The sequence below is a fragment of the Microbacterium sp. F1-18 genome (assembly GCF_052921305.1).
In genome coordinates, this window is record NZ_JBREVD010000001.1 from 55,506 (window position 1) to 112,735 (window position 57,230).

General features: G+C 70.2%; 51 protein-coding genes and 1 other RNA gene (2 of these 52 cut by a window edge). 17 read left to right on the forward strand and 35 right to left on the reverse strand.

Annotated elements, in window-relative coordinates:
- Positions 1-351, reverse strand: partial view of a 4-hydroxy-tetrahydrodipicolinate synthase gene (dapA, locus tag ACU6RU_RS00275; protein ID WP_120263116.1) — the 5' portion only. It extends 627 nt beyond the left edge of the window; only the first 351 of its 978 coding nucleotides appear in the window; the start codon lies at positions 349-351; its stop codon lies beyond the left edge, outside the window.
- Between the two features lie 136 nt (positions 352-487).
- On the opposite strand from dapA, the gene ACU6RU_RS00280 reads away from it, so the two are divergent.
- Entirely contained in the window at positions 488-1,027 is a 540-nt protein-coding gene (locus tag ACU6RU_RS00280) for an NUDIX domain-containing protein (RefSeq protein ID WP_446725611.1), read from the forward strand.
- A gap of 31 nt (positions 1,028-1,058) precedes the next feature.
- Here the strand turns inward: ACU6RU_RS00280 and thyX are convergent, their stop codons facing one another.
- Complete coding sequence (gene thyX, locus ACU6RU_RS00285; RefSeq protein WP_289331115.1) at positions 1,059-1,811, reverse strand: FAD-dependent thymidylate synthase; 753 nt, start codon at positions 1,809-1,811, stop codon at positions 1,059-1,061.
- Positions 1,812-1,876: 65 nt separating this feature from the next.
- Here thyX and ACU6RU_RS00290 point away from each other — a divergent pair, with 65 nt between their 5' ends.
- From ACU6RU_RS00290 to ACU6RU_RS00300, 3 genes are all read left to right on the forward strand, one after another.
- Positions 1,877-2,320, forward strand: coding sequence for a thioredoxin family protein (locus ACU6RU_RS00290; protein ID WP_120263119.1), 444 nt, complete (start codon positions 1,877-1,879; stop codon positions 2,318-2,320).
- Between the two features lie 120 nt (positions 2,321-2,440).
- A complete protein-coding gene (locus ACU6RU_RS00295; RefSeq protein ID WP_023951786.1) occupies positions 2,441-2,866 on the forward strand; it encodes an OsmC family peroxiredoxin in 426 nt (141 codons plus the stop codon).
- Positions 2,859-3,773 (forward strand): TIGR01777 family oxidoreductase, encoded by a 915-nt coding sequence (locus tag ACU6RU_RS00300; protein ID WP_183045386.1) that lies wholly within the window; start codon positions 2,859-2,861, stop codon positions 3,771-3,773. The genes ACU6RU_RS00295 and ACU6RU_RS00300 overlap by 8 nt, the downstream gene beginning before the upstream one ends.
- Position 3,774: 1 nt before the next feature.
- Here ACU6RU_RS00300 and ACU6RU_RS00305 read toward each other — a convergent pair whose 3' ends face one another.
- From ACU6RU_RS00305 to ACU6RU_RS00335, 7 genes are all read right to left on the reverse strand, one after another.
- On the reverse strand, positions 3,775-4,224 hold the full coding sequence (locus tag ACU6RU_RS00305) for a tetratricopeptide repeat protein (protein WP_289331113.1): 450 nt from the start codon (positions 4,222-4,224) through the stop codon (positions 3,775-3,777).
- Complete coding sequence (dapB, locus tag ACU6RU_RS00310) at positions 4,221-5,036, reverse strand: 4-hydroxy-tetrahydrodipicolinate reductase (protein ID WP_120263122.1); 816 nt, start codon at positions 5,034-5,036, stop codon at positions 4,221-4,223. The genes ACU6RU_RS00305 and dapB overlap by 4 nt, the downstream gene beginning before the upstream one ends.
- 10 nt (positions 5,037-5,046) lie before the next feature.
- Positions 5,047-5,868 (reverse strand): TSUP family transporter, encoded by an 822-nt coding sequence (locus tag ACU6RU_RS00315; RefSeq protein ID WP_289331111.1) that lies wholly within the window; start codon positions 5,866-5,868, stop codon positions 5,047-5,049.
- A gap of 68 nt (positions 5,869-5,936) precedes the next feature.
- Complete coding sequence (locus tag ACU6RU_RS00320; RefSeq protein WP_446725612.1) at positions 5,937-6,512, reverse strand: GrpB family protein; 576 nt, start codon at positions 6,510-6,512, stop codon at positions 5,937-5,939.
- A gap of 3 nt (positions 6,513-6,515) precedes the next feature.
- The gene (locus ACU6RU_RS00325) at positions 6,516-7,115 is read right to left on the reverse strand and encodes a histidine phosphatase family protein (RefSeq protein WP_120264358.1); all 600 of its coding nucleotides are present in this window, start codon (positions 7,113-7,115) and stop codon (positions 6,516-6,518) included.
- An 85-nt stretch (positions 7,116-7,200) separates the two neighbouring features.
- Positions 7,201-8,226, reverse strand: coding sequence for an aldo/keto reductase (locus tag ACU6RU_RS00330; protein WP_120263125.1), 1,026 nt, complete (start codon positions 8,224-8,226; stop codon positions 7,201-7,203).
- A gap of 201 nt (positions 8,227-8,427) precedes the next feature.
- On the reverse strand, positions 8,428-10,707 hold the full coding sequence (locus tag ACU6RU_RS00335) for a polyribonucleotide nucleotidyltransferase (protein WP_289331109.1): 2,280 nt from the start codon (positions 10,705-10,707) through the stop codon (positions 8,428-8,430).
- Positions 10,708-10,996: 289 nt separating this feature from the next.
- Here ACU6RU_RS00335 and ACU6RU_RS00340 point away from each other — a divergent pair, with 289 nt between their 5' ends.
- Positions 10,997-11,179, forward strand: coding sequence for a DUF5302 domain-containing protein (locus ACU6RU_RS00340; protein ID WP_120263127.1), 183 nt, complete (start codon positions 10,997-10,999; stop codon positions 11,177-11,179).
- Between the two features lie 133 nt (positions 11,180-11,312).
- Here the strand turns inward: ACU6RU_RS00340 and ACU6RU_RS00345 are convergent, their stop codons facing one another.
- The gene (locus ACU6RU_RS00345) at positions 11,313-12,761 is read right to left on the reverse strand and encodes a cation:dicarboxylate symporter family transporter (RefSeq protein WP_446725613.1); all 1,449 of its coding nucleotides are present in this window, start codon (positions 12,759-12,761) and stop codon (positions 11,313-11,315) included.
- A gap of 157 nt (positions 12,762-12,918) precedes the next feature.
- Between ACU6RU_RS00345 and ACU6RU_RS00350 the strand changes: the two genes are divergently transcribed.
- Both ACU6RU_RS00350 and ACU6RU_RS00355 read left to right on the forward strand, forming a co-directional pair.
- A complete protein-coding gene (locus ACU6RU_RS00350; RefSeq protein WP_446725614.1) occupies positions 12,919-14,181 on the forward strand; it encodes an ATP-binding protein in 1,263 nt (420 codons plus the stop codon).
- Complete coding sequence (locus ACU6RU_RS00355) at positions 14,178-14,858, forward strand: response regulator (RefSeq protein WP_120263129.1); 681 nt, start codon at positions 14,178-14,180, stop codon at positions 14,856-14,858. The genes ACU6RU_RS00350 and ACU6RU_RS00355 overlap by 4 nt, the downstream gene beginning before the upstream one ends.
- A gap of 116 nt (positions 14,859-14,974) precedes the next feature.
- On the opposite strand, the gene ACU6RU_RS00360 is transcribed toward ACU6RU_RS00355, so the two are convergent.
- Positions 14,975-16,960, reverse strand: coding sequence for a GDSL-type esterase/lipase family protein (locus tag ACU6RU_RS00360; protein ID WP_446725615.1), 1,986 nt, complete (start codon positions 16,958-16,960; stop codon positions 14,975-14,977).
- 150 nt (positions 16,961-17,110) lie between these two features.
- Here ACU6RU_RS00360 and ACU6RU_RS00365 point away from each other — a divergent pair, with 150 nt between their 5' ends.
- The gene (locus tag ACU6RU_RS00365) at positions 17,111-17,794 is read left to right on the forward strand and encodes a DedA family protein (protein WP_446725616.1); all 684 of its coding nucleotides are present in this window, start codon (positions 17,111-17,113) and stop codon (positions 17,792-17,794) included.
- Here the strand turns inward: ACU6RU_RS00365 and ACU6RU_RS00370 are convergent.
- Entirely contained in the window at positions 17,706-18,350 is a 645-nt protein-coding gene (locus tag ACU6RU_RS00370; RefSeq protein ID WP_446725617.1) for a CE1759 family FMN reductase, read from the reverse strand. The two genes, ACU6RU_RS00365 and ACU6RU_RS00370, sit on opposite strands and share 89 nt — an antisense overlap.
- Complete coding sequence (locus tag ACU6RU_RS00375) at positions 18,347-19,543, reverse strand: LLM class flavin-dependent oxidoreductase (protein WP_446725981.1); 1,197 nt, start codon at positions 19,541-19,543, stop codon at positions 18,347-18,349. Before ACU6RU_RS00375 ends, ACU6RU_RS00370 begins: the two co-directional genes overlap by 4 nt.
- Before the next feature lie 147 nt (positions 19,544-19,690).
- Here ACU6RU_RS00375 and ACU6RU_RS00380 point away from each other — a divergent pair, with 147 nt between their 5' ends.
- Both ACU6RU_RS00380 and ACU6RU_RS00385 read left to right on the forward strand, forming a co-directional pair.
- Positions 19,691-20,854 (forward strand): acyltransferase family protein, encoded by a 1,164-nt coding sequence (locus ACU6RU_RS00380; protein ID WP_289331106.1) that lies wholly within the window; start codon positions 19,691-19,693, stop codon positions 20,852-20,854.
- A 9-nt stretch (positions 20,855-20,863) separates the two neighbouring features.
- Positions 20,864-21,877 carry an isopenicillin N synthase family dioxygenase gene (locus tag ACU6RU_RS00385; protein WP_446725618.1) on the forward strand — a complete coding sequence of 338 codons (1,014 nt, stop codon included), beginning with the start codon at positions 20,864-20,866 and terminating at the stop codon, positions 21,875-21,877.
- 178 nt (positions 21,878-22,055) lie between these two features.
- On the opposite strand, the gene rpsO is transcribed toward ACU6RU_RS00385, so the two are convergent.
- Positions 22,056-22,325: a 30S ribosomal protein S15 gene (rpsO, locus tag ACU6RU_RS00390; RefSeq protein ID WP_120263133.1), complete on the reverse strand. Its 270-nt coding sequence runs from the start codon at positions 22,323-22,325 to the stop codon at positions 22,056-22,058.
- Positions 22,326-22,443: 118 nt separating this feature from the next.
- On the opposite strand from rpsO, the gene ACU6RU_RS00395 reads away from it, so the two are divergent.
- Positions 22,444-23,748 (forward strand): MFS transporter, encoded by a 1,305-nt coding sequence (locus tag ACU6RU_RS00395; RefSeq protein WP_446725619.1) that lies wholly within the window; start codon positions 22,444-22,446, stop codon positions 23,746-23,748.
- Between the two features lie 74 nt (positions 23,749-23,822).
- On the opposite strand, the gene ACU6RU_RS00400 is transcribed toward ACU6RU_RS00395, so the two are convergent.
- The 3 genes from ACU6RU_RS00400 to ACU6RU_RS00410 form a co-directional block, all read right to left on the reverse strand.
- Positions 23,823-24,377, reverse strand: coding sequence for a YceI family protein (locus ACU6RU_RS00400; RefSeq protein WP_289331104.1), 555 nt, complete (start codon positions 24,375-24,377; stop codon positions 23,823-23,825).
- Positions 24,378-24,539: 162 nt separating this feature from the next.
- Positions 24,540-24,908: an FKBP-type peptidyl-prolyl cis-trans isomerase gene (locus tag ACU6RU_RS00405; protein WP_023951826.1), complete on the reverse strand. Its 369-nt coding sequence runs from the start codon at positions 24,906-24,908 to the stop codon at positions 24,540-24,542.
- Positions 24,909-25,108: 200 nt separating this feature from the next.
- Entirely contained in the window at positions 25,109-26,191 is a 1,083-nt protein-coding gene (locus ACU6RU_RS00410) for a PrsW family intramembrane metalloprotease (protein WP_259455213.1), read from the reverse strand.
- A 167-nt stretch (positions 26,192-26,358) separates the two neighbouring features.
- Between ACU6RU_RS00410 and ACU6RU_RS00415 the strand changes: the two genes are divergently transcribed.
- Positions 26,359-27,228, forward strand: a complete 870-nt coding sequence (locus ACU6RU_RS00415; RefSeq protein WP_120263137.1) for a fumarylacetoacetate hydrolase family protein — start codon at positions 26,359-26,361, stop codon at positions 27,226-27,228.
- Here ACU6RU_RS00415 and ACU6RU_RS00420 read toward each other — a convergent pair.
- The 10 genes from ACU6RU_RS00420 to ACU6RU_RS00465 all read right to left on the reverse strand — a co-directional run bounded on the left by ACU6RU_RS00420 (position 27,218) and on the right by ACU6RU_RS00465 (position 38,140).
- Positions 27,218-28,372 carry a LacI family DNA-binding transcriptional regulator gene (locus ACU6RU_RS00420; protein ID WP_120263138.1) on the reverse strand — a complete coding sequence of 385 codons (1,155 nt, stop codon included), beginning with the start codon at positions 28,370-28,372 and terminating at the stop codon, positions 27,218-27,220. The genes ACU6RU_RS00415 and ACU6RU_RS00420 overlap by 11 nt on opposite strands.
- Positions 28,373-28,409: 37 nt before the next feature.
- Positions 28,410-30,254, reverse strand: a complete 1,845-nt coding sequence (locus ACU6RU_RS00425; RefSeq protein ID WP_446725620.1) for a glycoside hydrolase family 3 protein — start codon at positions 30,252-30,254, stop codon at positions 28,410-28,412.
- Positions 30,255-30,298: 44 nt separating this feature from the next.
- A complete protein-coding gene (locus ACU6RU_RS00430; RefSeq protein ID WP_446725621.1) occupies positions 30,299-31,183 on the reverse strand; it encodes a carbohydrate ABC transporter permease in 885 nt (294 codons plus the stop codon).
- A gap of 4 nt (positions 31,184-31,187) precedes the next feature.
- The gene (locus ACU6RU_RS00435) at positions 31,188-32,138 is read right to left on the reverse strand and encodes a carbohydrate ABC transporter permease (protein ID WP_446725622.1); all 951 of its coding nucleotides are present in this window, start codon (positions 32,136-32,138) and stop codon (positions 31,188-31,190) included.
- Positions 32,139-32,143: 5 nt separating this feature from the next.
- The gene (locus ACU6RU_RS00440) at positions 32,144-33,409 is read right to left on the reverse strand and encodes an extracellular solute-binding protein (RefSeq protein ID WP_259455214.1); all 1,266 of its coding nucleotides are present in this window, start codon (positions 33,407-33,409) and stop codon (positions 32,144-32,146) included.
- 175 nt (positions 33,410-33,584) lie between these two features.
- Positions 33,585-34,001: a DUF4190 domain-containing protein gene (locus ACU6RU_RS00445; protein WP_120263142.1), complete on the reverse strand. Its 417-nt coding sequence runs from the start codon at positions 33,999-34,001 to the stop codon at positions 33,585-33,587.
- A gap of 76 nt (positions 34,002-34,077) precedes the next feature.
- Complete coding sequence (locus ACU6RU_RS00450; RefSeq protein WP_120264363.1) at positions 34,078-35,538, reverse strand: aspartate ammonia-lyase; 1,461 nt, start codon at positions 35,536-35,538, stop codon at positions 34,078-34,080.
- Between the two features lie 54 nt (positions 35,539-35,592).
- Positions 35,593-36,540, reverse strand: a complete 948-nt coding sequence (locus ACU6RU_RS00455) for a phosphodiesterase (protein WP_446725623.1) — start codon at positions 36,538-36,540, stop codon at positions 35,593-35,595.
- 23 nt (positions 36,541-36,563) lie between these two features.
- Positions 36,564-36,899 (reverse strand): peptidase, encoded by a 336-nt coding sequence (locus ACU6RU_RS00460; protein WP_120263144.1) that lies wholly within the window; start codon positions 36,897-36,899, stop codon positions 36,564-36,566.
- Positions 36,896-38,140 (reverse strand): inorganic phosphate transporter, encoded by a 1,245-nt coding sequence (locus ACU6RU_RS00465; RefSeq protein WP_289331097.1) that lies wholly within the window; start codon positions 38,138-38,140, stop codon positions 36,896-36,898. The genes ACU6RU_RS00460 and ACU6RU_RS00465 overlap by 4 nt, the downstream gene beginning before the upstream one ends.
- A gap of 199 nt (positions 38,141-38,339) precedes the next feature.
- On the opposite strand from ACU6RU_RS00465, the gene ACU6RU_RS00470 reads away from it, so the two are divergent.
- Complete coding sequence (locus tag ACU6RU_RS00470) at positions 38,340-40,493, forward strand: S9 family peptidase (protein WP_446725624.1); 2,154 nt, start codon at positions 38,340-38,342, stop codon at positions 40,491-40,493.
- 18 nt (positions 40,494-40,511) lie between these two features.
- On the opposite strand, the gene recR is transcribed toward ACU6RU_RS00470, so the two are convergent.
- Entirely contained in the window at positions 40,512-41,105 is a 594-nt protein-coding gene (recR, locus tag ACU6RU_RS00475) for a recombination mediator RecR (RefSeq protein ID WP_120263146.1), read from the reverse strand.
- 3 nt (positions 41,106-41,108) lie between these two features.
- Positions 41,109-43,424, reverse strand: a complete 2,316-nt coding sequence (locus tag ACU6RU_RS00480) for a DNA polymerase III subunit gamma and tau (RefSeq protein ID WP_446725625.1) — start codon at positions 43,422-43,424, stop codon at positions 41,109-41,111.
- Positions 43,425-43,513: 89 nt separating this feature from the next.
- Between ACU6RU_RS00480 and ACU6RU_RS00485 the strand changes: the two genes are divergently transcribed.
- Positions 43,514-44,647, forward strand: coding sequence for an NAD(P)-binding domain-containing protein (locus ACU6RU_RS00485; RefSeq protein WP_446725626.1), 1,134 nt, complete (start codon positions 43,514-43,516; stop codon positions 44,645-44,647).
- Positions 44,648-44,679: 32 nt separating this feature from the next.
- Here ACU6RU_RS00485 and ACU6RU_RS00490 read toward each other — a convergent pair whose 3' ends face one another.
- From ACU6RU_RS00490 to ffs, 5 genes are all read right to left on the reverse strand, one after another.
- On the reverse strand, positions 44,680-47,259 hold the full coding sequence (locus ACU6RU_RS00490) for a glycoside hydrolase family 65 protein (RefSeq protein WP_446725627.1): 2,580 nt from the start codon (positions 47,257-47,259) through the stop codon (positions 44,680-44,682).
- Positions 47,260-47,323: 64 nt separating this feature from the next.
- Positions 47,324-48,052 carry an HAD family hydrolase gene (locus ACU6RU_RS00495; RefSeq protein ID WP_120263150.1) on the reverse strand — a complete coding sequence of 243 codons (729 nt, stop codon included), beginning with the start codon at positions 48,050-48,052 and terminating at the stop codon, positions 47,324-47,326.
- 25 nt (positions 48,053-48,077) lie between these two features.
- On the reverse strand, positions 48,078-49,307 hold the full coding sequence (locus tag ACU6RU_RS00500) for an acetate/propionate family kinase (RefSeq protein WP_120263151.1): 1,230 nt from the start codon (positions 49,305-49,307) through the stop codon (positions 48,078-48,080).
- Positions 49,304-51,421, reverse strand: a complete 2,118-nt coding sequence (gene pta / locus ACU6RU_RS00505; RefSeq protein WP_120263152.1) for a phosphate acetyltransferase — start codon at positions 51,419-51,421, stop codon at positions 49,304-49,306. The genes ACU6RU_RS00500 and pta overlap by 4 nt, the downstream gene beginning before the upstream one ends.
- Positions 51,422-51,514: 93 nt before the next feature.
- Positions 51,515-51,611: signal recognition particle sRNA small type (ffs, locus tag ACU6RU_RS00510), an RNA gene on the reverse strand.
- A 107-nt stretch (positions 51,612-51,718) separates the two neighbouring features.
- On the opposite strand from ffs, the gene ACU6RU_RS00515 reads away from it, so the two are divergent.
- From ACU6RU_RS00515 to ACU6RU_RS00525, 3 genes are read left to right on the forward strand one after another with little or no spacing between them, the layout of a single operon-like run.
- Entirely contained in the window at positions 51,719-52,711 is a 993-nt protein-coding gene (locus ACU6RU_RS00515; RefSeq protein WP_120263153.1) for an AAA family ATPase, read from the forward strand.
- Positions 52,712-52,718: 7 nt separating this feature from the next.
- Positions 52,719-53,999 (forward strand): DUF58 domain-containing protein, encoded by a 1,281-nt coding sequence (locus ACU6RU_RS00520; RefSeq protein WP_446725628.1) that lies wholly within the window; start codon positions 52,719-52,721, stop codon positions 53,997-53,999.
- Positions 53,986-56,310, forward strand: a complete 2,325-nt coding sequence (locus ACU6RU_RS00525) for a transglutaminase family protein (protein WP_446725629.1) — start codon at positions 53,986-53,988, stop codon at positions 56,308-56,310. Before ACU6RU_RS00520 ends, ACU6RU_RS00525 begins: the two co-directional genes overlap by 14 nt.
- A 106-nt stretch (positions 56,311-56,416) precedes the next feature.
- Here the strand turns inward: ACU6RU_RS00525 and ACU6RU_RS00530 are convergent, their stop codons facing one another.
- On the reverse strand, positions 56,417-57,230 hold the 3' portion of the coding sequence (locus tag ACU6RU_RS00530; RefSeq protein WP_446725630.1) for a dicarboxylate/amino acid:cation symporter. It continues 581 nt past the right edge of the window; only the last 814 of its 1,395 coding nucleotides appear in the window; its start codon lies beyond the right edge, outside the window; its stop codon occupies positions 56,417-56,419.

Below are 57,230 nucleotides of genomic sequence, written 5' to 3' on the forward strand. Positions count from 1 at the left end.
GGTGGGCTTGTTGTAGTACGGCGTGACGATCATGATGCCGTCGGCCCCGGCCTTCTCGCTGGCCTTGTAGAGCTCGATCGCGTGCGCGGTCTCGTTCGAGCCGCCGCCGGTGATGATCTTCGCGCGGCCGGCCGAAACCGACTTGCCGACCTCGACGAGGCGGAGCTTCTCGGGGTCGGTGAGCGTGCTCGTCTCCCCCGTCGTGCCGGTGACGACGATGCCGTCGGCACCAGCGGTGATGACGTCGTCGATGTGCTTCTCGACGGCGGGCCAGTCGACTTCACCGTCGGCGGTCATCGGGGTGACCAGCGCGACGAGGACCTGTCCGAAGGGATTGCCCGAGTGCGTCATGGTCTCAGGGTATCGGTTCCGCCTCTGCGACGCGGCGGCGACGGGCCGACGCCCGGTCGCCGATACGTCCGTAGGTCGGGCGGTACTGATGGCGGCGCGGCGCGGCGCCCGGCGCCCGGCGCTCTAGGGTGGCGGCATGGCGTGGACGACCCGGAGCACCCGCACGACGTACGAGAACCGTTGGATCTCGGTCCGCGAAGACGAGGTGACCGGGCCGGCGGGCGACGGCATCTACGGCGTCGTCGAGATGCGGCATCCGGCGGTCTTCATCGTGGCCGTCGACGAGCACGACCGGGTCTGCTTCGTCGAGGTCGACCGCTATACGACCGGACGTTCGCTCGAGGTCCCGGCGGGCGGGAGCGACGGCGAGGACCCGCTCGTCGCCGCGAAGCGGGAACTCCTCGAGGAGACGGGCCTCACGGCCGACCTATGGCAGCCCATCGGCCGGATGAACGCCCTCAACGGCATCGCCGTGGCGCCCGAGCACGTCTATCTCGCGCGCGGGCTGCGGCCGGCGGAGGACGCCGCCTCGTCTCAGCTCGAGGAGGGCATCGAACGGGTCGTGTGGCTTCCCTTCGCCGACGCGCTGCGTCACGTCGCCGACGGCAGGATCGACGACGGTGAGACCGTCGCCGCGCTCGCCTATGCGGGCATCATCCTGGGCCGATTCGTCTGAGCCCGACCGGAGGGCGCCGCAGCCCGGCGCGTCAGGGAGCGACGCGCCCGTTCGCGTTGAACGCCGCGTGGGTGAGCGGCATGAGCTCGCGCCAGACGGTCTCCATCTTCTCGGCGCACATCTCGATCTCGCGCTGCGGGAACGACGGGAAGTGCGTTCCCTCGACCTTGGTGCGCAGCGACAGGAAGTTCATCAGCGAACGCGCGTTGACGGTGACGTACATCGACGAGTAGATGTTCAGGGGCAGCACGATGCGGGCGACCTCACGCGCGACGCCGGCCTCGAGCATGCGCCGGTAGGCCTCGTACGCCTGGATCGAAGCCTGCCGCGTGGTCTCGTCGACCACGGCGAACTGCTCGTCGGTGCCGGGCAGGAACTCGTACGCGCCGGGCTTGCCGACCTGGTTCAGGTTGCGCTCACGACCGGGGACGTAGAACACCGGGCGCAGCTCGCGGTAGCGACCCGACTCCTCGTTGTAGGAGGCCATGCGGTGACGCATGAACTCGCGGAAGACGAAGATCGGCGCCTGCACGTAGAAGGTCATCGAGTTGTGCTCGAAGGGCGAGCCGTGGCGGTCGCGCATGAGGTAGTTGATCAGGCCGCGGTCGCGGCCGGATGCCTCGGTGCCGGCGGCGGCGGCATCCAGGGTCTGCTCCCCCTGGGTCGACACGCGGGCCGCGAACAGCACGTCCGAGTCGGCGGCGCTCGAGCGGACGAGCTCGACCGTCACATCGCTGCGGAACTCGATCTCGGGACTGGTCGGGGTCTGCTCGGCGTCGCTCACAGCTTCAGATTACCCCCGGCGCCCGAGTGCTCCCGGCCTGCCGCGAAGGTCTACTGTGGGCTGTTGTGGAACTCTTGGCGGTGGCGATCGTCCTGGCGGGCCTGTTAGCGGTAACAGGTGCGATCGGGGTCATCCTGCGCTGGCGCGCCTCACGCCCGTATCCGATCCCCCGTTTCGATGTCGTCGATCCGCGTCGGCTCGGCGCGGAGCCCGACGCGCTCGGCCGCACGGCGACCCTCCTCCAGTTCAGCACCGAGACCTGCCACCGCTGCCCGGCCGTGCACCGCACCCTCGCGGAGATGGCGCGCGACAGCGACGACATCGTCCACCTCGACGTCGATGTGACCGACCGCCCCGACATCGCGCGTCGCTTCCAGATCTCCCAGACGCCGACGACGCTCGTGCTGGATGGGCGAGGCGTCGTGCGCACGCGCTTCGGCGGCGTGCCGCGACGCGATGTCGTGCAGCTCGAGATCCTACGGCTGCGCTCCTCGTCCGCCTCGGTCTGAACAGACCGCCGGAACCTGTCAAGACGTTCCGACCGGCGCCCCGCCGACCTAGGCTCGACGCAAGCGCACCCCGCGCCGTCTCGAAGCGGCACCCGCTGCCGCCCGGTGAAGAGGAGAGTCATGAGCGTCACGAGCGAAGCAACCACCAGCTGGAAGGGCAGCCTGACCGAGGGATCGGGCCAGATCGCCCTTGAGAGCTCGAACCAGGGACCGTTCGAGGTCAATTGGAAGGCTCGGAGCGAAGGCTCCAGCGCCGTGACCACTCCCGAGGAGCTGATCGCCGCCGCCCACTCCTCGTGCTTCTCGATGGCCCTTTCCCACGCCCTCGCCGAGAACGGAACGCCGCCCGAGTCGGTCGAGACCACCGCATCGGTCACCTTCATCCCGGGCACCGGCATCACGGGTTCGCACCTGAACGTCAATGCCGTCGTCCCGGGCCTGTCGGCCGAGGACTTCGACCGGCTGGCCCAGGAGGCGAAGAGCGGATGCCCCGTCTCGGCAGCCCTCGCCGGCATCGAGATCACCCTCGAGGCCACGCTTGGCTGATCAGGCCCCCGGGGGCCGTGTCGTCGTCGCGGGCGCGTCCGGGCTGATCGGGCGCGCCCTCGTCGACTCGCTGCGCGGCGATGGCGTCGCGGTCACCCGGCTGGTCCGCCGCTCCCCCGTCGCCGCCGACGAGGTCCAGTGGTTCCCGGGCGAGCGCCCGCTCGACCCGGGTGTCCTCGACGGCGCGCGGGCCGTAGTGGGGCTGAACGGTGCGAGCATCGGCCGATTCCCGTGGACGCGCTCGTACAAGCACGAGCTCGTGTGGTCGCGACTGCTCCCGACGGAGACCCTCGCCACCGCGGTACGCGCCCTCGGCTCGGATGCCCCCGCCTTCCTGTCGTCGTCGGCCGTCGGCTATTACCCGACCCGGCCCGGCGTGCGCATGACCGAGACAGCGGCTCGGGGCGACTCCTTCCTCGCCGATCTGTGCGGCGAGTGGGAGGCGGCGGCGCTGACCGCTCGTGAGCGGGCACGGGTGGTCCTCCTGCGGACGGCGCCGGTCGTGCATCCCGAAGGTGTGCTGAAGCCGCTCATGCTGCTGACGCGGGCGGGCCTGTCCGGACCGATCGGTCGGGGCACGCAGGTGTGGCCCTGGATCTCACTCGTCGACGAGGTCGCCGCCATCCGACACCTCATCGACGCAGACGTGGCCGGCCCGGTCAATCTCACGGGGCCGACGCGCGCGACGGCGAACGACCTCGGTTTCGCCCTGGCCATGCGGATGAACCGCCCCTACCTGGTCCGCGCTCCCGAGTGGGGGCTGCGGCTCGTGCTGGGACGCGATGCCACCGAGGCGCTCCTGACCAACGACACCGACGTGGCGCCGGCGGTGCTGCAGAAGTCGGGCTTCGTGTTCACGCACGAGCGCGTCGAGGACGCGATCCGAGCGGTCGTCCCGCCCCGCTGAATCAGCCGCGTCGCCCAGCGCGCTCCAGCGATATCGCGGTACGCACCGCCTGGCGTGCGCGCCGTCGATCGCCGGCACCGTCGTAGGCGAGGCCCAGTCGGAACCAGGCGCGCCAGTCGTCGGGCGCCTCTTCGACGGCTTCGCGGTATCGCGGGAACAGCGCGTCCGCCTCAGCACGGTCGGGACGGCCGCTGGGCGACAGGTCGACGCTCTCTTCCGGCAGAGCCGACTCTTCTTCGAGGCGCCGGGCGAGTCGCGACGCGCTCGCACCGAACGTCAGCTCACGCCAGAGCGCCCAGGAAGCGATGATCGGGAGGACGATCAGCGCGATACCCATCGCGACGCCCACGGGTTCCCCCGTCATGACGAGCAGGACTGCCCGCTGCGCGACGAAGACGATGTACAGCGCCAGCAGCGCTGCCATGATCAGTGTCAGGATGCGGGTGCTCATGCTCCGGTGACGCGCGCGACCTGACCGGGGACGTCGCCCTCGTCTCCCGGCGCTCCGGTCGTCGAGCGCGACGGCGGACGGATGCCGATGTCGATGAAGCTGTCGAGACCGACCGTGATCCCCCGGGCGTCTCGGGCCGCGTCGAGGGCGATGCGGATGCCGGGTTCGTACGCACGTGCAGGATCGACCGTGTCGTGCACGATCGACAGGGCCTCGCCCGGTCCGGAGAGGATCGTCTCCTGACGGGCGACGACGCCGGGCCGACGAAGCGAATGGATCGGGACGCTGGCGACCTTCTGGCCGCGCGCGCGCTGATCCGCGTGCGGCGACTCGACCGGCCCGACCCCGGCGCGGGCGGCGGCGATCAGCTCGGCGGTGCGGACCGCGGTGCCACTCGGCGAGTCGACCTTCGTTTCGCGGTGGGCCTCGATGATCTCGATCGACGGGAAGAGCGCGGCGGCCGCCGCAGCCAGCGCGCTGCCGACGACCGAGCCGAGCGAGAAGTTGGGGATGAAGACGACTCCGACCCCGGCGGCGTCGACCACCGGCCGAACCTGGGCGATGCGCTCCTGCGACCAGCCCGACGTCCCGACGAGCACGTTGATACCGCGTTCGACGGCCGCCCGGACGACGTCGGTCGAGACGGCGGGCGTCGACGCGTCGACGACGAGGTCGGCGCCGTCGAGCTCGTCGAGACTGCTGCGGCTCGTCAGGACCGCCGAGATCTCGAAGCCGTCGGACGCCTCGATGACGTCTCGGATGATGCCGCCGAGCTTTCCGGTGCCGCCCACGAGGGCCACGCGCGTGGTCATGGCGACCAGCCTACGCGGGCGCGAACTGCATGAACGTGTCCCAGGCGAGCTTGACCACCAGGACCGACAGGACGACGAGGAACACGATCCGAACGAACCCGCTGCCGTTCTTCGTCGCCATACGCGCGCCGATGAACCCGCCGGTCATATTCGCCACGGCCATGACGACCGCCAGCAGCAACAAGATCTCACCGTGGACGCCGTAGACGAGGAGCGCGGCCAGGTTCGTCGTGAGGTTCGCGATCTTCGCGTTGACGCTCGCCTGCAGAAAGCCGTAGCCCAGCACGGCGACGAGCAGGATGACGAAGAACGAGCCGGTGCCCGGACCGAGGATGCCGTCGTAGAACCCGACCACGACGCCGATGACCGCTGAGCGCCAGATGATCGCGCCACGCGATTCGTGGCGCGGCTCGTGGTGCAGGCCCATCTTGGGTTTGAGCAGCGTGTAGATCGCGACCGCGACGACGGCCACGAGGACGATCGGGGTGAGGAGTTCCCGGGGAACGTAGCGCGAGAGTGCGGCGCCCGCCGCCGACCCTCCGAAAGCTCCCCCGACGAGCGGCACGAGCAGCACGAGTTGCACGCGGATCCGCCGCAGGTAGACCCAGCTCGCCGACAACGTGCCCGCGAAAGACGACAGCTTGTTCGTCCCGAGGATGAAGGGGGTCGCGACATCCTTCGGCACGCCGATGACGAGGGCGGGAAGCTGGATCAGCCCTCCCCCGCCGACGACCGCGTCGACCCAGCCTGCCACCCCGGCCGCGACGATCAGGAAGATCAACGCCGAGACGGAGACCGGAAGCCAGTCGGCGAGCAGAGGACCATCGAGCACCGATCGATTCTCCGGTTCAGTGCCCGCCGCGTCCAATCGGCAGCGCGTGAGCGGGCCGCGAGCACGGATCAGCCGCGCATGTCGCTGAAGAACGCGGTCTTCGCACGTGTGTAGTCGTCGTAGTCCGATTTTCCCGCGTTGGCGGCCGACAGCGCGCGCTTCAGTTCCTGATAACGTGCGCGGAGCACGGGATCGGCGCGGAGCGCGTCGCGGAATCGCACCGTCTCGAGCGCCCAGGGCGAATCGGCGCGCCGCACGTGCAGGATGACCGCGGCGCCGCTCGCGACGTACAGCCGCTTCTCCCAGACCTCGTCGGCGACGTCGCCGGAGCCACGCGGGATGTCACGGCTCACGCCCGGCGAATCGGGTCGGGAACCCCACTCGCGACGGAAGCCCGCGGGTCTCAGCCGAGCCCCCAGCTCGTCTTCGTCGGGCAGCGGCAGGATGCTGACCTGCAGGTCGATGATCGGCTTGGCGTCGAGTCCCGGCACCGCCGTCGAGCCGATGTGGTGGAAGCCGGCGGCATCCGCTCCCGGCAGCCCGGCGAGGGCCTCGCGGATACGGTCGATGTACTTGCGGGCGTCAGCCGCCCACGAGGGGTCGTGGGGCGCGAGCCGCGCGGGATTGCCGGGCCGTTCTGCCACCGCTCAGACCGGAAGGATGTCGGGAAGTCCGGTGCGCAGTTCGACGGGCAGGTGCGAGAGGTCGTTGTGCGAGACCATGGTCCAGGGGCGACCGGGACGCTGCGCGAGGACCGTCAGTCCGCAATGAGCCTGGTTGATGGTCAGCCACCGCCAGTCGGGCGCCTGAAGCACCTCGCGGACGAACCACGCGATGACGAAGTTGTGCGTGATCAGCAGCTCGTGACTGTCGGGCTTGCGAGCGAGGAACTCACCGACGGCATCCGCCATCTGGGCCGCACCGGCCTCGGTCTCGGCCTCGGTGTACGAGCCGAAGAACGGTTCGTAGACGGCGGGTGTGTCGGGCGTCATCCCGGTGGGCACGCAGTCGAACAGCAGCGATGACGCCTGCGGTGAGAGCGAGGGCAGGCGCTTGGCCACGGCCCGGGCCGTCTCTTGCGCACGTTCGAGCGGCGAGTGCCAGACGGCGTCGAGCGGCACGCCGGAGATGCGATCGGCCAGCAGTTCGGCTTGGCGGCGGCCACGGGGAGACAGCGGACCATCTTCGAGACCGTGCTCGGCGTCCTGATGCTCTCCGTGGCGCACGAGGTAGAGATACTGCGTCACAGAAGCTCGATTCGAAACGATGAACAGGGCGCCATCCACCATACGTCACCCCTCTGACAGAGGCTCCAGCCCATCCCGGATCGGCTTACTCCACCGCGCGCGCGATCTCTGCCAGGTGCGAACGACCGAGCCGCGCCCCGACGCCCTGGACGAGCTGATCGACGTGCACCGGACGGCTCGCGTTGATGATCGGCGCCGTGACGACGCGTTGCGCGAGAAGCCAGGAGACCGCGATCGCGGCGGTCGAGACCGACAGCTCCTCCGAGATGCGGTCGAGCGCCTTCAGGGTCCGCGCGCCGCGACGGTTCATCCACGCGGCGAGCTGCGAGCCGCGCACCGATGACGACAGGCCGGCTCGATCGCGGTGACGACCCGTGAGGTAGCCGTGCTCGAGCGCCTGCGACGGCGTGACGGCGAGTCCTTGAGCCCCGGCGATGAGACGCAGATCGCCGTCGAAATCGGATCGATGCAGCAGGTTGTACGGAACGTCCAACGCCGCGAAACGCGGATACCCCGCCGACGACAGGATGCGCGCTTCGACGAGCTGCATGGCGGAGTAGCCGGCTGCCCCCAGCGCACCGACCTTCCCGCTGTCGACGAGCCATTCCGCGGTCGCGAGCGTGTCTTCGAGCGCCGTGATGCTGTCGGTGGCGGCATCCAGGTAGAGCAGATCGATGCGATCGATGCCGAGACGGCCGAGCGATGCCTCGACGGAGCGCACGAGATTGACCGAGCCGAGGCCCGGGTTGTCGGGGTTGCCGCCGACACGCACCGTGACGACGATCTCGTCGCGGTTGCCCCGGCTCGAGAGCCACCGTCCGATGATGTGCTCGCTTCGACCCGAGGCGTAGCCGTCCGACGTGTGCAGGGCATTGCCGCCCCGCTGAGCATAAGCGTCGAGGACGGCGTGACTCGCTGCGAGGTCGATCGTCCAGCCGAACTCGGAACCGCCGAGGATGAGGGGGAAGATCTGCAGTCCGGTGTCGCCGAGACCGACCCGGATGTCGGACCCCAGCGGCTTGCCGTGGACCGGGATCGGGCTGGAGGGATGCACGTGGGGTACGGCGGGCGCACCTCCAGGTGCGACCTGAGCCACCCGTTCCCCCGACATCACACACCTCCGGTCGGCACCGAGGAAATGCGGGGCGCGGCTCCCCGGCGCGCTCTTCGAGAGTAGGACACCGGGCGACGGTGGGCGCGCATTGCCGCGAACGGGCCGTGAATTCCCCATAACTGTTTCATCACGGTGTGCGCCGCGAACAGCGGATGCCCGCCCCCGAGACGGGGACGGGCATCCGGGCGATCAGTCGATTCAGCCTTCGGCGGGAGCCTCGGGGCCCTCGCTCGCAGCGGCCGAGCCGTCCTGATCGGCGGTCTCTTCGAGAACGGGCTCAAGGGAGAGCTTGCCGCGGTCGTCGATCTTCGTGATGCGCACGAGGATCTTCTGGCCGACACCGAGGACATCTTCGACGTTCTCGACGCGCTTGCCACCGGCGAGCTTGCGGACCTCGCTGACGTGCAGCAGTCCGTCCTTGCCGGGCAGGAGCGAGATGAACGCGCCGAACGTCGCGATCTTCACGACGGTTCCGAGGAACTGCTCGCCGACCTCCGGGTTGGTGGGGTTGGCGATCGCGTTCACGCGGGCACGAGCAGCCTCGGCCGAGGGGCCGTCGGTCGCGCCGATGTAGACAGTGCCGTCCTCTTCGATCGAGATGTCGGCGCCCGTCTCGTCCTGGATCGAGTTGATCGTCTTGCCCTTGGGGCCGATCAGCTCGCCGATCTTATCGACCGGGATCTGGACGCTGATGACGCGCGGAGCGGTCGGTGCCATCTCGTCGGGGCTGTCGATGGCGGCGTTCAGGACACCGAGGATCGTCAGACGGGCCTCCTTGGCCTGAGTCAGCGCTGCCGAGAGCACCGACGACGGGATGCCGTCGAGCTTCGTGTCGAGCTGGATCGCCGTGACGAACTCGCTCGTGCCGGCGACCTTGAAGTCCATGTCGCCGAGCGCGTCCTCGGCGCCCAGGATGTCGGTCAGCGCCGCGTAGCGGGTCTCACCGTCGACCTGGTCGGACACGAGGCCCATCGCGATACCGGCGACCGGGGCGCGCAGGGGCACACCGGCGTTCAGCAGCGACAGGGTCGAGGCGCACACCGAGCCCATCGAGGTCGAGCCGTTCGACCCGAGGGCCTCGGAGACCTGACGGATCGCGTACGGGAACTCCTCGCGGCTCGGCAGCACCGGCACGAGGGCGCGCTCGGCGAGGAAGCCGTGCCCGATCTCGCGACGCTTCGGGCTGCCGACGCGACCGGTCTCACCGGTCGAGTAGGGCGGGAAGTTGTAGTGGTGCAGGTAGCGCTTGCTCGTCGTGGGCGAGAGCGAGTCGATCTGCTGCTCCATCTTCAGCATGTTCAGCGTGGTGACGCCCAGGATCTGGGTCTCGCCGCGCTGGAAGATCGCGGAGCCGTGGACGCGCGGGATGACCTGCACCTCGGCGTCGAGCGGACGGATGTCGGCCAGACCGCGACCGTCGATACGCACACCCTCGCTGAGGATGCGGCCGCGGACGATCTTCTTCGTGACCGACTTGTACGCGGCGGAGAACTCCGCGAGCGCGGACGCGGGCAGCTGCTCAGCCTCGACGGCGGCGGCGACCTCGCCCTTGACACGGTCCTTGATCGCGTCGTCGGCGCTCTGGCGCTCCTGCTTGTCGGCGATCTGGTAGACGCTCGTCAGCTCGCCGTACGCACGCTCGGCCACGAAGTCGTAGACCTCGGGAGCGTAGGGCGGGAAGACGGGGTAGACACCCGGCTCACGCGATGCCGACGCGGCCATCGACGCCTGCGCGTCGACGAGCTGCTTGATGAAGGGCTTCGCGGCCTCGAGGCCCTGCGCGACGACCTCTTCGCTCGGCTTGACGGCGCCACCCTTGATGAGGTTCCAGCTGCCCTCGGTCGCCTCGGCCTCGACCATCATGATGGCCACTTCGCCGTCGGGGAGCACCCGGCCGGCGACGGTGAGGTCGAAGACCGCCTCTTCGACGACCTTCTGGTTCGGGAAGACGACCCACTGGTCCTCGTGCTCGCCGTGACCGGGGACGAGCGCCAGGCGCACGCCGGCGATCGGGCCGGAGAACGGCAGACCCGAGATCTGGGTCGAGGCGGAGGCCGCGTTGATCGCGAGCGCGTCGTAGTACTCGCCGGGCGCGATCGAGAGGACCGTGATGACGATCTGGACCTCGTTGCGCAGGCCGTCGACGAACGACGGGCGCAGCGGACGGTCGATCAGACGGCAGACGAGGATCGCCTCGGTCGAGGGGCGGCCCTCGCGGCGGAAGAACGAGCCGGGGATCTTGCCGGCGGCGTACGAGCGCTCTTCGACGTCGACGGTGAGCGGGAAGAAGTCGAAGCCTTCGCGCGGGTGCTTTCCGGCGCTGGTGGCCGAGAGGAGCATCGTCTCCTCGTCGAGGTAGGCGGCAACGGCGCCCTGCGCCTGCTGTGCCAGGCGTCCGGTCTCGAACCGGACGGTGCGGGTGCCGAAGCGGCCGTTGTCGAGGACGGCTTCGGCTGCGGTGATTTCTGGACCTTCCAAGAGGTCCCTCCTTCTTTGTTTAGACTCGCACGCGCGTTTCGCGCACGAGATCGTGCGAAGGAGCGGGGCAGATATGGGCGCGCGGACGAAACCGCGAGAACCGCCTGCGCTGGTCACCAGTCGAAGATCACCATCTCCTCGATCGGGATTCGATCGGGATGGGAACCCACCACAGGGGACCAGCTTCCTGCCGGATCCGCTCCATGAGCTCAGTGTTGAATTGAGCGGGTGCCGGACGGCAACCTGCCCCAGCCTACCAGCGACACTCTCGCCTGCGTATCGTGGCCGTATGAGCGAAGCAGACAAGCCCGCAAGCGCGGCATCCGACGATGTGAAGCGCAAGTTCCGCGAGGCGCTCGAGAAGAAGAACGCACAGCACCGCACCGGAGAGGCTCACCTCGACGGCGACTCGTCGGTGCACGCGTCGCACGGTGCGATGACGAAGCGCGAGTTCCGCCGCAAGAGCGGCTGACCCGGCCCGGATGCTGCGGCATCCTCCCCCCTCTCAACCCCCGGCGAGCCGACGCGAACGGCTGCTCGCCGGGGGTTGAGACAACGATTCGCGTCGGGTCGCCGCGCGCGGCCCGGCCGAACGTCGGCAACCGTCAGCGCGTCGCGCCCTCGCGGCGGAGGCGAGCGCGCTCCTCTTTGGCCGCCGCTTCCTCGAGCGCCGCGTCACCGAGACCCTGCGTGCTCACGGCGCCGGTGTCGTTCGACATCCCGTCGTGTCCGTGGCCGGTGAGCATCGCCTCGTCGAACGGACGCTCGCCGCTCAGCACGGCGCGGGCCTGGTCACGGTCGAACTCGCGCGTCCAGGTTCCGATGAGGATCGTCGCGACCGCGTTGCCCGTGAAGTTCGTCAGCGCGCGACCCTCCGACATGAAGCGGTCGATGCCGACGATGACACCGACGCCGTTGACGAGGTCGGGACGGTAGGCCTGCAGACCGCCGGCGAGGGTCGCGAGGCCCGCACCGGTGACTCCGGCGGCGCCCTTCGACGCGATGATCATGAAGACCAGCAGGCCGATCTGCTCGGGGATCGACATCGGGGCGCCCATGCCCGCGGCGATGAACAGCGAGGCCATCGTGAGGTAGATGGCGGTCCCGTCGAGGTTGAACGAGTATCCGGTGGGAACCGTGATGCCCACGACCGGCTTCGAGACGCCGACATGCTCCATCTTGGCGATCAGTCGGGGCAGCGCCGATTCGCTCGACGACGTGCCGACGATCAGCAGGTACTCGCGGGCGAGGTACTTCATCAGGCTGAAGATGTTGATCCGCGCGACGGCGTAGAGCAGCGTGCCGAGCACCGCCACGATGAAGACGATGCACGTGATGTAGAACGCGATCATCAGCACGCCGAGGCTCACGATGGCGGCGACGCCCGTCTTGCCGACCACCGCGGCGATCGCGCCGAAGGCCCCGATCGGGGCGAGCCACAGGATCATGCCGAGGATGCGGAAGACCAGCGTCTGCAGGTTCTTCACGGCGCTCATGATCGGCGCGCCCTTCTCGCCGAGCCCCTGGAGCGCGAAACCCACCAGCAGGGCGATGAACAGCACCTGCAGCACGCTCTCACCGGTGAACGCCGAGAAGAACGTGGTGGGGATGATGCCGAGCAGGAAGTCGGTCGTCGACTTCGCCTCGGCCGCCGCCCCGGCGTCGTAGACCGCGCTCTGCATGTTGAGCCCCTCACCCGGGTGGATGATGTTGCCGACGATGAGTCCGATCGCCAGCGCGAAGGTCGACATCACCATGAAGTAGAGCAGGGCGAGGCCGCCGATGCGCCCGACGGTCGCAGCCTTCGCGATCGAGCCGACCCCCACGACGATCGTGCAGAAGATGATCGGCGCGATCATCATCTTGATGAGGTTGACGAACCCCTTGCCGAGCGGCTCGAGACCGATGGCGAAGGAAGGCCATACGAGACCGACGACCGCGCCCAGCACGACCGCCAGGATGACCGAGACATAGAGCCATGTGTGCTTGTCCCAGGCCTGCTTGCCTTTGCGGGCGTTGTATCCCGGGAGGCGGAAAGATGATGTGAGAGCCATGGTCTCCTCCAGCTGAACAGTCGTTGTCCGATGCCGACGTCTCTGTCGGGTGCGGTCCCAGCGTCGGACGGTTCCGCTCGCACGCCGATTTGTGGTCGTATTGGTCGCGGCCCGCGACGCGGGCGCACCCGCCGACGACGACGAGAGCGAGAGCGACATGAGAACGCGCACCCGCAGCGCCGCCTCGCTCGTGTTCGTGGCGGTCGCGGTCGCCGTCGCCGTGCTCACCCTGGCGATCGCCGGCATCCTCATCGCCGACGGGCAGCGCTCCGCGCGCGCCGAAGCCGAGCGCGTCACGCAGGCCGTGGCCCAGACCGTCGCCGACTCGACCCAGGTCGCCGATCTCCTCGCCGCCGACGACCGCGACCTCGCATCGGCCGAGCTGCAACCCCAGGTCGAACAGGTGATCGTCGATGCCCGTGTCGACTTCGTCACGATCATGGACCCGAGCGGCATCCGGATCACCCACCGGGACGCGGCGCGGATCGGCGAGCGCTACCTCGGCTCGATCCCGGCCGCGCCGCACGCGCTCACGGAGGAGTTCACCGGAACCCTCGGCCCGTCGATACGCACGATCGTTCCCGTGGAGAGCGACGGCGAGGTCGTCGGGTGGGTCTCGGTCGGCGTGACGATCGGCAGCATCGCGGCGACTCTGACGCCACGCCTCCTCGTCGTCGTCGGCATCGCCGTGGCCCTTCTCGCCGCCGGGCTCGTGGGCGCGGTCGTCGCGCGCCGGGCCACCCGGCAGGTCACCGGAGACCTGCCCGCCGGCGCCATCCGTGACGCGGTCTCGTCGTTCGAATCGCTCCGCACGCTCGGCGAGGCGCTGCGTGCGCAGACGCACGAGCACGGCAACCGCATGCACACCGCGATCGCCCTGCTCGAGCTGGGCCGGACCCCCGAGGCCATCGAGATCCTCGCCGAGACCTCGCGGCAGAGTCAGGTCCTCGTCGACGAGGTCGCCGCGCGGCGGGACGGCGACCCGACGGTCGGCGCCCTGCTGCTCGGCAAAGCTTCGCAGGCGAAGGAGCGCGGCATCCGCTGGCGGTCGAAGATCGCGCCCGACGCGCCGCGATCGGTGCTCTCGCCCGTCGACGCGGTCTCGGTCGTGGGTAACCTCATCGACAATGCGCTCGACGCCGCCGCCGGCGGTCCCGAGCCGCGCTGGGTGGAGATCAGGATGACGCGTACCGCGGAGGACGAGCTCGAGATCGCCGTCTCGGACTCGGGCACCGGCGTGCCGACAGACCTGCGGCGACGCATCTTCGAGCACGGCTTCTCGACGAAGCCCGCCGGCACCGAGGGGCGCGGTGTGGGTCTCGCTCTCGTCGCGGCGATCGTCGACGATGCGGGCGGCATGGTCGCCCTCGACCACGATCCGACGACGTTCCGGGTGGTTCTGCCGAGGAGGGGCGCATGATCGGCGTCCTGCTCGTCGACGACGAAGCGCTCACCCTCGACCTGCACCGCCACTACGTCGAGCGTCTCGAGGGCTTCCGGGTCGTGGCCGAATGCAGCGGCGCGCGGGCCGCGTTGCGGGCGCTCCTCGAAAGCCCCACCGCGCCCGAGATCGACCTCGTGCTGCTCGACATGACGATGCCCGACGGATCAGGACTCGACGTCCTCCGTCATCTGCGGGCACGCGCGCGCGACGTCGACGTCATCGCGATCACCTCGGTGCGCGACGCCGATGTAGTCCGGCAGGTCGTCGGCCTCGGCGCGGTGCAGTACCTCGTGAAGCCCTTCACCTTCGCCGACTTCCAGGAGCGGATGTCGCAGTACGCGCGTTTTCGGGCCCGGGCCAGCGAGACCACGGGGGCGGCCACCCAGGCCGAGATCGATGCGCTGCTCGGAGCGCTGCGACCCGTCACCGCGCCCATCCCGAAGGGCCTGGCTCCCGAGACGCTCGACCGTGTGTCGCATCGGCTCCGCGAAGCCGGGGCGCTGTCGGCCCGCGAGGCGGCGGAGTCGCTCGGGATGTCGCGCGTCGCGGCGCGCCGGTACCTCGAACATCTCGCCGACGCCGGCAGGGCCGAGCGCGCGCAGCGCTACGGCGCGCCCGGCCGCCCGGAAGCGGAGTACCGCTGGCGCGCCTGACCCCGCGCGCCACCGGCATCCGCTGAGAACGCACCGTCGCCCCGAGGACGTACCGAAGGGGGTGCGATCTCGCGGCGACGGTGCGTTCTCGGCGGGCGCAGCGCGGGGGGCGAGGGCTAATGGGGCTGGGAGGAGTGGTGGGGGGTGGCGGGGCCGATGCGGACGTAGGCGGGGAGCTTGGGCGACACGCCATCGCCGGCGGTGCGACCGCGCAGCCGCCGCCACACCCACGGGAGCGCGTCGCGGCGCAGCCAGGTTCCCGACACGACGGGGTCGTCGTCGAGGTGGAAGGCCTCGTCGAGACCGGCGAGCGCCTCGGCGTGCGGCACCCCGAGCGCTTCCGCCGCGCGATAGGCGACGATCCGGTGTCCGCGCGACCGCAGATGCACCTTGTCGTCGGCCCACAGGTCGAGGCGGGCGAGTTCGGGTACCGCCTCCAGATCGACCAGGATCGCGCCGGTGCTCGCGGCGACCGCGCGCAACCGGGCGTTGTAGGCCGCGAAGCGGCGCGCGAACATGCCCGCTGCGGCCCTTCCCGGCAGGAAGACGGTCGCGAGCAGCACGTCGGCGCCGGATTCGCGCAGTCGGCGGACCGCGATCTCGACCTCATCGGCGACGCTCGCGACGTCGACGCGCGCCTGTACGAGGTCGTTGGCTCCGATGAGCACCGACACCAGGTCGGGTCGGAGCGCCAGGCACGCGGGCACCTGCTCGTCGACGAGGTGACGCACGCGCCTACTGCGGACGGCGAGGTTCGCATACTGGAAGGCTCCCGTTCCGCCGCTGCCCCGCGGCGCGGCGGCGGCGAGGAGCTGGGCGAGACGATCCGCCCACCCCCGGTGCATCCCCGCCGGCATGCGCGACGTGTCGCAGAGCCCCTCCGTGATCGAGTCGCCCAGCGCGACGTAGCGCCGCCAGAGCGGCGGCCCCTCGCCCGCGGCGGGCAGCTCGGCACGCGGCCACACCCGGGCCCGCCGGACGCGGTCGATCGCGTGCAGCTCCGCCGCGCGCTCATAGTGGCCGATCAGGGCATCACCGAGGCTCTCCCAGGTCCGCCCGGCGACGGCGTCTCGGGCCGCAGCACCGAAGGCTCGCCGCTTCGCCGCATCCCCCGCAAGGTCAGCGACCCGACTGCGGAGGTCGTCCGCGTCTCCGGGCCGGTACAGCCACCCGTCGACGCTGCTGCGGACGAGGTCGAGGGGTCCGCCGCGCCCGGTCGCGACGACCGGCACCCCGCTCGCCTGCGCCTCCTGGATGGTCTGACCGAACGTCTCGCTCTCACCGGGATGCACGAACACGTCGAAGCTCGCCATCGCCGTCGCGAGCGCGTCGCCCTGCAGGTGACCGAGGAAGACGGCATCCGGCAGGAGGTTCTCCAGACTCGTCCGCGAGGGCCCGTCGCCCACGATGACCAGTCGAACGCCGGGCAGCGAGCTGAGCGCCGCCAGATCTTCGATCTGTTTCTCGGGGGCGAGCCGCCCGACATATCCGACGACGACGTCGCCGTCAGCCGTTTCCGGAACGACACGCCCACGCCAGGCCTCGTCGCGGCGGTGGGGCGCGAAGCGGATGCCGTCGACCCCGCGGCCCCAGATCGCGACGCGATCGACACCGAGGTCCTGCAGTTGCCGCCGTGCCGCGTCGGCGGGAGCGAGCGTCAGCGTCGCGCGACGATGCAGCCGCCTCACGTGCGCCGCCGTGAGCGCCGTGGCGTGGGGAACGCCGTACCGCTCGGTGTACGCGATGACGTCGGTCTGGTAGACGGCGACGCTCGGCAGACCGAGCCCCTCGGCCGCGAGCAGCCCTTGCCACCCGAGGAGGAACGGCGAAGCGAGATGCACGACATCGGGCCGGAACGCTCGCAGCGCCCGTGCGACCGAGGCCACGGGCGGCGCCGCCACCCGCACCGCGGGGTACCGGGGCATCGGAATCGAACGCACCGTCCGCCCCGGCACGGCGAGCGGATGCCGCCGCCCCGCACCCGGCGCGACGACGAAGGCCTCGTGCCCGCGGTGCTCGAGGTGCTCGAGCACCCGCAGCACGGAACCGGTGACCCCGTTCATGTGGGGCAGGAACGACTCGGTGACCACCGCGACTCTCACGAGACCAGGGTGGCTCCGGTCGCGCACCCCCGCGCGGCGAAGCAGCCGGTATCGCCCACTGTTCACGCGATCCTCGGCGGTCGGTCACCTCGCGGACGCCTGTCCGTCGCCGTTCCCGCACCGTTCATCCCCGGCTGATAGGGATACCGCGTGCCCGCCGACCTGCTGACAACGATCGCCGACGGGCCGTGGCTGCTCGTCGGGGTCTTCGCGCTCGTCCTGCTCGATTCCGTGCTGGTCGTCGTACCCGGTGAGATCGCGGTGACGGCGGCTGGTGCGCTCGCAGCCGCCACCGGCGACCCGCCGCTGCTCGGCGTCGTCGCAGTCGCTGCGTCCGCCGCATTCTGCGGAGACGCCCTCTGCTACGCGGTGGGCCGCCGCATCGGACTGCGCCGTTGGCGGTGGATGCGGCATGAACGCGTGGCGGAGGCGTTCGCGTGGGCCGGGTCACGACTGTCGCGCGGCACCGCGACAGTCGTCTTCACCGCCCGCTTCATCCCGTTCGCGCGCCTCGCGGTCAACCTCACCGCGGGAGCCACACGGGTGCCGGCCGGCCGTTTCCTCCCGGTGGCCGCGATCGCGGCCACCGCCTGGGCCGCCTACCAGAGCATCATCGGCGCCGCGATCGGCGCGCTGCTGCCCGACGCGCCGATCGTCGCGGTCGTCGTATCCGTCGCAGCGGCGCTCGCGCTGGGCGCCGCGATCGATGTGATCGCGGCCGCCCTCACGCGGCGCCGCGAGCGGGTCACTCCCCCGCGAGACCGCCGAGCAGGTGACCGAACGACTTGCCCTCGCCGAGGTACGAGGCGGGGTCGAACGGATCCGCGTCCGTGACGGGCGTGCGTGCCACGACGGCGGCGGCGAGCTCACGTGCCCCGCGCTCGACCCGGGCGCTCAGCGGAGCGACCTCGTCGGCCTTGCGCCCCCAGTCGCTCGACGCGGCGAAGACACCTGTCGACACGGGTGCTGCGTGCAGATACGCGAACAGCGGCCGGATGGCGTAGTCGATTGCGAGCGAGTGCCGAGCCGTGCCCGCGTTCGCCCCGATCAGCACGGGCTTCCCCGTGAGCGAGTCGGGGTCGAGCACGTCGATGAACGACTTGAACAGCCCGGAGTAGCTCGTCGAGAAGATCGGTGTCACGGCGATGAGCGCGTCGGCCGAGACGACCGAGTTGATCGCCGACTCGAGCGCGGGCGGGGCGAAGCCCGTCAGCAGGTTGTTGGTGATGTCGTGCGCGAGATCGCGCAGCTCGATGACGTCGGCCGTCGCGGTGATGTCGGATGCCGCGAGCTCCGCGATCGTCGCCGTCGCCAAACGGTCGGCCAGCATCCGCGTCGACGACGGGTTCGACAGCCCCGCCGACACGACGGCGATCCGCCGCGCGCTCATCGTGCCGCCGCCACACCGAAGGCCGAACCTGCGGGCGCCGGAGCATCCTGGTAGGGCGAGGGGCCGCTGAGGTTGTCACCGCGGTTGGCGCGAGGACGCGCCTCACGGGCGGGGCCGTCGCCGTAGACCTCGCGCACGCGCGCGGCGTGCGTCGGCGCGTCGGGGACGTCGGCTCCACGACCCTGAGCGAGCTCCTTGCGCAGCACCGGGACGACCTCGCCGCCGAGGATGTCGAGCTGCTCGAGCACGGTCTTCAGCGGAAGACCCGCGTGGTCGATGAGGAAGAGCTGGCGCTGGTAGTCGCCGAACGTCTCGCGCATCGCCGCGTACCGGTCGATGACCTGCTGCGGCGACCCGACGGTGAGCGGCGTCATCTCACTGAAGTCCTCGAGCGAAGGGCCGTGGCCGTAGACGGGGGCGTTGTCGAAGTAGGGGCGGAACTGGCGGACGGCATCCTGCGAGTTCGCACTCATGAACACCTGACCGCCGAGCCCGACGATCGCCTGTTCGGGCGTGCCGTGACCGTAGTGTGCGAAGCGCTGACGGTACAGGTCGATGAGGCGCTGGTAGTGCTCCTTGGGCCAGAAGATGTTGTTCGCGAAGAAGCCGTCGCCGTAGTAGGCGGCCTGCTCCGCGATCTCGGGGGTGCGGATCGAGCCGTGCCAGACGAACGGCGCGACGCCGTCGAGCGGGCGGGGCGTCGAGGTGAAGCCCTGCAGCGGCGTGCGGAACTTGCCCTCCCAGTCGACGACGTCCTCACGCCACAGCTTGTGCAGCAGGGCGTAGTTCTCGATCGCGAGCGGCAGGCCCTGACGGATGTCCTTACCGAACCACGGGTAGACCGGACCGGTGTTGCCGCGTCCCATGATGAGGTCGACGCGGCCGCCCGAGAGGTGCTGCAGCATCGCGTAGTCCTCGGCGATCTTCACCGGGTCGTTCGTCGTGATCAGGGTCGTCGCCGTCGAGAGGATGAGGCGCTCGGTCTGCGCCGCGATGTAGGCGAGGGTCGTGGTGGGCGACGACGACCAGAACGGCGGGTTGTGGTGCTCGCCGATCGCATAGACGTCGAGCCCGACATCCTCGGCGTGCTTGGCGATGGTCACGGCTGCGCGGATCTTCTCCGCTTCGCTCGGGGTGTGGCCGGTCGTGGGGTCGGCCGTGATGTCGCTCACGGAGAAGATGCCGAACTGCATCCCCGACCAGCCGGTGTTATCGCTCGTGTGCGTGTTCACGTCGGTCCGCCTTCCCGGATGTCTCGACATCCGTTTCATGCAAATGAATATAAACCATGCAACGCGATCGCGCTCGGCCTATTCCCGCGGGATAGTGTTTCACCCACGATGACGCATCCCGCCACCGGCACGACCGGAACGCGCCCCAAACGCCGTGTGCCCTTCTGGGACAACGCCCGCTTCGCCTGCATCGTGCTGGTGGTGCTCGGGCACGCGATCCAGCGCCTGACGTACGACTCCGACATCGCGATGGCGATGTACCTCGTGATCTACGCCTTCCACATGCCCGCGTTCGCGATCATCTCGGGGTACTTCTCCAAATCCGACCCGCAGTCGCGGCGGCAGATGGCCCGCGTCATCACCGACATCATCGTGCCGTACGTGATCTTCGAGGGGCTCTGGACGCTCACGAAGTTCCTCGTGGAAGGACACGCGAACCCCAATCCGACGCAGCCCTCGTGGACGCTGTGGTTCCTGCTGGCGCTCGGCATTTTCCGCCTCGTGCTGCCCTACCTCGCACTCCTGCGCTGGCCGCTGCTGTGGGCCTTCGCGATCTCGATCATCTCGGGCTACCTCCCCAACATCGACTCGACGCTCTCACTGTCGCGGACGCTGGGGTTCCTGCCGTTCTTCGTGCTCGGCTGGTGGCTGCGAGACCGCGACGTCGTCGACCGGCTCGGCCTGCTGCGACGCACCCCCGCGACGGTCACCGCCGCCGTCGCGACGCTCGGGGTCGCGGGGTGGGTGGCGTGGGCGTTCATCGGCACGTGGCGCGACATCAACCTCGGCAAATGGATGTTCTACGACGCGAGCTACTCCGATGCGGGCAGCTCCGAGTGGTGGGCAGGAGCAGTGCGGGTCGCGCTGCTGCTGGTGGCCCTGGCCCTCACGGCATCCTTCTTCGCTCTCATCCCCCGTGGCTCGCACCGGTGGACCCGGCTCGGCCAGTACACGATGTACGTCTACCTGCTGCACTCGTTCGTGCTGTACCCCTTCCGCGAGTCGGGCGTGCTGCGAGACGCCGAGCCCACGTGGCTGTGGCTGCCGCTCGTCGTCGTCGCATCGATCCTCATCGCGCTCGGCCTCGCCACCGCTCCGGTCCGACGCGTGTTCCGCCCGCTCGTCGAGCCGCGCCCGGCCTGGCTGTTCCGCGACCCCGGACTCGCCGGACGCGAGGGGCGTCGCAACGACCCGACCGGCTCGCGCCGACCACGGGAGCCCGGCTCGGTCATCCCGCGCAACAATCGCGCGGACGCCCCGGAGGGCTCGTAGCCTCGCTGCATGAGCGAGCTCTCCCTTCCCGTTCTCGACTTCTCCCAGCTCGACGGCGACGCCGCCGACATCGCGCGGTTCCGCGACGAACTGCGGGCCGCGACGCACGACGTCGGCTTCTTCTACCTGACGGGCACCGGCATCCCGGCGGGGCTCGAGGACAGACTGCACCGCGTCGCGCGCGAGTTCTTCGCGCTGCCCGAGGCGGACAAGCTCGCTATCGAGAACGTCAACAGCCCGCACTTCCGCGGCTACACCCGCGTGGGCGGCGAGCTCACGCAGGGCCGTGTCGACTGGCGCGAGCAGATCGACATCGGTCCCGAGCGGCCCGCGGTCGACGACCCCCACGCCCCCGACTACGCGCGACTCATCGGCCCGAACCTGTGGCCTTCTGCACAGCCGGAGCTCCGCGAGGTGGCCGACGCATGGGTCGCCCACCTCTCAGAGGTCGCGCGACGCCTGCTCCGCGCCTGGGCCGAAGCGCTCGGCGCGCCCGCGAGCTACTTCGAGGACCACTTCGGCGAACCTCAGACGCTGCTGAAGATCGTCCGCTACCCCGGCAAGGACGACCCCACGCCGCAGCAGGGCGTCGGCGCGCACAAGGACTCGGGCGCCCTCACTCTGCTGTGGGTCGAGCCCGGCAAGGGCGGGTTGCAGGTCGAGCGCGACGGCGAATGGGTCGACGCGCCGCCGGTGCCGGGAGCCTTCGTCGTCAACATCGGCGAACTGCTCGAGTACGCGACCGACGGCTATCTCATCGCGACGAACCATCGCGTCGTCTCGCCTCGGTACCCCGAGGACCGCATCTCGGTGCCGTTCTTCTTCAATCCCGCACTCGATGCCCGGTTCCCGCTCATCGAGCTGCCCGCCGAGCTCGCCGCCCAGGCGAGAGGCGTCACGAAGGACCCCGCCAACCCCATCCACGGGGTGCACGGCGACAACGCCCTCAAGTCGCGCCTGCGGGCACACCCCGACGTCGCCGCCCGCTGGCACGGCGATCTGCTCGCCGCTGACCGCCGCTGACCGCCGCCGAGCACGCACCGTCGCCGCGACAACGCACCGACGAGAGTGCGTGCTCGCGGCGAGGGTACGTTCTCGGCCCACGACGTCGACGGCCGGCGCCGGAAATGCCGAAGGCCGCCCCACACCTGGGACGGCCTTCGCAAGAATGTTTTGCGCGATTGTGCGCGGGTCGCTCTCCTTAGCGGCGGAGACCGAGGCGCTCGATCAGCGCACGGTAGCGCTGGATGTCGAGTTCCTGCAGGTAGCCGAGCAGTCGACGGCGCTGACCGACGAGCAGGAAGAGCCCACGGCGCGAGTGGTGGTCGTGCTTGTGGGTCTTGAGGTGCTCGGTGAGGTCCTTGATGCGCTGCGACATGAGCGCGACCTGCACCTCGGGGGATCCGGTGTCACCGGGGTGCGTCGCGTACTCTTCGATGATCGCCTTCTTGACGTCTGCTTCGAGTGCCATAGATGGGATCCCCTTCCTTCTCATTGCGCGGCGCCCGTCACCCGATGTGCGAGCTCTCTTTATCCGCGGCCGATCGAACGGCAACCGCTCTACTGTACCAGTCATCTAGGCTCGTCTGATGCGCCTGCGTCGGGACCACCTCATCGATCTGCGGCCGCTGACCACCTCCCCCGCGTTCGCGCGCATGTGGGTCGGATCGACTCTCGCCGGTCTCGGCGGACAGCTGACCATCGTCGCGATCATGCTCCACATGTACGACCTGACGGCGTCGACGTTCGCCGTGGCGATGATCGCCGTCGCCGGGCTCGTCCCGATGATCATCGCCGGGCTCTACGGGGGCATGCTGGCCGATGCGTTCGACCGGCGCAGGGTCGCGATCATCGCGGCATCCGTCACCTTCGTCTCGACGGCCGTGCTGATGGTGCTGACGTGGAGCGGAAGCGAGACCGTCGCCTGGCTGTACGCCATCGCGGTGATCAACTCGGCGGCCAACTCGGTCGTCATGGCCGCACGCCAGGCCATGGTGCCGCGCCTGATCCCCCGCGAGCTGCTTCCCGCCGCGTCAGCCCTCGGTGGCATCACGATGGGGATCATGGTGTCGGTCGGCCCCGCCGCGGCGGGCCTGCTCGTGGCGTTCACCGGCTACGGCTGGACCTACACGATCGACCTCGTGCTGATGAGCGCCCTCTTCCTCGGGCTCTGGTCACTGCCCAGCATCCGTCCCGAGGGCACCGTCGTCCGTCCGGGCCTGAAATCGCTGGCCGACGGCTGGCGGTTCATCAGGCGAGCGAAGAACATCCGGCTGCAGTTCATCCTCGACATCATCGCGATGGCGTTCGGCCAGCCCACCGCCCTCTTCCCCGCGATCGGCGCGGTGCTGCTCGGCGGCGGCGCGATCACGACGGGGCTCCTGACGGCCGCGATCGCAGTCGGAGCCTTCCTCTCGAGCCTGTTCTCGGGCCCGATCGCGCGCTACCCGATGCACGGCCGGGGAATCGAACGGGCCATCATCGCCTACGGGATCACGATCGCCCTGTTCGGCGCCGTCCTGCTCGCGGGATCGTTCGGAGCGCTCTCTCCGGGACGGATCGGCGAAGACTCGGCGAACGTCGCCCTCATCGCCCTCGCGGCACTCGCCCTGGCCGGCTCGGGCGCCGCCGACAACATCAGCTCGATCTATCGCAACACGATGGTGCAGGCCGCCGTCCCCGACGAGATCCGCGGCCGACTGCAGGGCCTGTTCATCGTGGTCGTCGCCGGCGGCCCGCGGCTGGGAGCGCTGTACGCCGGCACCCTGGCGACCGTGACGGCGCTGTGGTTCCCGCCCTTGCTGGGCGGCTTCGTCATCGTGGCGCTGGTGGCGTTGCTCGTGCGCCTGGCGCCGGCGTTCCGCGCCTATGACGCGACGCACCCGACACCGTGAGCCGCGGCAGCCGCGCCCGATGACGCGACGAGGGGCGGATGCCGCAGCATCCGCCCCTCGTGGGAATCCGGCGATCAGGCCTGGATGGAGCCCTGCAGATCGAGCTCGATCGTGACGTCCTTGCCGACGAGCACACCGCCGGTCTCGAGTGCGGCGTTCCACGTGAGGCCGAACTCCTCGCGGTTGATGACGGTCTTCGCCGTCGCGCCGGCCTTGTAGTTGCCCCACGGGTCGGTGCCGAAGCCACCGAACTCGACCTCGAACGTCACCGGCTTGGTGACGTCCTTGATGGTGAGGTCTCCGTCGACGAGGAAGTCGCCGCCTTGCTGGCGCACGCCGGTCGAGACGAAGGTGATGTTCGGGTAGTTCTCGACGTCGAAGAAGTCGGCGCTGCGGAGGTGGTTGTCGCGGCCCTCGTCCTTGGTGTTGATGGAGGCGACGTCGACCTTGGCGTTGAGCGTCAGCTCGAGGGGGTTCTCGGGTGCGACGATGGTCGCCTCGGCGACGGCGAAGGTGCCGCGCACCTTCGAGATCATCATGTGGCGGACGCTGAAGCCCACCTCGCTGTGGGAGGCGTCGAGCACCCAGGTGCCAGCCTTGTAACCGGGGATTTCGGTGGTCGTGGTCATGATCGTCCTTCGTCGTAGGTGTCCGGGAGGGGTCCGGCGTACAGGGGCGGCAACGCGACCCTCGCACAGCCTATTCCCGCGAATGTAAATTTCCGGTGGCCGAACAGCGACGGGCGGATGCCGCGTGGTGCAGCATCCGCCCGTCGAGAGGCGTCCGTCGGATCAGCCGACCGCGAGCAGGTCGATGATGAAGATCAGGGTCTTGCCACCCAGGAAATGGCCGCCGGCCGGGCCGTACGCGAGGTGCGGCGGGATCACGAGCTCGCGGCGTCCGCCGACCTTCATGCCCGGGATGCCGTCCTGCCACCCCTGGATGAGGCCGCGGAGCGGGAACTGGATGCTCTCCCCGCGGTTCCACGACGAGTCGAACTCCTCGCCGGAGGTGTACTCGACGCCGACGTAGTGGACGGTGACGGTGTCGCCGGGCTTGGCCTCGGCACCGTCGCCGACGATCAGGTCGCGAACGACGAGGTCATCGGGCGCGGGGCCCTCGGGTGCGTCGATCTCGGGCTTGGTGCGGTCGTCAGTCATGGTGTCCATCCAACCCGAGGGCGAGGGTGCACGCAACGCGGCGCGTGCTGGGCCGCACCCCTTGACGAGGCGTGGGGCCCGGAGCATCATGGAGGCAGGCCAACTCAGCGCCCGGGAGACATGCAGGCATCGCCGCAGCACCGGGCGCTGAGTCTTTTCCCGGCGATGTCATCTCGCGGTCATGTCATCGCCGCCGGGCGTCACGGTCGCAGCAGGGTCTGTCGCAGTCGCGTCGCCCGGGCGAGATGCTCGCGCTCGTCGGCGAGGGCATGGTCGTCGCGGCCGGTCAGCGCGCGCTGCCGCGCCGCTGCGAGACGTGTCGCCTCGGCGATGAAGGCGCGCATCGTCTCGGTGCGGTCGCCGGGGAGCGTCCGCGCCCAGGCCAGTGCGCGGCGTCGGCCACGTCCGGTGGCGAGGAGGTCGACCTCGACGGGCGTGAACCAGCCCGCCGCCGCGTAGTCGTGCAGCCGTTCGCGCGTGAGTCGCGCCTCCTCACGGCGGAGCAGCAGCACGCCGAGCACGAACCCGATGAACAGCGGCACCTGCAGCGTCGCGTACAGAGCGAAGAAGTCGGTGAAGGCGGCCGAGCCGTTCCAGAGCGCGTGCAAGAGGATCGCGACCGCGAGGCCGGTCGCCCAGGGGCCGAAGACCGCACCGCCCCGCGCACCGCGACGCACCGCGAGTCCGACCGCGAAGCCGGTCGCGGCCGTGAACATGACGTGGGCGAAGGGCGAGAGGATGCCGCGCAGCACGAAGGTCACCGACACCTGCGCGAGTCCGCCTGCGATGAGGCTGTCGGCGAAATAGAGGATGTTCTCGGTGAACGCGAAGCCCGCCCCGATCATGGCCCCGTAGACGACGCCGTCGACCGGGCCGTCGAAGTAGCGACGCCCGATGCGGAGCATGAGGAGGATGCCGAGCCCCTTCGCGACCTCCTCGACGATGGGCGCCTGGACGACACTCGCCATCGCCTGCGCGAGAGGGTCGCGCGTCGGGCCGGTCACGATCGTGACGAGCAGATCGACCCCGAGAGCGATGATCACGGACGCGACCGCTCCCCACCCGAGCGCGAGCCACAGCAGCCGCGGCGGCTCGGGCTCCCACCGGTCGACGATACGGACCGCCCACAGCACGCCGAGCAGCGGCAGCAGGGCGAGCACCGCGCCCACGATCGAGGCGAACCAGCCGAGGAAGGACACCAGGTAGGCGACCAGCCCGAACAGCAGCAGCACGAGGACCGCGCCGACCCAGAGCGCAGCCCACCCGCCCGGTCTCGCCCGCACCGGGACGATGGGAGGCGAGGTCGGCGCGGTCGGGATCGGACCGGGATGTCCTGGCTGCGGCTGCGAGAGAGGCGACGGGAACGACACGCCCCCACCCTAGGGGCGCCCCTGCCCGACGCGGAGCAGCTCGCGCGGCGGCCGACCCGTGAGCCGGGTAGCCTGGCAGCATGCGTTTTGCCCACGTGATGACCGCGGGGGCCGACGATCCCCGCCTCGTGCTCGTCGAAGACGACCGGGCCACGTTCGTCGGCGACCTGTTCGCTGGCGCACCCGACCGGTTGCAGCAGCTCATCGAGCTCGGCGACGACGGTCTCGCACGGGTCGCCGATGCGGCGACGCGTGCGGATATCGCGTGGCACGGCGTCGACGGCTCGACGTTCGCGTCGGCCGTCCTCGCCCCGCCCATCGTGCTCGCCGTCGGCCTGAACTATGCGGCGCACTCGAGCGAGCTGGGCCTGAAGGCCGACACCGCGCCCACCGTCTTCACGCTGTGGCCCAACTCGCTGACCGCTCACGACGCGATCACGTCGTGGCCGCGGAGCCTCAGCGAGTCCGTCGACTACGAGGCCGAGCTGGGCGTCATCATCGGGGCCGCGGCGAAGGACGTCCCCGCCGACACGGCTCTCGACCACGTCTGGGGCTACACCGTGGTCAACGACATCACCGCGCGCGACATCCAGTTCTCCGAGGCGCAGTGGTCGCGCTGCAAGTCGTTCGACGGCTTCACGCCGACGGGGCCGTACGTCGTGACGGCCGACGAGATCCCCGACCCGCAAGACCTGCACATCTGGGCTGTCGTCGACGGCCAGACGGTGCAGGATGCCTCGACGGGCCAGATGATCCGTTCGGTCGCCACGCTCGTCGCGCACCTCTCGACTGCGGCGACACTGCTGCCCGGCACGCTCATCTCGACGGGCAGCCCGGGCGGGGCGGGCTACTCGCGCGACCCGCAGATCTTCCTGCGCGACCGCTCCGTCGTCACCGTCGGCATCGACGGCATCGGCGAGCTGCGGACGCACTGCCGCATCACGGGCTGACCGCGCACCCGCAGCTTCCGCCGACCCGGAGCCCGACCTCGACGCGCACGCTTCGGCGCGCCGAGCCGTCACCCGGGTCGTTCAGCAGCAGGTGGGCGGCGATGCGCCCCATCAGTTCCATCGGCTGACGCACGGTCGTGAGCGGCGGCGACGACATCCCGGCCGCCTGGATGCCGTCGAAGCCGGCCAACCGCACGTCTCGGGGCACCGCCACGCCGCGGGCGTGCAGCACGTCGAGCGCGGCGAGCGCGATCTGATCGGTCGCACACAGGACCGCCTCGGGCAGCGAGCCGGCGCCCGCCCGGGCGCTCAGCCCCGGGAACACCGGCGCGCGCTCGAGCTCGACGGTGTCGATGATCTCGGCGCTCGCGCCCGGGTGGGAGGCGACGGCATCGAAGAAGGCGGTGCGGCGCTCGTCGGTGTCGAAGCCCGCGGGCGCATCGATCCACCCGAACGTGGAGACCCCGTGGACCTCGACGAAGTGCTCGACGAGCATCCGCTCGCCGCCCGCGTTGTCGGCGAGGACGTGGTGCGCGTCGCCCAGCGGAGAGCTCAGCACGGCGACCGGAAGCGTCGACGACACCGACCCGAGCGACGCGGTCACCGTGGGCCCGGGGAGGATCGCCAGACCGTCGACCTGCCCCGCCGTGTCCGCGATCTCGGAGGCACCCAGTCCCCCGGTGCTGAGCAGCACCGCGGTGCCCGCGCGCTTGCACTCGAGCACGAATCCTCTCTGGATCTCGTCGACGTACAGGGGGAAGGTCCGGGGTGCGCTGCGACGGACGTCCTCCTCGGCGTCCCACGAGATCAGGTCGACGTCGAGGTCGAGCTCGGCGAGGTCGGTGAGACCGGGCGGAGTCGTCGAGCCCGCCGGGTCTCCCCCGGCATTCAGCCCGGTCTCGACGGGTGGCGCCGATTCGACGAGGAGGTCGAACAGATGCAGCCCGAGCACCCCCGTGCGGCCACGCGCGAGGTTCCGGGCCGAGCCGCTCGGGACGTACCCCAGCTCGCGCGCCACCCGGAGCACCATGTCGCGGGTCTCGGTGCGCACCTTGTCGGGGCGACGGAATGCGAACGACACCGTCGCGATCGACACCCCGGCACGTTCCGCGACGTCGTAGACCGTGGGCCGACCGACCACCATGACTACCTCGATTCCCCGGGGAGTCTACCGACGGACCTCACGCCGGCACGATCGACAGCCCGGTCCCCCGTGGGAAGACCGGCTCGTCGGTGTCGCCCGGAACATCGGTCCGCGAGCGGCGCACGGCCTCCATCGATCGCGGGATCTCGACCGGCAGCTTGCCGCGCGGGGGCACGGCACCGGTGAGCGCCGCGAGCACGGCGGCATCCGAACTGCCGTAGTCGGCGACGATGGCCGACGCTACCGGCACGAAAGGCGTGAGCACCGCGGGACGATCGAGTCCGACGACCAGCACGAGAGGCGCGTGCGCCGCGACACGTCCCAGTCGCGAGACCAGTCCGGGGCCGAAGTCGAGCGACCCCTGATGGAACCACTTCTCGAGGAAGAGGTCGTCACGCGGTTCGAACGGCGCTCCGATGCGGACGATCGCGACGTCGGCGTCCTCCGGCCGCTCGACTCGGTCGGCGTAGGGCGCGAGCGCGGCATCGCCGATGTTCTCGGCGTACACCTTCGGACGCGGGGCCGACGCGATCGGCAGCACGTCGTCGCGGTTCTGCAGAACGGTCAGCGACTCCGCCTGCGCGCGGGTGCCGAGGGCACGGAAATCGGCGTTCCCGACGATGCGCTCGGCCTCGTCCTCATCGACGTACGGGTCGTCGAAGAGGCCGAGGCGGAACTTCACCAGAAGGATGCGGCGAGCGGAGACGTCGATGCGCTCGATGGGCACGGCGCCCGACTCGACGAGGTCGACCAGCAGATCGGTGCACTCCTCGCCGCCGAACTGGTCGACACCGGCATCCAGCAGCCGCAGCATGCGCTCGGTCGGGTCGAGCTCTTCGACACCCCACGCGCGTGCCGGCAGCACCTGGTCGCCGACGTGGTTGTCGTTGACGAGCTCCCAGTCGGTGACGACGACGCCGTCGTAGCCGAGCTCGTCCCGCAGGAGGTCGGTCACGATCTGGCGGTTGTAGGCGAAGCCGACCTCGGCGATCGGGACGCCATTGCGTTCGAGCCCGACGGGCATGCCGTAGTACGGCATCATCCCGGCCGTTCCGCGCCGGATCGCCTCACGGAAGGGCTCGAGGTGGTAATCGAACATGCCGCCCGGGTAGACCTGCTCGCGGCCGTACGGGAAGTGCGCGTCCTCGCCGTCGAGCTGCGGCCCGCCGCCGGGGAAGTGCTTCGTCGTGCAGGCGACGCTCTCGGCGCCGAGCACCTCGCCCTGGAATCCCCGCAGATAGGCCGCGGTGATCTGCGAGACCCGTTCGGCATCGAAGCCGAACGTCTGCGCCTGACGTCCCCAGCGGGCTTCGGTGGGCAGATCGATCTGGGGGTGGAGCGCTGCCCGGATGCCGACCGCGCAGTACTCGCGACGGGCCACGTCGGCGAACTGCTCGATGACCTCCAGGTCGTCGAGCGCGGCGAGCCCGAGCGGCTCCGGCCACTGCGAGAACGGCCCCGCCGAGAACGCGACGCCGGTGTTCTCGACGAACGCGTGCCGAGGGTCCGTGCTGATCGTGACCGGGACGCCGTGCGGGGTGCGTTCGGCGAGGCGCTGCAGGTTGTTGTTCCAGCGTGCGCCCTCACGGGCGGTGCGGATCGCGTGCACGTTGAAGTGCGTCATGTTCTTGCCGACCACGACCTCGGTCGTCGGCGACTTCGAGATGGCGCCGGGAGCCTCGAGGAGTTCGCCTTCCGGGCCGATCTCGATGACGGTCTGGAACATCAGGCCGATCTTCTCGGCGGGTGACATCCGGCCGAGAAGATCGTCGGTGCGCTCCTCCGGAGTCAGACGCGGGTCCTCGTACGGGTCGAGGATGCCGTTGCCGTTGAGGTCGCGGAAGCGGGTTCCGTCGGGAGCGGTGTGGAGTTCGGGTCGCATGGGGGACTTTCGCTGTTGGGGGGACGGATGCGGCAGCGCGGCGGTCACTTCAGGCCTGTGGTGGCGACGCCGCGGATGAACCAGCGCTGCAGGAAGACGAACAGCACGATGATCGGCGCGATGACGAGCACCGACCCGGCCAGGAGCAGTCCGTAGTTCGTCGCGTTCTGACCCGTCGAGTAGAGCGAGAGCGCGACGGGGAGCGTGTACATCTCCTCGGTCTGGGCCGCCACCAACGGCCACAGGAAGTTGTTCCACGAGGCGAGGAACGTCAGGATGCCGAGGGTCGCGAGCGGGGGTCCGCACAGCGGCATCACGATGCGGGAGAAGATGCGCCACTCCCCCGCCCCGTCGAGGCGGGCGGCTTCGAGCAGCGCGTCGGGGATGCCCATGATGAACTGCCGCATGAGGAACACGCCGATGGGTGCGGTGATGAAGGGCAGGATGAGCGCCGGGTAGGTGTTGACGAGCCCGAGCGACGAGACCATCACGAACAGCGGCACGAACGTGACCACGCCCGGCACCATCAGGGTGACCATGACGAGGATGAACAGCACCTTCTTGCCCGGGAACTCCATCTTCGCCAGGGCGTAGCCCACCATCGAGCAGAACACGATGTTGCCGAGGACCGTGACGACCGCTACGACCAGGCTGTTCGTGAAGAAGTGGCCGAAGTCGAGGGGCCCGAACCACTGCGCGAAGTTCTCGCCGGTCGGGTTCTCCGGGAGCCAGGTCGGCGGGCGACGCAGGATCTCGCCCTGCGTCTTGACCGACCCCAGCACCATCCACAGGAACGGGATGAGCCAGAGGACGAGGCCGACGGTCAGGGCGGTGTAGGTGATCGCGCGCGGACCGAACCGGCGGCGACGGCGTCGCGGGGCAGACGGCGGCGTGACGGTGTCCACCACGGGAGCGGGGATGGTTGTCATCGGGTCAGTCCTTCGAACGGAGCAGCCGGAACTGCAGCAGGCTCAGCAGGGCGATGGCGAGGAAGAGCACGTAGCTGGCGGCCGAGGCCAGGCCGTACTCGCCGAAGCCGAATTGCTGGAAGGTGTAGTACGCGACCGACAGGGTCGAATCCAGCGGCCCGCCCTTCGTCATGACGAACGCTTCCTCGAAGAACTGCAGGTAGCCGACGGAGATGAGCACCGCACCGAGGAGGATCGTGGGGCGCAGGAGCGGCAGGGTGACCGAGACGAGCCGCCGCCACGATGATGCACCGTCCATCGTCGCCGCTTCGTTGACGTCTTGGGGCACGGCCTGCAGGCCCGCGAGGAAGATCACCATGAGCGTGCCGACGTTGCGCCACACCGCCATCATGATCAGCGACGGCAAGGCGAAGGCGGGGTCGTTCAGCCAGTTCGGGCCGTCGATGCCGACCAGGGCGAGGGCCGAGTTGAGCAGGCCGTCGGGCTGGAGGATGTAGCGCCAGACGACCGCCACGGCCACGATGCTCGTGACCACCGGCGCGTAGAACCCGACCCGGAAGAACGCGACGATGCGTCCACCGCCGCTGTTCAGGGCGAGCGCGAGCGCGAGGGCGAGCACCATCGTGACGGGGATGCCGACCACGACGAAGATCGCGGTCACACCGAGGGACGTGATGAAGCGCGGATCGCCGAAGAGTGTCGCGAACTGGTCGAGCCAGACAAAGTTCACCGCGAACGGCGAGGTGATGTCGCGCGCCGTGAAGTCGGTGAATGACATCGCGAACGAACCGACGATCGGGAACAGCATGAAGACGGCGAACACCGCGACGAAGGGCAGGCAGAACGCCCAGGCGATGAGCGCCTGACGCTTGCGCTGCCGGGCGTGCAGGCCTCCGGGGCGGGAGGCCCCGCGGCCGGAGTCGACTCCGGCCGCGGGGAGAGTGGTGGTGGACATCGAGGTCACTCGAGGCCGATCGCGTCGGCGTCGGCCTGCAGCTTCTGCAGCACGGTAGGCACGTCCGCCCCGCCGCGGCGCAGCTGCTCGAGGGCCTGATCGCCCTTCGCGGCCACCTGCACCCAGCTGGTGGTCACGGGCGGAGCCTTCGCCGTCTGCAGCTGCTCACCGAAGGTCGTCAGGCTCGCGTCATCGGCCAGGGCGGGGGCATCCCACGCCGCCTGGAGGGCGGGCAGGTCGCCCGTCTGCTCGTAGAAGGCGGCCTGGGTCTCCGGCTCGCTGAGCCAGCGGACGAGCTTCCACGCAGACTCGGCGTTCTTGCTCTGGTTGAACACGACGAGATTCGCCCCACCGCTGAAGGAGACCGACCCGGTGTCAGCGGGCAGGACGGCCGTGGCGTACTTGGAGGTGAAGTCCGCGCCGCCCAGCAGCTCGAGCTGACCGCGCAGGAACGGGCCCTCGACGACCATCGGGGTGGTGCCGGCGACGAACTCCGCCTCCGTCGCTCCGGCCGAGATGTCGGCGTTCGCGTCGGCGAGGCCCTTGTCGAAGAAGCTCTTGTAGTACTCCAGACCCTTCGTCATCTCCGGGGTGTCGAGCGTCCACGCGTCGCCGTCGGTCAACTCGGCACCGGCGGACCACGGCATCCACATCGCTCCCTGGAACGAGTCGTTGCCGCCCGGCATCCGGATGCCGTACTCGGCGCCGGCCTTCTCCTTCATGTCGGAGGCGAGCTGCTGCAGCTCGTCCCACGTCGTGGGCGCCTGCGTCCAGCCCGCCTGCTGCGCGAGGTCGGTGCGGTAGTAGAGCACACGCGTGTCGACGTACCACGGCACACCGGCGGCGCGGTCGTCGAACTCGGTCGTGCTGAGTGCTCCCGGGAAGAAGCCGTCGGTCGCGATCTCGGCCGGGACGGTCGCGAACGCGTCGCCGAAGTCGGCCATCCAGGTCGATCCGACCATGGCGACGTCGGGGGTGTTGCCGCCCGCGATCGCTGTCTGGAACTTGTTGTGCGCGGCGTCCCAGGGAATCGCCGTGACGTCAATCTTGACGTCGGGGTTCGCTTCCTGGAACTCCTCGACGAACGCGGGCAGGGCCTCACCCTCGGCGCCCATCGCCCACACGCTGATCGTGCCCGTCGCCGGACTGTCGTCGAGCGACGTGACCTCGGCGGGTCCGGCAGCCGACTCGTCCGCCCGGCCGCAGCCGGTCAGGATGAGCGACACCGCAGCCAGGGTGGCGATGCCACCTGCCACTGTCTTGAACTTCACGTCTTCCTCCTTGAATCGCGGGATCGCCGAAGCGATCAAAGCGCTTAAACGTTGCGCCGGAGATGAGTTTAAGCGCTTTGAATGCTCGGATGCAATCGCAACGGCCAGACCTGAGCCGGGCATGAGGAAACCCCCGCGGATCACATCCGCGGGGGTTTCCTCTCAGCGTGTCGGGTCAGTACCGCGTGGAAGAGCAGGACTGGGTCTGGCCCCAGACCGTCACGGTGTCGGCGCCCTCGACGACGCACGTCTGGTAGATCTCGTTCGCCACGTTGCCGAAGATCGTGAACAGGACGATCGCCACGACGACGCCGATCACCATGAGCACAGCGCTGATGATGATCGCGGCCAGAGCGAGCCCGTTCTTACGGCCGGCCTTCTTGCTCTGGACGAGGGCCACGATGCCGAGGATGAGGCCGACGAGCTGCAACCCCACGGGCACCAGGGCGAGGACGAAGGCGACGATCCCGAGCGTCTTGCCCGGCACCGGCGCGTTCGGATTCTGGTACGAAGCGTCGGCGGACGACGTCGGATATGCCGGCGGCTGATAGGCCGGAGGCTGCGGTGCGGACGGGTTGTTCGGATCGGTCATGGGGTCCCCCGGGGATTCGGAAAGCGATGAACAGCCTCGACGTTAGCGAGAGCGGGCCTCGCGGCACAAAGCCTGATCAGCCCGACACGCTCTCCTCGGCGTCGGCGAGCACGATCGGAATGGCCGCTGTGACCGCCTGCAGGCCGGAGAGGCGCGCCGGCGAGAGCTGCTTGTCGACCTCCGCGCGCGACATCAGACCGGCCTCCACGACCAGGTCGCCCACGTTGCGGTGGGTCAGCAGCGCGGTCTTGGCGAGGGCCGCCGCCGCCGCGTAGCCGATGAACGGGGTGAGCGCTGTCACGACACCGACCGACGAGCCGACCATGGCACCCAGTCGCTCACGGTTCGCGGTGATGCCGTCGATGCAGTTGACCCGCAGCGTGCGCATGGCCCGCCGCATCCAGGTGATCGACTGGAAGATCGAGTGCGCGATGATCGGCTCGAACGCGTTCAGCTGCAGCTGCCCGCCCTCGACCGCCATCGTCACCGTCAGATCGGCGCCCGCGACGGCGAACGCGACCTGGTTGACGACCTCGGGGATCACCGGGTTCACCTTGCCGGGCATGATGCTCGACCCCGCCTGCCGCGCCGGGAGGTTGATCTCGCCGAAACCTGCCTGGGGCCCGCTCGAGAGCAGGCGGAGGTCGTTGCTGATCTTCGACAGCTTGATGGCGTTGCGCTTGAGCGATGACGAGAACGACATGAACGCCCCCGTGTCGCTCGTCGACTCGACGAGGTCGACGGCGCTCGACAGGTCGAGGCCGGTGATCTCGCGCAGGTGGCGGACGACCGCGGGACGGTACTCGGGGTGCGTCGTGATGCCGGTGCCGATCGCCGTCGCACCCATGTTGATCTCGTAGAGGAGCGACGCGTTCTCGCCGAGACGCGAGTGGTCCTCCCCCAGTGTCGTGGCGAAACCGTGGAACTCCTGCCCGAGCGTCATCGGCACGGCGTCCTGGAGCTGCGTGCGCCCGACCTTGAGGACGTCGTGGAACTCGACGGCCTTCGCCAGGAACGACTCGCGCAGCAACGCAAGCTCGTCGAGGAGCCCCTGCAGGTCGAGGGCGAGACCGACCTTGATGGCCGTCGGGTAGACGTCGTTGGTCGACTGGCTGCGGTTGGTGTGATCGATCGGCGAGAGGAAGTCGTAGTCGCCCTTGGGGCGGCCCGCGAGCTCGAGGGCGATGTTGGTGATGACCTCGTTGGCATTCATGTTCGTCGACGTGCCCGCACCGCCCTGCACCACGCCGACGACGAACTGGTCGTGGTACTCGCCGTCGATGACGAGCTGCGAAGCACGATCGATCAGGTCGGCGCGCTCGGCGTCGAGCACTCCGATCTCGCGGTTCGCGCGGGCAGAGGCCTGCTTGACCATCGCGAGCGCCCGGACGAGGTCACGATAGACGAAGATCGGCCGCTGCGAGATCGGGAAGTTCTCGAGTGCGCGCGCAGTGTGAACGCCCCAGTAGGCGTCGGCGGGGATCTCGAGCGAGCCGAGCGAATCGGTCTCGGTGCGGGTGGCGGAAGGGGACGACATCATGCACGGGTCCTTGTGGGTCTCACGGCGATGGGAGGGACGCTCCCAGCCTAGTCAGCGCTTGCGCGAAAACGCCTCGAGACGCTCCTGCGGCGACAATCGCGCCATCTCGGCAATCCACTCGGCGGAGAAGTAGTCGCCCGTCGGCGCCTCGACGACGGGCACGACGGTGTGGGTGATGACATCGTCGTAGACGTGCACGAGCTGGAACGCCTGGCCGGCGTCCATTCCGTTCACCGCCTGCGGCGGGCGCTGGAGGTTCATCGTGTAGCAGGTCGCCGACGCGACGGAGACGGGGACGCCGGCGAACGTCCCCGAGGTCGAGTAGTGCAGGTGGCCGGCGAGGATACCGCGCACGTCGGTGCCCGCGATCGCCTGAGCCAGGGCGTCCTGGTCGCGCAGCTCGAGGATGTCGAAGAAGGACACATGACTCGGAAGCGGCGGATGATGCATCGCGAGGATCGTCCCGTGCGGCGCAGGCTCGGCGAGCGTCTCGCTCAGCCAGTCGCGCTGATCGGCGTCGATGTCGCCGTGGTGCCAGCCCGGCACCGTGGAGTCGAGGGCGATCAGGCGCAGCCCCGCAAGATCCCAGACCCCGGTCAGCGGTTCCCGTGTCGGCGCGCCGCCGAACAGTCCCACCCGCATCGCCTCGCGCTCGTCATGGTTGCCCGCCACCCAGACGATGGGCGCATCCAGCCGCTCGGCCACCGGCTCGACCGCGTCGCGGAGGCGGCGATAGGCGTCCGGCTCACCGAGATCGGTGAGATCGCCCGTGAACACCAACGCGTCGGCACGGACGCCGGTGCGTTCGACGGCCGCGAGCGTGGCATCGAGGTTCGCCTCGACGTCGTAGCGTCCGGCGAGAGCCGCGCCGCCCGCAAGAAGATGAGTGTCGCTCAGATGGACCAGGACATGACGGGCGGGCTCGTGCTGACCGAACCGCACGGATGCCGCCCGGTCGCGGGCCCGCACCGGGCCGTCCGACGGCGTTGCTGAGGTCATGGCCACAGCCTATGCCGGGGGTCCTACCGCCCCGCCACGATGAGGATGATCCCGCCGAGGACGGCGAGTGCGCAGAAGGCGAAGGCGGCGTAAGCGGTCACGAGCGCGATCCGCTTCTGCCCCGCCGTCAGCGGGTTCTTCTTCGCCGCCTTCGCCGCCGCTTTCGCGTGCCGTCGGGCCTGCTTCTCGCTGATGACGGCGATCGCGTCGGTGAACTCCGCGGGAGTGACCACCGGCACCCGGCCCGCGCGCACCAGCATCCGAAGACCCAGGGCGTAGAACCCGACGACGAGAACCGCGCCGGTGATGGCCGCCGCGAACACCTGCACGAAGGCGAACCAGTCGATCGAGACGTTCATCGCTCGCCCTCCGTCTGCTCGGGTGCCGGACTCGCCGCTGCCGCCGCCGCGCGGGCCCGGCGCTGCCGGCGCGTGGGCGGCGGATCTGCGGGAACGTCGACGGCATGACCGGAATCGGCGACCTCGCTCATCGCGTTGCCCGCGTGCACCTCGTTCCGGCGGGACCGGAGGAACAGGGCGAGGACGATCGCGACGGCGGCGATCGCATCGATGACGATCCCCGTCGGGCCCAGCCACACGACGAGCAGGGCGGCCAGGGCCCCCACGGCGCCGGAGGCGGGGAGGGTCAGCAGCCAGCCGATCGCGATGCGGCCGACCGTGCGCCAGCGGACCGTCGAACCGCGGCGTCCGAGCCCCGAGCCGATGACCGATCCCGATGCGACCTGCGTGGTCGACAGGGCGAAGCCGAGAGCGCTCGAGGCGAGGATGGTCGACGCTGTCGACGCCTCGGCTGAGAAGCCCTGCGCGGGCTTGACGTCGGTGAGTCCCTTGCCCAGGGTGCGGATGATGCGCCATCCGCCCATGTAGGTGCCGAGCGCGATCGTGACGGCGCACGCCACGATCACCCACAGCTGGGGCTCGGCGTGCTCGGCGCTCTGCCAGCCGGCTGCGATCAACGCGAGCGTGATGACGCCCATCGTCTTCTGTGCGTCGTTGGTGCCGTGCGCGAGCGCGACGAGCGACGAGGTGAAGATCTGACCCCAGCGGAAGCCGTCACGGCCGTCGGGCTTGCCATCGTGACGACGGGTCATGGCGTAGGCGACCTTCGTGACGGTGAAGGCGATGAGGCCGGCCGTCACGGGCGCGATCAGCGCCGGGAGGATGATCTTGCTCAGCACGACGCCGAAGTCGATCGCCATGGCGCCGACTCCCACGAGTGTCGCACCGATGAGGCCGCCGAACAGCGCGTGCGACGAGCTCGACGGGAGGCCGAGCAGCCACGTCAGCATGTTCCACGTGATGGCGCCGATCAACCCCGCGAAGATCAACGGCAGCAGCGCGGTCGCTGCGAGCTGTTCCTCGTGGATGATGCCGTGCGAGACCGTCTTGGCGACCTCGGTGGACAGGAAGGCGCCGACGAGGTTCAGGCCCGCGGCCAACAGGACGGCGACTTTGGGTTTGAGAGCCCCCGTCGCGATCGGCGTCGCCATCGCGTTCGCGGTGTCGTGGAAGCCGTTGGTGAAGTCGAAGAAGAGTGCCAGTCCGATGACCAGCAGAAGAATGAGTACAGCGGTCTCCACTGTGCGCTCTCTGTGCGTGCGGGCCCGCGAACACGGGTCCTCGAGTACGGATCGGGATGCCGCGGCAGCGGCGGGCGCGAACGAAGAGTTCACCGTCTGTTCAGGGTCCGGCAACCGGACCATCGAATCCTGCCACACCATCGCCCTCACCGTGAATCCGAGCGGCCGGATCAGGCGGGCGCAGCACTAGCGTGGAACGGTGACCGATACCCCCGACATCCTCACCCCCCGCCCGTCCGACGCTCCTGAGGCCCCTGTCGCGGCCGTCCGCGAGCACCGCCGCACCCACCACGGCGATGAGTTCGTCGACCGTTACGAATGGCTGCGCGCGAAGGACGACTCCGAGGTGATCGCCCACCTCGAGGCCGAGAACGCCTACACCGATGCCCGTACGGCGCACCTGGGCGGGCTCCGCGAGCGCATCTTCGAGGAGATCAAGGGGCGAACGCTCGAGACCGATCTGTCGGTTCCGAGTCGCCGGGGCCAGTGGTGGTACTACAGCCGCACCGTCGAGGGCAGCCAGTACGGCATCCATTGCCGCGCTCCCCTGGCGTCGCCCGACGACTGGACACCCCCGCAGCTCGAGCCCGGCGTCGACGTGCCCGGCGAGCAGGTGCTGCTCGACGGCAACGTCGAGGCGGAAGGCGCGGAGTTCTTCTCGCTCGGGAGCTTCGAGGTCTCGGCCGACGGGACGCTCCTGCTGTACGGCGTCGACACCGAGGGCGACGAGCGGTACACGCTGCGTCTGCGCGACATCGCCACCGGCGAGAACCTCGCCGACGAGATCAGCGACACCTTCGCCGGGGCGTCGCTGTCTCCGGACGGACGCTTCGTCGTCTACTCCACCGTCGACGACGCATGGCGGCCGGATTCAGTCTGGCTGCACGAGATCGGCACCGACACGGCCACCGACGAGCGTCTCTTCCACGAGCCCGACGAGCGGTACTGGGTGGGAGCGGGCTTCACCCGCAGCGACCGGTATCTCGTGATCGAGGTCGGCTCCTCGATCACGAGCGAGGAGTTCCTGGTGCCGGCCGACGATCTCCGCGCGGAGCCGCGTTCGGTGTGGCCGCGCCGCGAGGGCGTCGAGTACTCGGTCTCCCACGCGATCGCGTCCGGCCAGGACGTGCTCTACATCCTGCACAACGACGACGCACTCGACTTCGAGCTCGTCCGGGTCGCTGCGGACGATCCGACGGGCCCGCGTGAGGTCGTGCTGCCTCATGAGCCCGGCCGTCGCCTGGAGGGCCTCTCGACGTTCCGCGATTGGGCGCTGCTCGGCTACCGGCGCGACGGGCTGCAGCGCCTCGGCATCTTCGACTACGGCTCGGGCTCGGTCACCGAGCTCGAGTTCGACGAGCCGCTGTACACCGTGGGGTCGGGCGGCAATCCCGAATGGGCTCCCCCCGTGCTCCGCCTCGGCTACGGGTCGTTCGTCACGCCGGGCACCGTGTACGACTACGTCGTCGCGACCGGCGAGCTGCTGCTGCGTAAGCGCCAGCCGGTGCTCGGGGGCTACGACCCCGCCGACTACGAGCAGCGCCGGGTCTGGGCGGCTGCGGACGACGGCACCCGCGTTCCGGTCTCGATCGTGTGGAAGCGCTCGTTCGGCGACCCGGGCGCGGACGACCGGTCCCGCGCGCTGCACCTGTACGGCTACGGCTCGTACGAGCACTCGATCGACCCCGCGATGTCGGTGGCGCGCCTGTCGCTCCTCGACCGGGGCGTCGTGTTCGCCGTCGCCCATGTGCGAGGCGGCGGAGAGATGGGCCGTCAGTGGTACGAGGACGGGAAGCTGCTGCACAAGCGCAACACCTTCACCGACTTCGTCGCCGTCGCGCGCCACCTCGTCGAGAGCGGCTACACCTCTCCCGAGCGCATGACCGCCGAGGGCGGATCGGCCGGCGGGCTCCTCATGGGCGCCGTCACGAACCTCGCCCCCGAGCTGTTCGCGGGAGTCCTCGCCGCGGTGCCGTTCGTCGACGCGCTCACGACGATCCTCGACCCCTCGCTGCCGCTGACGGTCATCGAGTGGGATGAATGGGGCGACCCCCTCCACGACCCCGAGGTCTACGCGTACATGAAGTCGTACTCGCCGTACGAGAACGTCCGCGAGGGCGTGGCCTACCCCCGGATCCTCGCGGTCACTTCGCTCAACGACACGCGTGTCATGTACGTCGAACCCGCGAAATGGGTCGCGCGTCTGCGCGAAGTCGGGGTGGACGCGCTGCTGAAGTGCGAGATGGTCGCCGGCCACGGCGGCGTGAGCGGGCGGTACAACTCCTGGCACGAGCGCGCGTTCGAGCTCGCCTGGCTGCTCGACGTCGTCGGCCTCGCGGACGACCCTGCCTGAGGCCGTCCGAGGGCGCCGTCAGAGCTGGCGGCGCCCTTCGAACGCGCGGCCGAGTGTGACCTCGTCGGCGTACTCGAGGTCTCCGCCGACGGGGAGACCGGATGCCAGCCGCGTCACCCGGATCTCGAGGGTCGTCAGAAGGCGACTGAGATAGGTCGCGGTCGCCTCGCCCTCGAGGTTCGGGTTCGTGGCCAGGATGACCTCCTGTACGGTGCCATCGGCAAGACGCTGCATCAGCTGAGCGATACGGAGGTCGTCGGGGCCGATGCCGCCGATCGGACTGATCGCGCCGCCGAGCACGTGGTACAGACCCCGGAACTCGCGCGTGCGCTCGATGGCGGCGACGTCCTTGGCGTCTTCGACGACGCAGATGAAGGTGCCGTCACGCCGCGGGTCGCGGCAGATCGCGCAGCGGTCGTGCTCGGAGACGTTGCCGCAGACCTCGCAGAAGCGCACGCGCTCGCGCAGCTCGCCGAGCAGGTGCGAGAGCTTGGAGACGTCGAAGGTCGGGGTCTGCAGGATGTGGAACGCGATGCGCTGCGCCGACTTCGGCCCGATGCCGGGCAGGCGGCCGAACTCGTCGATCAGGTCCTGGACGATGCCGTCGTACATGGCTTAGCCGAATCTCGTGGGTGAGCTGAAGGGTTCTTCTCGGACGAAGGTGGCCCCGAGGATCTGGCGGACCACTGCCTCGCCGTAGCGCTCGATCCCGCCCCGAGCGGGTGCTGCGTTCGCGCGGCCGTTCGTCGGCGCGGGTGCCGCCGCAGCGGCGGTGCGATCGGGACCGGAGCCGACGCGGTCGGCGGCGGGCGCAACCGCAGGCCGTTCGACGGCGACCGGCCCGCGCGGCGGCAGAGGCGCGTCGTCGTCGATGGGGGGCGGCGGGTAGTCGCGGTCTTCCTCGTCGATGGGCGGCAGCGGCTCGGGGTACGGGTCGACATCGCCGTCGTGCGGGATCGTGAGCGTGCGGACCGGGGCGGCAACGGCCTCCTCGGGCTCGTCGTCCACCGCGAACTGCGGCGCCGGGTCGCCCTGCGGGATCGGCGCCACCGCCCATTCCGTCACGGGGGCGGCGTAGGAGGAGGAACCGGGCGCAGCCCCGGGAGCGGTCGGACGAGCGCCCGCCGGGGCCGAGGGGGCGCCGGCGGCGCGCTGCCCGCCCGAGGACGGCGACGATGCGGGCTCTCCCGGCTGACGCTGATCCCCGGAGGGCTGCCGTCGGGGCTCGCCACCGGGCTGCCCGCCGGGCGGCAGCGTGGGCCCGCCGGGCGCCGGTCCGCCGCCGGGATCCGAGTCGTGGCGGGCGACGTACTTGACCCGAACGCCGAGCACACCCAGGATCGCGCTGCGCAGGTCTTCGCTCGGGCCCTTTCCGGCGTTGAGCTTCTTGAACTGCAGCACGTCGGAGTGGCTCTGGAACGACAGTGTGAGCACGCCGGTCTCGGAGAACGCCACGGGCGATGCCACGGAGGCGATCATCCACGAGGTGCGGCTGATGGACTCGAGGCGCTGCAGCACCTCGGGCCAGGAGTCGCGCATCTGCGCGAGCGTGACGGTAGACGGGTCGCGTGGTTCTGCCGGGGCTGCGGCCGCGACGCCGCCCGCGGATGTCGGGCCGGAGCTCGTGGGGGCAGCCGACGGCGTCGCAGCGGTCGGTGCGGGAGCGGGGCGGTCCGTCTGGGCGGGTGCGGCCACCGGAGCCGGGGCGGGGGCCACGGCGGGGGCCGGGGTCACGATGCGTGCCGGGGCTGCGGGTGCGGACGCGGGCGATGACACGTGCGATGCGGGAGCGGCGGCGACCGGGGCCTGGTCGGCTGCCGGGACGCTGTGCTGGGCCGCGGCGAGCACGCGCGCCACCAGCAGTTCGAGCTGCAGCCGCGGCGATGTGGCGCCCGACATCTCGTCGAGGGCGGTCACGACGAGATCGGCTGTTCGCGAGAGACGGTCGGTGCCGAAGAGCGACGCCTGCCGCGCCATCCGTTCGAGCTCTTCTGCCGACACTCCGCGCAGCACGGCCGACGCACCCTGCCCGGTCGCCGACACGATGATGAGATCCCGCAGGCGCTCGAGCAGGTCGTCGACGAACCGGCGCGGATCTTGACCCGTCTGGATGACGCGGTCGACCGCGGCGAAGGCTGCGGCAGCGTCGACGGCGCCGAACGCCCCGACGACCTCGTCGAGCAGCTCCGCGTGGGTGTAGCCGAGCAGTGCGACGGCGCGTTCGTAGGCGACCGCACCGTCGTCGGAGCCGGCGATCAGCTGGTCGAGCAGCGAGAGCGTGTCACGCGGCGACCCTCCCCCGGCCCGCACGACGAGCGGCAGCACGCCGGCCTCGACCTGCACGCCCTCCTGAGCGCAGAGCTGCTCGACGTACTCGAGCATCGCGGCGGGTGCGACCAGGCGGAACGGGTAGTGATGCGTACGCGAGCGGATCGTGCCGATGACCTTCTCGGGCTCGGTCGTCGCGAAGATGAACTTCACGTGCGCGGGAGGTTCTTCGACGAGCTTCAGCAGGGCGTTGAAGCCCTGTGCCGTGACCATGTGGGCCTCGTCGAGGATGAAGATCTTGAAGCGGTCGCGAGCCGGGGCGAAGACCGCGCGCTCGCGGAGGTCGCGGGCGTCGTCGACACCATTGTGCGAGGCGGCGTCGATCTCGACGACGTCGAGCGAGCCACCTCCGCCGCGGCTGAGCTCGACGCAGCTGTCGCACGTGCCGCACGGGGTGTCGGTGGGTCCTTGCGCGCAGTTGAGGCAGCGGGCGAGGATGCGGGCCGAGGTGGTCTTGCCGCAGCCGCGGGGACCCGAGAAGAGATACGCGTGACCGACGCGGTCGGAGCGGAGCGCCGTCATCAGGGGTTCGGTCACCTGCGACTGGCCGATCATCTCGCCGAACGCTTCGGGACGGTAGCGGCGGTAGAGGGCGGTGGTCACCCAGACAGACTACGGCGTACCGCTGACACCGGCCCTGTCGGCATCCACACGGCGGGAACAGCGCGTGCCCGTGTGCGGTTGCACGGGGCATGGAAGCCGCACACGTCGACGTCGTCGTCATCGGCGCAGGGCAGGCGGGGCTGTCGGCGGCATACCATCTGCGGCGGCGCGGGTTCGTCCCGGCCGCGCCCGGCGACATCCTCTCCCAGGCATCCGGCCGGTCGTTCGTCGTCCTCGACGCCGAGTCCGCTCCGGGCGGGGCCTGGCAGCATCGCTGGGAGTCGCTGCGGATGGAGACCGTCAACGGCATCCACGAGCTTCCCGGCTTCGCCGTGCCGCCGGCCGATCCGAGCGCTCCGGCACGTGCCGTTCTGCCCGCCTACTTCGACGAGTACGAGCGCCGCTTCGACCTCCGGGTCCGCCGTCCCGTCGAGGTCCACCGCGTCGAACGCGAAGACGCCGACCCGCGCGGACGCCTGCGGGTGGTCACCGACACCGGTGTCTGGTCGACGCGATGGGTGATCAACGCGACGGGCACGTGGCGACGTCCGTTCTGGCCGCACTACCCCGGCGCCGAGACGTTCACCGGGCGGCAGTTGCACGTGCACGACTACGTCTCGGCCGGCGACTTCGCCGGGCAGCGCGTCATCATCGTCGGGGCCGGCATCTCGGCCATCCAGCTGCTCGATGAGATCTCGCGCGTCGCCGACACTCTCTGGGTGACACGCGACGAACTGCGCTGGGATGCCGGCGGCTTCGACACCGCCGCGCGCATCGCAGCGATCGCCGGAGTCGAGGAGCGCGTGCGGCGTGGCCTCCCGCCCGGCAGCGTCATCTCGGTCACCGGACTGCACTGGAACCGCTGGGCGGAGTCGGCGCAGCAGCGGGGCGTGCTCGTGCGGCATCCGATGTTCGAGCGGATCGAGCCGGGCGGTGTGCGCATGCCCGACGGCCGGTTCGAACGCGCCGACGCGATCCTGTGGGCGACCGGCTTCCGAGCCGACATCCCGCACCTGGCACCCCTGGGCCTGCGCACCGCCGCGGGCGGCATCCGGGTCGCCAACGGGCGCGCGATCGACGAGCCGCGGCTCTTCCTCATCGGTTACGGCCCGTCGCAGTCGACGGTGGGAGCCAATCGCGCCGGTCGTGACGCCGTGCGGGCGATCATGACCGACGCGACGTTCTCGGCCGCCGGACCGCGCGAGGCCGTCGCGCGGGCCTGACGCGCCCGAAGCGAGGAGCGCCCGGGCGGGTGTCAGGAGTCGGTGCGCACCTGCTCGTCGGCGAACGACTGCGCGTAGTCCTCGACGACCGGGACCTCGCCGGTGATGACGGGCACGTCGGTGGTCACCGTCGGGATGGACGTCGTGACCGTCGAGTCGGGGATCGAGGCCGACAGCAGCGACCCGTCCTCGCGCCGCGATTGCGCGAGCTGGCGCAGCGACGGACGGCCCGACAGCAACGGTCCCTGCCCCGCGAGGGGAATGCGCACCGTCTCGCCTCCCGCGACCCGCAGCTCGCGGCCGCGCACCGAGAATTCGACCGCGTCTCCGGGACCCGCAGCGACCGTCATCGCGTCGGCCGTCAGCGTGATGTCCAGGCGCGTTCCCTGCCAGTGCAGCGTGTACTCCAGGGACGGCCAGTCGCGCGGCAGGCGCGGGTCGAAGCTGAGGGCGCCGTAGTGGTCGCGCATGCCGCCGAAGCCCGACACGAGAGCCGTCCACACTCCACCCGCGGAGGCGACGTGCACGCCGTCCGATGCGTTGCTGTGGAGGTCGCCGAGGTCGACGTAGATCGACTCGAGGAAGTACTCCAGAGCAAGGTCCTGGTATCCGACCTCGGCCGCGAGGATCGACTGCACGACACCCGACAGGGTCGAGTCACCGGTCGTGAGCGGGTCGTAGTACTCGAAATCGGCGAGCTTCTCCTCGTCGGTGAAGTGGTTTCCCTGGAGGAAGAGTGCGAGCACGACGTCGGCCTGCTTGAGCACCTGGTAGCGGTAGATGACGAGCGGGTGGAAGTGCAGCAGCAGCGGGCGCTGGCTGTCGGGGGTGTTCTCGAGATCCCACACCTCGCGGTCGAGGAACACCGCGTCCTGCGGATGGATGCGCAGCGACTCGCTGAACGGGATGAGCAGCGCCTCGGCCGCCCGCTCCCACCCGTCGGCCTCCGCGGGGTCGAGGTCGAGTCGCTCGATCAGTGCACGGTACGCCTCGGGCGCCTCTTCGGCCATGTCGCGCACGGTGCGCGCCGCGAAGCGCAGGTTGAAGCGTGCCATCACATTCGTGAAGAGGTTGTCGTTGACGACGGTCGTGTACTCGTCGGGTCCGGTCACGCCGTGGATGTGGAACGACTCGGCGTCGCCGTCCTCACCGAATCGCCAGAACCCCAGCGTCGACCACAGCCGCGCTGTCTCTACCGCGATGTCGACGGCCTCGCGGTAGAGGAAATCGACGTCACCGGTCGCGCGCACGTACTTCGCGAGGGCGAAACTCACGTCGGCGTTGATGTGGTACTGCGCGGTGCCTGCGGCGTAGTACGCCGATGCCTCTTCGCCGTTGATCGTGCGCCACGGGAACAGGGCGCCGGCTTCGTTGAGCTGGCGGGCGCGGCGGCGCGCGGCGGGCAGCATGAGGTAACGCATCCGGAGGGCGTTGCGGGCCCACAGCGGCGTCGTGTACGCCAGGAACGGCAGCACATAGACCTCGGTGTCCCAGAAGTAGTGGCCGCTGTAGCCCGAGCCGGTGACGCCCTTGGCGGGAACGCCCTGACCGTCGGCGCGAGCGGCCGCCTGCGCGAGCTGGAACAGGCACCAGCGCGTCGCCTGCTGAAGATCCTCGTGACCGCCGATGCGGACGTCGGAGCGGCGCCAGAAGTCGGCGCACCACGCCGCCTGCCGCTCGAACTGCACCTCGACGCCCTCTTCGCGGACGCGATCGAGCACACGACGGCCCCGCTCGACGAGCTCGCGCGCCGGCACCCCTCGCGACGTGTGGTAGCTCACGAGCTTGGTGACGGTGACGGGCACGCCCTGCCGCGCGTTCACCCGGAAGACGTTCTTGGCGATGTCGGGCTCGATGAGCCGACGAGAGGAGTACTCGTTCTCAGTCTCGACGAGGTGGTCGGCGACGACTGACACCGTCATGCCCGAGTTGGTGGACTTGTACGACAGGACCGACCGGCCGTCCTCGTCCTGCCAGTACTCCTGGGGCTGCAGGACGCGCTCCTCGATCTTCTCGGTCTTGCGCGGATCGAAGCCGGCCCCGCCACGGCCCGGAGCCGAGCCCCCGTAGACGTCCTCGCCGTCCTGACGGTTGACGATCTGGCTGCTCACCGAGACCGGGGCGTCGGAGTTGAGCACCGTGATCGTCAGGCGCATGATCGCCAGGTGCCTCTGCTCGAAGGAGACGAGGCGCTCGAAGTCGACCTGCACCTCCTTGCCGCTCGGGGTCACCCACAGGAGCTTGCGGGTGAGCACGCCGGTGCGCATGTCGAGCACCCGCTCGTAGTCGCGGATGTCGGCGACGTCGAGGGAGAGCGGCTCATCGTCGACGTAGACGCGCAGGACCTTCGCGTCGGGCGCGTTGATGATCGTCTGCCCCACCTCGGCGAAGCCGAAGGCCTGTTCGGCGTGACGGATCGGGAAGATCTCGTGGAACCCGTTGACGAAGGTGCCGTGCTCGTGCGCGTACCGCCCCTCGGGGTGGTTGCCGCGCAACCCGAGGTAGCCGTTGCCGACGGCGAACAGCGTCTCAGTCACGCCGATGTCCTCGACGGAGAACCTCTTCTCGACGAGGCGCCAGGGGTCGACGGGGAAGCGATCGCGATCGATCATGAGGGCCTTCCGGAGAACGGGCCCCGCCGCTGGAGGCGGGCGATGAGGGCGGGTGTTGACGTGGTCAGACGAAAGCGTCGAGATCGTCGACGACGACATGGGCTCCGAGTGCGCGGAGCGCGTCGGCGCCGGCGCCGCGATCGACGCCGACCACGAGAGCGTAGCCTGCCGCGACGGCCGACTCGACACCCGAGTGGGCGTCTTCGATCGCCACCGAACGAGCCGGGTCGACGCCGAGCATGCGCGCACCCTCGAGGAAGACGTCGGGCGCGGGCTTCGAGGGGAGGTGACGCTCCTCGGCGATGACGCCGTCCATGATGACGGGGAATCGCTCGAGCAGGCCCGCGACGGCGAGGACCTCGCGAGCGTTCTTCGAGCTCGACACGACCGCGATGGGGACCCCGGCCGCCTGGAGCTTGTCGACCAGGGCGAGCGATCCCGGATACGGCGCGATGCCCTCGGATCGCAGGACTCGCTCGAACACGGCGTTCTTGCGGTTGCCGATGCCGCAGATCGTGTCGGCCGACGGATCGTCGCTCGGGTCGCCCCACGGCACCTCGACGTCGCGCGAGCGCAGCAGGCTCGCGACACCGTCGTAGCGCTTCTTGCCGTCGAGATGACGGAAGTAGTCGTCCGCGGTGTACTCCGGGGTGATGCCCCAGGCCGTGAACAGCTCGGTGAACATCGTCTGCCAGGCGTGCATGTGCACGTCGGCGGTCGGGGTGAGCACGCCGTCGAGGTCGAACAGCACGCCGTCGTAGGCGGTCAGGTCGGGAAGCTGAGCCGAGGTCACGGAACCAGCGTAATGAGTCGGAGCGTCACACCGTCACGGCGATGGTCTGTCGGGCGATCTCGAGCTCCTCGTTCGTCGGCACGACGAGGACCTCGACCCGCGAGGTGTCGGTGGAGATCCGTCGGATGCCGCGCCCGCGCTGTTCGTTGCGCGCGGCATCGATCTCGACCCCGGCGAACCCGAGCGTCTCGAGGGCCGCGGCCCGCACCTGGGGCGAGTTCTCGCCCACGCCCGCCGTGAACGAGATGACGTCGACCCCGCCGAGCACCGCGAGGTACGCGCCGGCATACGCGCGCAGCCGGTGCGCGTACACCTCGAACGCGAGGGTGGCGGCCTCGTCGCCGCGCGCGACGCCGTCCTCGATGTCGCGCATGTCGGACACCCCGGCGAGGCCGAGCATGCCGCTGCGCTTGTTGAGGAGGTCGTCGAGCTGCGGGATGGTCATCTCGGCGCGGCGGGCCAGGTGGAAGATGACGGCCGGGTCGATGTCACCCGAGCGGGTGCCCATGACGAGGCCCTCCAGCGGCGTCATCCCCATCGACGTGTCGACCGAGCGACCGCCGTCGATCGCCGTGACGGATGCACCGTTGCCCAGGTGGAACACGATCTGCCGCAGCTCGGCAAGGGAGCGTCCGAGGTGCGCCGCGGCCGCCTCCGAGACGAACTTGTGGGAGGTGCCGTGGAAGCCGTAGCGGCGCACACGGTGAGCCTCGGCGAGCGCCGTGTCGATCGCGTAGGTGTACGCGGCGGGCGGCATCGTCTGATGGAACGCGGTGTCGAACACCGCGACGTGCGGCAGGTCGGCGAAGGCGGCCTTCGCCGCACGGATGCCTTGCAGGGCGCCGGGGTTGTGCAGGGGCGCCAGCACCGCGAGCTCATCGATGTTGATCTCGACCAGCGGCGTGATCAGCGTGGGCTCGAAGAACCGCGCGCCGCCGTGGACGACGCGGTGGCCGACGGCGACGGGCGGATGCTGCTCCAGCGACGGGCCGTGCTCGGCGAAGGCGTCGAGCATGAGCTGGAACCCGGCGGTGTGGTCCTCGATGGGCAGCTCGCGCTCGAAGGTGGCATCGGTCGCCGTGACGGCGGGTTCACCGGCAACGGCCGGCGGGAAGAACACGGTGTGCTTGACCCGGCCCTGCTCCTGCCCGATGCGCTCGACGAGGCCCGAAGCATGAGGGATACCGGTCTCGGCGTCGATCAACTGGTACTTGAACGACGACGAGCCGCTGTTGATGACGAGCACGATGCTCATGCGGATGCCCCTCCCTGGGCCTGGATCGCCGTGATGGCGATCGTGTTGACGATGTCTTCGACGAGGGCTCCGCGGGAGAGGTCGTTGATCGGCTTGTTCAGGCCCTGCAGCACCGGACCGATCGCCACGGCTCCGGCCGAGCGCTGCACGGCCTTGTAGGTGTTGTTGCCCGTGTTCAGATCGGGGAAGACGAACACCGTCGCCTTGCCGGCGACGGACGACCCGGGCATCTTCTTCGCGGCGACGGCCGCGTCCGTGGCGGCGTCGTACTGGATGGGCCCCTCGACGAGCAGCTCGGGGGCGCGCTCGCGGACGAGGGCGGTCGCCGCCCGCACCTTGTCGACATCGGCGCCCGAACCCGACTCCCCCGTCGAGTACGACAGCATCGCCACGCGGGGCTCGATGCCGAATTGACGCGCCGTCTCGGCCGAGGAGACGGCGATGTCGGCGAGCTGCTCGCTCGTGGGGTCGGGGATGACGGCGCAGTCGCCGTAGACGAGGACACGGTCGGCGAGCGCCATCAGGAAGACGCTCGAGACGACCGAGACGCCCGGCTTGGTCTTGATGATCTCGAAGGCCGGACGGATGGTGTGCGCGGTCGTGTGGGCTGCACCCGAGACCATGCCGTCGGCCAGTCCGAGGTGCACCATGAGCGTTCCGAAGTACGACACGTCGGTGACCGCGTCGGCGGCCTGACCGTACGTCATCCCCTTGTGCGCGCGGAGGCGCTCGTACTCGCGCGCGAACTTGTCGACGTGGACGGCGTCGAAGGGCGAGAGGATCTCGGCCCCCCGCAGGTCGAGCCCCAGCTCGAGCGCGCGCGAGCGCACCTCGATCTCTTCACCCAGCAGGGTGATGTCGGCGATGCCGCGGGCCAGGACGATCGACGCCGCGTGCAGCACCCGGTCATCGTCGGCCTCGGGCAGGACGATGCGGCGGCGATCGGTGCGGGCGCGCTCGACGAGTCCGTACGCGAACATCAGCGGCGTCACGACGGTCGAGCGGGCCAGCCCCAGCGCTTCGGTGAGCTCGTTGGTGTCGATGTGCCGCTCGAAGAGGGCGGCAGCGGCCTCGTAGTGGCGACGCGAATCGGCCGCGAGGCGGCCACGGGTGCCCATGATGCGCGCCGCGGTCTCGTAGGTGTCGAGATCGGTCGCGATGATCGGCAACGTCTCGCCCACGCCGTCGATCAGCCGGTCGACGGCCTCGGGCAGCGGGAAGCCGCCGTTGATGACGATCGCGGACAGCGACGGGAAGGTTCCCGATCCGTGCGCGAGCAGCGTCGCCAGGAGCACCTCGGCGCGGTCGGAGGGGATGACCACGACCGATCGCTCGCTGAGGCGCGGCAGCACGTTGACCATCGACATCGCGCCGATGACGACGCCCAGCACCTCGCGACCGAGAAGATCGGCGTCGCCCTTCACGAGCGAGCCCTCGACGGCGGCGAGGACGGTGCTCACCGACGGTGAGACGAGGAAACGGTCCTCCGGCACAGCCCACACCGGGACGTTCTGCGGCACGGCGTCGCGCACGGCCTCGACGATCTCGTCGAGACGATCGCCGTCCGCGCGGTTGGCGACGACGGCGAAGAGCTCGGCGCGGTCATCGCGCAGCTCCGAAACGGCCAGCGATGCGATCTGTCCCATCTCGTCGGGAGTGCGCGCCGGCGCGGATCCGAGCTTCTCGCCGCTGCCCTGGCCCGCGCGGCCGCCGAGGACCAACAGCACCGGCGCCCCGAGGTTCACCGCGATGCGGCCGTTGTAGCTCAGCTCGGCCGGGGAGCCGACATCCGTGTAGTCGCTGCCCATGATGACGACGGCGTCGCATTTGGCCTCGACCGACTTGTACCGCTCGACGATGCGCGAGAGAGCACCGTCGGGGTCGCGGCGCATGTCGTCGTAGGTGACGCCGATGCACTCGTCGTACGCCAGGTCGACGCCGTCATGGTCGAGCAGCATCTCGAGCACGTAGTCGCGCTCGTCCGTCGACCGCGCGATCGGCCGGAAGACACCGATGCGTGGCGCGACGCGACTGAACGCCTCGAGCACCCCGAGCGCGATGATCGACTTCGCGGAATGGCCTTCTGCGGACGTGATGTAGATGCTCTGAGCCACGGGTTCAGCCTAAGAGGGAGAGGCCTGACCACGAGCCGTGAATATCGACCACGGTCGTGGCGGCGGATGCCGCAGGCCACGACGGTGGGGAAAAAGTAAGACTCTCCGCGAACCCGGCAGAGCCCGGTTACCCTTGCTACGTTTCCGTCCTGGGGGAGTTGGCCTGGATGCCGCCTCGCGGAGAGCTGTTCCCAGTCTAACCCGGAACCTGAGTCCTCCCGACACCGGGGCCGGTTAGGCTCTCGCCAGACGGGCGCGACGCGGCGGGGCACGCGGCGCCGAGAACGAGGGGATCGCATGACCAACGACGGCACCCAGGCGGCTTTCGGCCCGGATCGGTTCGCCGCGACCACCGACGCGATCTCGGCGAGCATCGCCCGCGTCATCGACGGCAAGCCCGAGGCCGTGCGCTCGGCGCTGGTGTGCCTGCTCGCCGAGGGGCACCTCCTCATCGAGGACGTGCCGGGCGTCGGGAAGACGATGCTCGCGCGTGCGCTGGCCGCGACGGTCGATGCCACCGTGCGCCGCATCCAGTTCACCCCCGACCTGCTCCCCGGCGACGTCACCGGCGTGAGCGTGTTCAATCAGGCCGACCGCGAGTTCGAGTTCAAGCAGGGGGCGATCTTCGCCCACATCGTCATCGCCGACGAGATCAACCGCTCCTCCCCCAAGACGCAGTCGGCACTGCTGGAGGCGATGGAGGAACGTCAGGTGACCGTCGACGGCCGCACCCACGGGCTTCCCGCGCCGTTCCTGGTGGTCGCGACGCAGAACCCCCTCGAGATGGAGGGCACGTACGCGCTGCCGGAGGCGCAGCGCGACCGGTTCATGATGCGCATCTCCATGGGCTATCCCGACGCTGCGTCCGAGGCCCGGATGCTGCGCGAGCGCGACACCGTCAACCCCCTCTCCTCGCTCGCGGCCGTCATCACGGCGCACGAGGTTCGCGGGCTCATCGCGTGGGCACGGAGCCTGCACGTCTCGCCCGCGGTCGAGGAGTACGCCGTCGCCATCGCCCGGGCCACCCGCGATCACCGCGACCTCCGCCTGGGCGCCAGCCCGCGCGCCACGCTGCAGCTCGTCCGCGCCGCCAAAGTGTGGGCGGCGCTCGACGGCCGCCCCTTCGTCATCCCCGACGACATCGTCGCGCTCCTGCAGCCGGTTCTGGCCCACCGCCTCATCCCGGCGCGGACGACCGGCGCATCCCGCGGGCGGAGCGGCGCCGAGGTGGTCGAAGCGGCGCTCGCCGACATCGCCGCGACGGTGCCGGTCCCGCTTCCGGTCCGCTGAGCCCGCCATGACCGGTTCTCCTGCCCAGGCCCGCCGGCGCCCGCCGCTGGGCCGCATCCTCCGGCGGGCCTGGCCGCTGACGCCCCGCGGCGTCGGTGCGGTCGTGATCGGGCTCGCCGCCGTCGTGTGCGCTCACTCGTTCGGCGTCCCGGAGCTCGTCTACGTCGGCGTGCTGCTGATCGCGAGTGTCGCGCTGGGCTGGATGTCGCTGTGGTTCGTCCACCGCTACGGCGATGTCTCGCGCTCGTTCTCCCCCGACGTGACGGCCGTCGGCAGCGAGAGCACCGTGACGGTGCATGCAACGGCTCGCGGCGGTCTCTCGGGCGCGATCGCCCGATGGACCGACGCCCTGCCGGACGGTGTCGAGGGCGACGCCTCCGGCATCCTCACCGGCGCCGCCGCCCTCGACCGCGTGCGCCTGACCTACCGCATCCGCGGTACCCGGCGCGGCATCCGCGATGTCGGTCCCTTCGCGATCGTCGTCACCGATCCCTTCGGGTTCACCCGTCGCAGCGTGCGGGTGGGCGCCGTGGAGCCGATCACCGTCGCACCGGCCACCGTGATGCTGCCGCCGCTGGCGGAGTATCCGGGCGAGGCCGGCGGCAGCCTCCACACCGCGACTCACCAGCTGGGCGAGGGGGCCGACAACCTGATCCCGCGCACCTACGCCCCGGGCGACTCGATGCGGCGGATCAACTGGCGGGCGAGCGCCCACCACGACGAGCTGATGGTGCGCCAGGAGGAGCAGGAGTCCACGCCCGAGGCCACCGTCGTGCTCGACCGGGCGGCAGTCCGGTGGGCGCCGGCCGCGTCGCTGCCGGGCGAGGACCCGACCTTCGAGGCCGCTGTGACGGCCGCCGTCTCGGCCGTCGCCCGCCTCACCCGCGAAGGCTACGACGTCACCGTCATCGACGCCGAAGGGCACCCCCTCGGTGCACCGGCGCCGGCCGGCGACACGCTCGCGGTCGAGCAGCTCGCGCTCGACCTCGCGACCCTCGTCACCGGGTCCGACGACCGGTTGGCGGGCCTCCCCCGCCTGTTCGCAGGAACCGTCGCCGGGCCGGTCGTCGTCGTGTCCGCTCGCGTGACCACGGCCGATGCCGACGCGCTGGCGCCGCTCGTGGCGCACAGCGCCCTCCCGGTTCTGCTGGCGGCCGACTCGTCCGACGAGGCCATCGCACGGGCATCCGGGGCCGGATGGCGGGCGGCCGTCCTGAGCGCCGAGGGCGACCTCACCGAGACCTGGCGCGCCGCCACCGAACGAGGGACCGCTCGTGCCGCGTTCTGACGCCCTGCGCCGGTGGCGGTCTCGCCCCCTGATGCCCTCACGCGCCGACCTGGGCCGCACCGGCGACGTCCGCCTCGCGGCAGTCCTCCTGGTGTCGATCGTCGCCGCGATCCTCCCCCTGCTGCGTGTCGTCGCCGCCGGCGCATGGCTCGCGGTCGCGGTCGCGGTGGCCGCGGCGGTGCTGCTGGTCGGCATCGGGCTGCGGCGGCTGCGCACCCCCGCCGTGGTGGTCACCCTCGCCGAACTGGTGACGGCATGCGCGCTCGTCACGGCGGTCTACTTCGCAGACACCGCGCTCCTCCTCGTCATCCCGACGCCCGGGACCTTCGCCGAGCTGCCGTCGCTCGTCGCCGGCGCGAGCGAACAGATCATCAACGGCGTCGCGCCTCTCATCGCCGAGCGACCGTTGGCGGTCATCGCCGTGGCGGCGATCGCCGCGCTGACGGTGCTGCTCGACCACACGGTGATCACGGCGCGGATGCCCTTGCTCGCGGCCGTCGCCCTCATCGCGGTCTGGCTGATCCCGGCCCTGTCCGTGCCCGCACCCGTCGACCTCATCGCGTTCATCGTCTTCGCGGCCGCGATCCTGCTGCTCATCCGCGCCGAGACCCGCTCGCGCGAGCGAGCGCTCGCCCGGTCCGTCGCCGAGACCGCCGCCGAGACGCGGCGAGGCGGCGACGCGGAGCCGCGCGTGCGCCCGGGGCGCGCCGGCGCCGTGCTCGCTGCGGGCCTCGCGGTGACCGCGATCGTGGCCACCGTCATCGTCGTACCGGAGCTCCCCCGGCCCGCACCGCGCGTCGGAATCGGCACGGGCCCCGCCACCACCATCAATGCCAGCCTCGAACTCGGCGACGATCTGCGTCGCCCCACCGACGTCGAGGTGCTCACGACGCGAACCAACGCGCCCAGCATGCCGTACCTGCGGGCCGCGACGCTGTCGAGCTTCGACGGCGACGTCTGGGAGCCCGACCGTGACGAGACGACGCCCCTCACCCCCGAGGCCCTCGGTCCCGTCGTCGCCGACCCCGACATGCGCGTGACGGAGTACCAGACGACCGTCAGCATCACGCAGCTCTCGTCGGCGTGGCTGCCGGTCCCCGGTCCCGCCGTGCGCGTCGACGACCTCTCGGGCGGTTGGGAGGCGATGCCCGCCAACCGCACGGTGATCGCCGCCGGCGCCGACACGCAGGGACAGGAGTACGTCGCGACGACGCATGTCGTGCGTCCGACACTCGAGCAGATCCAGGCGGCCGGCACGACGACCGAGGGGCTTCCCGACACGGTCACCCAGCTGCCCGCCGACATGCCCTCCTCGATCGCGCGGACCGCGCTCGACGTCGCATCGGGCGCGGCGAACGATTACGACCGGCTCGCCGCGCTGCAGCGCTGGTTCCGCAGCTCGGAGTTCACCTACTCGCTCGACGCTCCGGTGGCCGACGGGTTCGACGGATCGGGCGTGGACGCGATCGCGGACTTCCTCGAGGTCCGCAGCGGATACTGCGTGCACTTCGCCTCCGCGTTCGCCGTGATGGCGCGCACCCTCGGCATGCCCTCCCGCATCGTGATCGGTTACCTGCCGGGCACGCTGACCGGCCGTGTGGTCGACGGCGAGAGCGTCGCGACCGTTCTGAGCTCGCAGCTGCACGCGTGGCCGGAGGTGTACTTCGCCGGCATCGGCTGGATCCCGTTCGAGCCCACCAACAGCCTCGGCACCCCCGCGACCTACACCCGCTCGGCACAGCCGCTGCCCGACGACGGCGGGCAGGACGTGCCTCCGGCACCCGCGCCGCAGCAGACCGCGACGACCGCGCCGGAGGCCGGGCAGACCCCGACGCCGACGGCGACGACCGGCGCGGGCGCCGACTCCGGCGCTTCTCCCCTGGCGGTCGTGCTGCCCTACGGCGCCGTCGTCCTCGGGTTCGCGGCACTCGTGCTCTTGCCCGCTCTCGTCGGGGCGGTGCGGCGGCGCTGGCAGACGAGGGCGGCCGAACGCGGCGATGTCCTCGCGGCCTGGCGGATCGTCCGCGAGAGCGCGCGCGACGTCGGCCTCCGCGTCGACGATGCCGACAGCCCTCGCGCCCTCGGCATCCGGCTCGCGGCCGTGCCGACCGTCCCCGCCGGCCGGATCGAGGGCCTGGTCGCCGCCGTCGAGCGGACGAGCTACGGCGCCCCCGACGGTGCGCGCGATACGGCCGCGGGCCGCGCCGCGGCATCCGATGCCCTCGCCGTCCGCCGCGGGCTGCTCGCGTCGGTCTCGACGCCGCGACGCATCGGGGCCGTCCTGCTCCCCCGCGCCCTCGTCCGCGCCTGATCCCCTCCCCCTCCGCACGCCGGATGGGGCGCACTTCCCGACGTCGAGCGCAGAAGAAACTGCGCCGGATGCCGCGAAGTGCGCCCCATTCAGGTGAGCGCGAAGGTCACGCCCGGGCCGGCGCCTCCAGCTCGTCGGCGCTGTCGTCGGCGAACGGGTCGCCCGAGCGCTCGGCGTCGTACAGCTCCCGGTCGAGGATGCCCTCGCGCTTGGCGACGATGGTCGGCACGAGCGCCTGGCCTGCGACGTTGACGGCGGTGCGGCCCATGTCGAGGATCGGGTCGATCGCCAGCAGCAGGCCGACGCCCTCGAGGGGCAGGCCGAGAGTCGTGAGCGTCAGTGTGAGCATGACGGTCGCGCCGGTCGTGCCCGCCGTCGCGGCCGACCCGACCACCGAGACGACGACGATGAGCAGGTACTGGACCGCATTGAGCTCGAGGCCGAAGAACTGCGCGACGAAGATCGCCGCGATCGCCGGGTAGATCGCGGCGCAGCCGTCCATCTTGGTCGTCGCGCCGAACGGCACGGCGAACGATGCGTACTCGCGCGGCACACCGAGGTTGCGCTCCGTCACGCGCTGCGTGAGCGGCAGCGTGCCGATCGAGGAACGCGAGACGAACGCGAGCTGCACGGCGGGCCAGACACCCGAGAAGTACTGCCGGATCGACAGGCCGTGGGTCTTCAGCAGCACGGGGTACACCACGAAGAGTACGAGGGCGAGGCCGATGTAGATCGCCACGGCGAACCAGAGCAGCGTCGTGAGCTTCTCCCAGCCGTAGGTGACGACAGCGGATCCGATCAGGCCGAGGGTGCCGATCGGGGCGATGCGGATGATCCACCAGAGCACCCGCTGGACGACCTTCAGTGCCGACTCGGTGAACGACACGAACGCCTCGGCGCGCTTGCCGAGCTTGAGGGCG

Coding starts and splice junctions, on each gene's coding strand:
- ACU6RU_RS00455 (WP_446725623.1), bottom strand. CDS start 36,540: ATGACCTCAGCAACGCCGTCGGACGGCCCGGTGCGGGCCCGCGACCGG.
- ACU6RU_RS00395 (WP_446725619.1), top strand. CDS start 22,444: ATGCGCCTGCGTCGGGACCACCTCATCGATCTGCGGCCGCTGACCACC.
- ACU6RU_RS00340 (WP_120263127.1), top strand. CDS start 10,997: ATGAGCGAAGCAGACAAGCCCGCAAGCGCGGCATCCGACGATGTGAAG.
- ACU6RU_RS00490 (WP_446725627.1), bottom strand. CDS start 47,259: ATGATCGATCGCGATCGCTTCCCCGTCGACCCCTGGCGCCTCGTCGAG.
- ACU6RU_RS00400 (WP_289331104.1), bottom strand. CDS start 24,377: ATGACCACGACCACCGAAATCCCCGGTTACAAGGCTGGCACCTGGGTG.
- ACU6RU_RS00445 (WP_120263142.1), bottom strand. CDS start 34,001: ATGACCGATCCGAACAACCCGTCCGCACCGCAGCCTCCGGCCTATCAG.
- ACU6RU_RS00345 (WP_446725613.1), bottom strand. CDS start 12,761: ATGGCTCTCACATCATCTTTCCGCCTCCCGGGATACAACGCCCGCAAA.
- ACU6RU_RS00355 (WP_120263129.1), top strand. CDS start 14,178: ATGATCGGCGTCCTGCTCGTCGACGACGAAGCGCTCACCCTCGACCTG.
- ACU6RU_RS00450 (WP_120264363.1), bottom strand. CDS start 35,538: ATGTCGTCCCCTTCCGCCACCCGCACCGAGACCGATTCGCTCGGCTCG.
- ACU6RU_RS00380 (WP_289331106.1), top strand. CDS start 19,691: ATGACGCATCCCGCCACCGGCACGACCGGAACGCGCCCCAAACGCCGT.
- ACU6RU_RS00520 (WP_446725628.1), top strand. CDS start 52,719: ATGACCGGTTCTCCTGCCCAGGCCCGCCGGCGCCCGCCGCTGGGCCGC.
- ACU6RU_RS00425 (WP_446725620.1), bottom strand. CDS start 30,254: ATGCGACCCGAACTCCACACCGCTCCCGACGGAACCCGCTTCCGCGAC.
- ACU6RU_RS00385 (WP_446725618.1), top strand. CDS start 20,864: ATGAGCGAGCTCTCCCTTCCCGTTCTCGACTTCTCCCAGCTCGACGGC.
- rpsO (WP_120263133.1), bottom strand. CDS start 22,325: ATGGCACTCGAAGCAGACGTCAAGAAGGCGATCATCGAAGAGTACGCG.
- ACU6RU_RS00405 (WP_023951826.1), bottom strand. CDS start 24,908: ATGACTGACGACCGCACCAAGCCCGAGATCGACGCACCCGAGGGCCCC.
- ACU6RU_RS00515 (WP_120263153.1), top strand. CDS start 51,719: ATGACCAACGACGGCACCCAGGCGGCTTTCGGCCCGGATCGGTTCGCC.
- ACU6RU_RS00305 (WP_289331113.1), bottom strand. CDS start 4,224: ATGAGCACCCGCATCCTGACACTGATCATGGCAGCGCTGCTGGCGCTG.
- ACU6RU_RS00430 (WP_446725621.1), bottom strand. CDS start 31,183: ATGACAACCATCCCCGCTCCCGTGGTGGACACCGTCACGCCGCCGTCT.
- recR (WP_120263146.1), bottom strand. CDS start 41,105: ATGTACGACGGCATCGTCCAGGACCTGATCGACGAGTTCGGCCGCCTG.
- ACU6RU_RS00350 (WP_446725614.1), top strand. CDS start 12,919: ATGAGAACGCGCACCCGCAGCGCCGCCTCGCTCGTGTTCGTGGCGGTC.
- ACU6RU_RS00370 (WP_446725617.1), bottom strand. CDS start 18,350: ATGAGCGCGCGGCGGATCGCCGTCGTGTCGGCGGGGCTGTCGAACCCG.
- ACU6RU_RS00375 (WP_446725981.1), bottom strand. CDS start 19,543: ATGCAGTTCGGCATCTTCTCCGTGAGCGACATCACGGCCGACCCCACG.
- ACU6RU_RS00415 (WP_120263137.1), top strand. CDS start 26,359: ATGCGTTTTGCCCACGTGATGACCGCGGGGGCCGACGATCCCCGCCTC.
- ACU6RU_RS00420 (WP_120263138.1), bottom strand. CDS start 28,372: ATGGTGGTCGGTCGGCCCACGGTCTACGACGTCGCGGAACGTGCCGGG.
- ACU6RU_RS00280 (WP_446725611.1), top strand. CDS start 488: ATGGCGTGGACGACCCGGAGCACCCGCACGACGTACGAGAACCGTTGG.
- ACU6RU_RS00435 (WP_446725622.1), bottom strand. CDS start 32,138: ATGTCCACCACCACTCTCCCCGCGGCCGGAGTCGACTCCGGCCGCGGG.
- ACU6RU_RS00500 (WP_120263151.1), bottom strand. CDS start 49,307: ATGAGCATCGTGCTCGTCATCAACAGCGGCTCGTCGTCGTTCAAGTAC.
- dapB (WP_120263122.1), bottom strand. CDS start 5,036: ATGACCACGCGCGTGGCCCTCGTGGGCGGCACCGGAAAGCTCGGCGGC.
- ACU6RU_RS00485 (WP_446725626.1), top strand. CDS start 43,514: ATGGAAGCCGCACACGTCGACGTCGTCGTCATCGGCGCAGGGCAGGCG.
- ACU6RU_RS00330 (WP_120263125.1), bottom strand. CDS start 8,226: ATGTCGGGGGAACGGGTGGCTCAGGTCGCACCTGGAGGTGCGCCCGCC.
- ACU6RU_RS00295 (WP_023951786.1), top strand. CDS start 2,441: ATGAGCGTCACGAGCGAAGCAACCACCAGCTGGAAGGGCAGCCTGACC.
- ACU6RU_RS00460 (WP_120263144.1), bottom strand. CDS start 36,899: ATGAACGTCTCGATCGACTGGTTCGCCTTCGTGCAGGTGTTCGCGGCG.